Origin of the sequence: Kribbella aluminosa, from assembly GCF_017876295.1 — a bacterium.
Lineage (GTDB): Bacteria > Actinomycetota > Actinomycetes > Propionibacteriales > Kribbellaceae > Kribbella > Kribbella aluminosa.
On sequence record NZ_JAGINT010000001.1, the window covers coordinates 3530882 to 3587143 of the forward strand.

Consider the following 56262-nt stretch of genomic DNA (forward strand, 5'->3'; position numbering starts at 1 on the left):
CGTCGCCAGCGCCGCGGCGGCCCTCCGGCCCGGGTGGGTACGGCGCCACTTGCGGAGCAGCGTGATGAGCGCCATCACGCCGCCCTCGCCGTCGTTGTCCGCGCGCATCAGCAGCAGGATGTACGTCACGGTGACGATGATCATCACCGACCAGAAGATCAGCGACACCACGCCGTACACATTGTGGTCACTGAGCGGCACCGGGTGCGGGTCCCCGGGGTTGAACACCGTCTGCAGGGTGTAGATGGGGCTGGTGCCGATGTCGCCGAACACGACGCCGAGAGCGCCGACGATCACGGCAAGCTTCACCGTGTCGTGTGCTGCGCTGTGCCCAGGTACAGCCTCAGGGCTTTCGCCGGTGCTGGGCGTTTGCTGATCCGTCACGGCACCGGACGATACCCGCCCCGGGAGCTATCGGAGTGCATGTCGAGCCGACGGCTGCGGCTCCGACGTACCGGACATGACAGCCGAGCGGGTACTGCGGACCTACCTGACGCTGGTCGCGGTGTCGACCGGGGCGTCGTCGATGATCTGGGGCATCAACACGCTGTTCCTGCTGGACGCCGGCCTGAACGTCGCGCAGGCGTTCGCCGCGAACGCGTTCTTCACCGTGGGAATGGTGCTGTTCGAGGTCCCGACCGGGGTCGTCGCGGACACGATCGGACGGCGGGCGTCGTACCTGCTGGGGACGGCGACGCTGATCGGTACGACGCTGTTGTATCTGTGGCTGTGGCGGGTGCACGCCGGGTTCGGGTGGTGGGCGGTGGTGTCGGGGCTGCTCGGGCTCGGGTTCACGTTCTTCAGCGGTGCGACGGAGGCGTGGCTGGTCGACGGGCTGCACGCGACGGGGTACGAAGGGTCGCTGGACGCGGCGTTTGCGAAGGGGCAGGTGGCGAACGGGGTCGCGATGATGGCCGGGTCGATCGGCGGCGGCGTACTCGCGCAGGTGACGAACCTCGGGATGCCGTACGTCGCGCGGGCAGTGTTGCTCGTGGCCACGTTCGCGGTCGCGTGGCGGTCGATGCGCGACATCGGCTTCACTCCGAAGCCGCGGGCGTCCGTGCGCGGCGAAATGACCGGCATCGTCCGCTCCTCCCTCCGCCACGGCCTCCTGAACCCCCGGGTCCGCTGGGTGATCCTCGCCGGCCCGTTCACCGCCGGAGTAAATGCCTACGGCTTCTACGCCGCCCAGCCCTACCTCCTGCACCTCTACGGCCACACCACCTCCTACGCCGTCGCGGGCCTATCAGCCGGCGTAGTAGCCGCCGCCCAAATAGCCGGCGGCCTCTCAGCCCCCCACCTCTCCCGCCTCTTCACACGCACCCACCCCCACGTGGAGGGAGGACGTGCCGCCCACCCCGTCGCGGAGCGAGGACGTGCCGCCCAGCCTGTCGCGGAGGGAGGAGGCACCGCCCAACCCGTCGCGGAGCGAGGACGTGCCGCCCAGCCCGTCGCGGAGGGAGGGGGCACCGCCCAACCCGTCGTGGGGCGGGGGCTCGCTTCCCAGCCCGCCCCGGAGCGGAGCGGAGGGGTGGATCGGAGGGTTGGGGTGTTGATGGGGGCGATTGTGGTGTCGGGTGTGGTGATTGCGGGAATCGGGGTGGTGACGTCGTTCTGGGCCGCTCTGGTGTTGTTGATGGTGTGGGGGACGATGTTCGCCGCGATGGTGCCGGTGCGGCAGGCGTACCTGAACAGCTACATCCCGTCGGAGCAGCGCGCGACCGTGCTCTCGCTCGACAACCTGGTCGGGTCGGCCGGTGGGGTCGTCGTGCAGCCGGCGCTCGGGCGTGCGGCGGACGTGTGGGGCTTCGGACCGGCGTACCTGATCTGCGCCGCCGTCCAGGTGCTCGCCGTACCGGTCCTCGGGCTCGCGCGGCGTAAACCTGTCGAGCCCGTCGACGCCCAGCCTCTAGCCTGGCGGGCGTGACGGCGCGACTGATCATCATCAACGGCGGCTCCAGCTCCGGGAAGACCGGGATCGTCCGGTGCCTGCAGGCGGTACTGCCCGACCCGTGGCTCGCCCTCAGCGTTGACGACTTCGTCGACGCGCTGCCCGCGGTGATGGAGGGCGGCATCGAGCTCGGCCCGGACGGCGAGGTGTCCGTCGGCCCGGCCTTCCGCGAACTGGAAGCGGCCTGGACCGCCGGCATCGTCGCGATGTGCCGTGCCGGCGGCCGCGTGATCGTCGACGACGTGTTCCTCGGCGGCGTCTCCTCGCAGCAACGCTGGCGCGACGCTATCGGCGACCTGGAGACGGTCTTCGTCGGCGTCCACTGCGCCCCCGAGATCGCCGCCGGCCGAGAACTCGCCCGCGGCGACCGCACCCGCGGCATGGCCGAGCAACAGGCGTACGTCGTCCACGAGGGTGTCACGTACGACGTAGAAGTAGACAGCTCCCACACAGAGTCGATCGACTGCGCCCGCCAGATCGCCAACCACCTGCTCTAGCCGTGTAGTCGATCCACGGCCGCCAGCGTGCTGATGACCCGCGCGCGGTAGTCCCTGGCGACGGGCGTCTCGTCCTCCCCGTCCAGGATCCGCCGTACCGCTGCCAGATGCACGGTCCGGAACGCAGCGACGGCGACTGCTGCGGTGAGCTGCGGATCGGGTACGCCGGTCCGCTCCATCGCGGCGGCGATCGCCTCCTCGAGGTGTTGCAGGAGTTCCCGGGCGCGCGCCTGCAACGGGCGCGACTCGGCGACCACCTCCCAGAACCGCCGGAACCGCCCGCGGATCGCCGACAGCGGATGACCCTGGTCGGACAGCTCGATCAGCAGCTCCGACAGCGCCGCCACCGCCGACGTGCCGGCCGTCCGATCGTTGATCGCGCCAACGACCAGTGCCTCGGCCTCCGGGTAGCGGTCGAAGAACAGGTCCTCCTTGCGGGCGAAGTGTGCGAACACGGTCGGCCGCGCCACATCGGCCGCCTCCGCGACCTCGGACACCGACACCTCGTCGAACCCGCGCTCCAGGAACAGCCCGGTCGCGACGGCCGAGATCCGCGCCCGGACCTCGGCCTTCTTCCGCTCCCGGCGGCCCTGATGCTCCACGCACCAACCATACTGGATAAAAAGATGTACCGAGTATGGCTTCGGTTGTAGGCTGCGGAGCATGGTTTCCATCGGGGTGAACTACGACACGGGTCTCGTGTACGGCGGCCGCAACACCCGCCGGCGCTTCGACATCGATGCGGTACGCAACGACCTGAGGGTGATCGCCGACCGGCTGCACGCACCGGCGGTGCGGATCTCCGGCGGGGACCCGGATCGGCTGACGTTCGCCGCCGAGGCGGCGCTCGCCGCGGGACTCGACGTGTGGTTCTCGCCGATGCCGATGGATCTGGAGCCGGACCAGGTGATCAGCCTGCTCACCGACTGCGCCGCGCGCGCCGAGCCCCTTCGCCAGGCGGCCGAAGCGGAAGTGGTGATGGTGCTCGGCTGCGAGCTGACCTTGTTCTGCAAGGGCTTCCTGCCGGGCGAGACGGCGCAGGAGCGGATCGCACTGATGATGGATCCCGCGACCTGGACCGACCCGGCGAAGGTGGCCCAGCTGCAGGCCGGCCTCGCGCGCTGGACCGGCCTCCAGCAGGAGCTGGTCGCCGCCGCCCGCAAGGTCTTCGCCGGCCGGATCACGTACGCCGCCGGGATGTGGGAGGACGTGAACTGGGACCTGTTCGACATCGTCGCTCTCGACGCGTACCGGGACGCGAACAACGCCGCGACCTTCGCCGATGAGCTGGCGGCGCGGTCCACGTGGGGCAAACCGGTGGTGGCGACCGAGTTCGGCTGCTGCACGTACCGCGGTGCCGCCGGCCGTGGCGGGCTCGGCTGGACGGTCGTCGACGCGAAGGCCGATCCGCCCGTGCTCGACGGCGTGTACGAGCGACGGGAGGAGGAACAAGTGGAGTATCTGATGGACCTGGTCGAGGAATTCGACCGGATCAACCTCGCGGCCGCGTTCTGGTTCAGCTTCGCCGGCTTCGAGCTGCCGCACCGCCCCGGCGACCCGCAGCACGACCTGGATCTGGCGGCGTACGGTCTGGTCGCCGTCGACGACGAAGGGAACTGGAAGCCGAAGCAGGTCTTCGGCAAACTCGCCGAGCTGAACGCCGACCGCTGACGGACCAGGCTCGGCCGGCGAGGAGCTGACCAAGCGGCACCCTGGTCTTGGACTGACGGGTACATTCGAGGGGTGCTGACGGCGAAGGGCGTGGCGACGCGGGAGCGGATCGTGGCGGCGGCTGCCGCGGAGATTCGGGAGCATGGGGTCGGTGCGGTCAAGCTCGACGACGTCGGCCGGCGCAGCCGGACCGGGAAGAGCCAGCTGTTCCACTACTTCCCGGACGGGAAGGAACAGTTGCTGCTCGCGGTCGCCGAGCGCGAGGCCGAGCAGGTGCTCGACGACCAGGAGCCGCACCTCGGCCAGCTCACCAGCTGGGACGCCTGGCGCGACTGGCGTGACGGGGTCGTGGAGAAGTACCGGAGGCAGGGCGTGAACTGCCCGCTCGGCGTACTGATCACGGAGATCGGCCGCCGTACCCCGGCCGCGCAGACGGTGACCGGGCAGCTGCTCGCGCAGTGGGAGCGGCGGCGATCCAGGGCGGTGTCGCGATCCTGATGGCGTCCGGTACCCGGCCGGCTTGTCCGCGACCTTCGCGCCGGGGCTGACCATCCAGCCCTGGTACTCCGGCGTGAACATCCGGTAGACCGACGACGGCGGTACGGCGCTCGCCTCGTCGAGCCGGGTCCGCAGCTCGGCGTACCGGATCTTGCCGGCCCGGGCAAGGTCGTCGAGGGTCCGCAGTACCTCGTCGACGGGGGTGATGCGGTCCCACGTGTGCAGCGGGAACAGGTCGACGTAGTCGGTGCCGAGCCGGCGCAGCGAGTCGTCGAGGGCGCGGATCAGGTGCTTGCGGCTGTTGCCGCCCGCGTTCGGGTCGCCGGTGTCGACGCTGTTGGTCGCCTTGGTGGTGAGCACCATCCGCTCCTGGACGCCGGCCTCGGCGATCAGCCGGCCGACGATCCGTTCGCTCTCGCCCGCGGTGTAGAAGTCGGCGGTGTCGATGAAGTTGCCGCCGGCATCGACAGCAGGTAGTAGTCGTCAAGTGCCATGGCCACAGAATTGCTCGCCGAAAATGGGACCGGCAAGTACAAAGATCAGCCTGCGCCGAACGATGGTGCGTGAAAGGATTTCGGCGTGCACCTGACTGAACAGCAGCGGAGTGAGCTCGAGCGGTTGGCGGAGTCGGTGGTGCCGGGGGAGGGGTGGCGCCGGCGGGTGGTGGGGTTTGTCGAGCGGGTGCTGACCGAGGATCGGCCGGACTGGAGTGATCGGGTCGAGCAGGCGTTGGCCGGGGTCGATCGCGACTGGCTGGTGCGGCTGGTCGCGCAGGGGTACTACGCGGAGCCGGCGGCGTGGGACAGCGTTGGGTGGCGGACGGGGGAGTTCGCCGCGGTGCGCACGGAGCTGAAGGTGACGCCGCGGGACGCGATCGCCGAGCGGTACGACTGTGTGGTGATCGGGTCGGGCGCCGGTGGTGGCGCGGCGGCTCAGGTGCTGGCGGAGTCGGGGCGTTCGGTGCTGGTCGTCGAGCTGGGCAGTTACCCGTCGACGGAGTCGCTCGCGCACGATCATCTGCGGAACCCCCGGTCGTCGCTCGGGCTGCCCGCGCCGACCGATCCGGATCCGGCCGGGCGGCCACGGGTCGCGGTCGTGGACGGCGTACGGCAGCAGGTGTTGCCGTCCGACGGCGCCTGGGGGAACAACGCGTTCACGGTCGGCGGCGGGACCCGGGTGTACGGCGCGCAGGCCTGGCGGTTCGTGCCGCGGGACTTCCGGATGGCCACGACGTACGGCGTACCGGACGGCAGTTCGCTCGCGGACTGGCCGATCTCGTACGACGACCTGGAGCCGTACTACTCGCTGGCGGAGCAGCGGTTCGGGGTCAGCGGCGGCGGAACGGACCCGTGGCACGAGCCGCGGTCGATCCCGCTGCCGATGCCGCCGATGCCGCGCACCGTGGCGGCCGACCTGCTGGCCGGAGCGGCCGGGCGGCTGGGCTGGGGCACGCTCGACGTACCGCTGCTGATCAACTCGGTCGACTACCAAGGACGCTCCGGCTGTGTGCGGTGCGGGCAGTGCGTCGGGTTCGCCTGCCCGGTCGAGGCGAAGGGCGGAACGCACAACACCGCGCTGCCCGCCGCGCTCGCGACCGGGAACTGCACGCTCGTCACCGAGACCACCGCCGAGCGACTCGTCACGGACACGACCGGCCGCGTCGTCGGGGTCGCGCTGGTGAGCGCCGACGGTCGGCGGACGGTGTCATGCGACGAAGTGGTCATCGCTGCCGGCGCCTCCGAGACGCCGCGGCTGTTGCTGAACAGCGCGCACGACGGCGAGCCGAACGGGATCGGCAACAACCAGGACCAGGTCGGCCGGCACCTGCAGGCACATGTGTACGCCGGCGCGGTCGGGCTGTTCGACGACGAGGTGGCGGACCTCGTCGGGCCCGGTGTGTCGATCGCGACCTGCGACTTCCGGCACGGCAACGACGGGATCGTCGGCGGCGGGATGCTCGCCAACGAGTTCGTGCCGACGCCCGCGGCGACGTACGACTATCTGACCTCGGCCGGGCTGATCCCCGCGGCCGGTGCGGAGAGCCTGCACGCGATGCGGCACGCGGTACGCCGGATGCTCCGGGTCGTCGGGCCGATCCAGGAGGTGACGTCCGCGGAGTCCCGGGTGCGCGTCGATCCGTCGGTCGTCGACCGGTACGGGAACCCGGTCCTGGTGACGAGCGGGTCGATCCACCCCGAGGACGCCCGTGCGCACGGCTTCATGAGCGCCAAGGCCAGGGTCTGGCTGGAGGAGGCCGGCGCGGCCCGCACGTCCGTCGGTGAACTGGGGAGTCTGGCTCACCCGAGTACCGGGCAGCACCAGGCCGGGACATGCCGGATGGGCGACGACCCGGCCCGCTCCGTCACCGATCCACACGGCCGGCTCTGGGGCCACGGCAACGTGTGGATCGCCGACGCCTCGGTGCACGTCACCAACGGCGGCGTGAACCCGGTCCTCACCGTCCTGGCCACCGCACTGCGCACGGCCGAGGGGATCGTCGGCACTCTCAAAAGGACGTAGTCGTATACGTACATCCGATCGCCCGCCTGAGCGCGCCGCGAAGGTGCCCGGTTCGCGGGACACCTCCTGTCGTCAGTGCACCCGCGAGATCCCGACGCCGCTGCGGGCCTCCCGGCCGTACTTGGCCAGCTCCGCGGGGAGGTCCAGCCGGGCGACGCCGGTCTTGGTGCGGTCGTCGTCGGTGAGCAGGTCGGCCGGGATGATCCAGACCACCTCGAACTCGAGCCCGTCCGGGTCCTTGCCGTACAGGGACTTGGTCGTGCCGTGGTCGGACGCACCGACGAGCGCACCGGCCGCGCTCAGGGCCCCGGCCAGGGACTCGAGGTCGCCGAGGGTGTCGACCTCCCAGGCCAGGTGGTAGAGCCCGACGGTGGTCCGCCCGGCGCCCGACGGGCCTGCCTGGGAGCCGATCTGGAACAGGCCGAGGTCGTGGTCGTTGGTCGACCCGGGCGCGCGCAGGAAGGCCGCACCGGGGATCGCGTCGCCGGTCTCGGTGTACCCGAAACCGAGCACGTCTCGGTAGAACGCGACGCTCGCCTCGACGTCACGTACGTACAACACCGCGTGGTTCAACCGGAAGATCGCCATGTCAACCATGATAGTTGAAGGCTAAACCTTTTTCTAGCGGCGGCGCCGAGGTTTCTTCTGTGGTGTCTTCTGCGTTGTCTTCTGCACTGTCTTCCGGGCCGGCTTCTGGGCGGCTCGTTTCGGCACGGCGGGTCCGCGGGTGCTGTTCACCGTGCGGCCGCGGACGATCCCGATCAGGTGCTCGACGAGTTCGCCGGTCGCGCCCTCGGGCCAGCTGAGTGCGACCTGCGACTCCGGTACGCCGGTCAGCGGCCGGTAGGTGAGATCCTTCCGATGGTGCAGCCGGGCCAGCGACTGCGGGACCACCAGCAGGCCGGTGCCCATGGCAACCAGCTCGATCGCGTCCGCGGTCCGCGCCGGGCGGTCCTCGATCAGCCGGCCGGGTGGCCGCGCCCAGTCGAGGACGTCGTCCTGCGAGTGCAGCATCAGTTCGTCGGCGAGGTCGTCGGTGGTGATCTCGTCGGCGGCCGTGATCAGGTGGTCCTTCGGTACCACGACGACCGTCTGCTCGACGTACAGCGGGATCGCGTGCAGGCCGGTGCGGTCGATCGGGAGCCGGAGGAGTACGGCGTCGAGCTCGGCGCGCCGGACCAGGTCCGGGGCTTCGGCGGCGGCGACCTGGACCAGCTCCAGCGGAATCCGGGGGAGTCGCTCCGCCCAGAGCCGGGACCATTTGGCGGGCGTCACGCCGGGGACGTAGCCCAGCCGGAATCCGGTCACGGATCCGAGGTTACCGGGCGTTACGCTGCTGCCATGACGGCGCGTAAGTCTCAGACGATGAAACCGGCCACGGCGGCGAAGAAGCTGGACGTGTACCTGCCGGCCACTCCGGCCGAATTCCAGGAGGGCGTCGTCTCCCGGGACGAGCTGAACGCCCTGCAGGCCGACCCGCCCGAGTGGCTCCGCGAACTGCGGAAGAACGGGCCGCACCCGCGCCCGGTGGTTGCCGCCCGGCTCGGCGTCTCGATCAGCGGCCTGGCCCGGGCCGGGGTCACCGAGGCGCTGACCACCGAGGAGATCGACGCGATCCGCGACGAGGACCCGGACTGGCTGGAGCGCGAGCGCGCCACCCAGGCGGAGGTCCGCCGCCAGGAAGCCGACCAGAAGCGGCCCTAGCTGATCCGCACCCGGAGGCCAGGTCGAAGTCCATCCGCGCCGGGTCGCCCTCGTGCGGGACGAGGTGCAGGTCGTCGCCCTTGACCGTCCCGACGATCCGGGTCCGTACGCCGCCCCACAGCAGCACACCCCGGTCCGGCGCTGCCCGCAACGCCCAGCTAGAACGCGGAAAGTTCGAGCCGATGGGTGTGCCCGGACTGCTCGCTCATGACTCCACCAATACCTTGAAGGCGTCGAGGGCGCGGCGGAGGTTGTCGATCGAGTTCGCGTACGAGAACCGCAGGTGGCCCTCGCCGTACGCGCCGAACGACGTGCCGGGCAGGCAGGCGACGCCGGCCTCGTCCAGGAGGCGGTCGGACAGGGTGGCCGCGGGTACGCCGAGCTCGGTGATGTTCGGGAACGCGTAGAAGGCGCCGCCGGGCTCGACACAGGACACACCCGGTACGGCGTTCAGCCCGGAGACGATCACCTCGCGCCGTTCGCGGAACGCCTCGCGCATCCGGTCGACCTCGTCCCACGGGCCCTCGAGGGCGGCGATCGCGGCGTGCTGGCTGAACGCCGACGTACACGACACCGAGTTGATCATCAGTCGCGTCACCGGCTCCACGAGCGGCTCCGGGAACACGCCGTACCCCAGTCGCCAGCCGGTCATCGCGAACGTCTTCGACCAGCCGTCGAGCAGCACGGTCCGCTCCGCCATGCCGTCGAGGTCGAGCACGCTGTGGTGGGCGCCGTCGTACCGCAAGGCCCAGTAGACCTCGTCGCTCAGGACGACCAGGTCGTGCTCGATCGCGATCTCGGCGATCGCCTGGAGCTGCTCGGGTGTCGACGCGCTGCCGCACGGGTTGTGCGGCGAGTTGAGGATCAGCAGTTTGGTCCGATCGGTGACCAGCGAGCGCAGTTCGTCCGGGTCGATGACGAACCCGTTCTCCTCGCGCAGCGGCACCGGGACCGGTTTCGCGCCGGCGAAGGACGCGATCGACGCGTACATCGGGAACCCCGGGTCCGGATACAGGACCTCGTCGCCTTCCTCGCAGAGCGCCAGGATCGTGAAGAACATGATCGGCTTCGCACCCGGCGTGATCAGCACCCGGTCGGGTGCCGTCCGCAGCCGGCCGGTGCGTTCCAGGAAGTCCGCGACCGCGACCCGGAGCTCGGGGATACCAGGGGCTGGGACGTAGTGCGTGAAGCCTTTGTCCAGCGCTAGCTGGGCCGCGGCGATCACGTGCGCCGGGGTGTCGAAGTCCGGCTCACCGATCTCGAGATGCACGATCTCGCGTCCGGTCGCCTCCAGTGCCTTGGCCTTGGCCAGCACCTCGAACGCCGACTCGGTCCCCAACCGGTCCATCCGACCAGCAAGTTTCACGATGTGTCCTTCCACGGTGGCATTTCAGAGCTTAGTGCGATGATCACGGGGTGAGTGAACAGAGGCGGGTTGCGGTCACCGGGAGCAGTGGGAAGCTCGGCCGGGCCGTCGTCGATCATCTGGTGGCGAACGGGTGGGACGTGGTCGCCCTGGACCAGGCTCCACCGGCGCGGGCGGACGTGACGTCGACCCGGCTGGATCTGACCGATTTCGGCCAGACCTTCGAGGCGATCGCGGGCATCGACGACCGGCACGACGGTGTCGACGCGGTCGTGCACCTGGCCGCGATCCCGGCGCCGGGTCTCCGGCCGAACGCCGCGACGTTCCAGAACAACATGACGGCCACCTACAACGTGTTCTCGGCCGCGCTGAGGGCCGGTGTCCGGAACATCGTGTGGGCGTCGAGCGAGACCGTGCTGGGCCTGCCGTTCGACGAGTTCCCGCCGTACGTGCCGGTGGACGAGGACTACCCGCCGCGGCCGAACAGCACCTACTCCCTGGTCAAGACGCTCGAGGAGGAGCTGGCCCGGCAGCTGTGCCGGTGGCATCCGGACCTGAAGCTGATCGGACTGCGGTTCTCGAACGTGATGTATCCCGAGGACTACGCTCGCTTCCCGTCGTTCGACGCCGACGCTCAGGCCCGCAAGTGGAACCTGTGGGGCTACATCGACGCCCGCGACGGCGCACAAGCCGTCCGCAAGGCCCTCGAGTACGACGTGACCGGGACGGACGTGTTCATCGTCGCCAATGCCGACACGGTGATGTCCCGGCCCAACGAGGAACTGCTCGCCGAGGTGTTCCCGGGCGTTGCGGTGAAGCGGCAGGTCGGCCCGAACGAGACGCTGCTCTCGATCGAGAAGGCCCGCCGCCTGCTCGGTTACGAACCTGAGTACTCCTGGCGGGGCCCGAACGGGAACAGCGTGTCCGGGTCGTAGACCGACCGCACGCCGGCCAGTCGCGCGAACGTGTCCGCCGGCCAGGACGCCGCGTACGACCCCGGCAGTGCGAACCCGCCGGCGAAGTTGACCGTGGTCTCCGCGCACACCCACGGCCCCAGCTTGTCCAGGACCCCGTCGACCGTTGCCGGAAGCACCTTTTCGAACAGGTTCGGATCCGGTACGCCGATCAGCGTCAGCGTGCACGCACCACTGCGCCCGCCGACCGCGCTGCCCTCGGGTACGTCGCGCTCGGTCGCGCCGCCGAGGTGCCGGACCTCGACCGCGATCAACGGCAGCTCCTGCTCCGGGCCCTGCCACGTCCAGGAACGCCGCGACGAAGTCGGCGTCCAGTTCGTCGAGCAGCAGCCCGCGGTCCCACGACGGCGTCGGGTCCTTCGGGTCGTTGTGGATCAGCGCGATGTCGGCGGCGGCCATCTCGCCGACCGCGTCGATCAGCGTCGTACCGGCGTCCCGGATCGGCTGGAACAGCCGGTTGCCGTCGGTGGCGTCCCCGACGTACGCGAACCGGACGCTCAGCACGGTCTTGCCGCGCAGCGGTGCCGGGATGAACTCGAGCGGCGGCAGCCGGAGCACGACGACCGACGAGTTCGCCTCCTCGGGAAGGGACTTGGTCCACTCGGACCAGGTGCTGAACACCGGCGCGATGTGCTCGGCGTCGAAGAACACCGAGCCGCCGTAGAGCCTGCCGAGCTCGACCAGTGCGAAGTCCATCGCGGTGACGATGCCGAACCCGCCCTTGCCGCCGCGCAACGCCCAGAACAGGTCCGCGTTCTCGTCGACGTTCGCGGTGAGCAATTCTCCGGCGGCCGTGACCACCCGGAAGCTGCGCACCCAGTCGGACGAGAAGCCGTACGTACGGGCCAGCGGACCGAGGCCGCCGCCGAGGGTGTAGCCGATGCAGCCGACCGCGTCGGACGCGCCGGTGATCGCCGCGAGCCCGTGCGGCGCCGCGGCTGCGACCACCTCGGCCCAGCGGCTGCCCGCGTTGATGTGCGCCGTCTGCGTCTCGGCGTCGACGGTCACGCCGGTCATCCGGGTCGTGGTCACGACGATCCCGCCCTGCATCGGGTTCGGGATGCCGTGGCCGGTGGCCAGGACGCGGATCTGCGTACCGGTCCCGGCCGCGGCCCGGACTACCGCGACGGCGTCGTCCTCGGACGTCAGACCGACGACCACGTCCGGAGTGTGCGTCACCGCCAGGTTGAAGCCGGACAGCTCCTCGGCGTACCCCTCGTCAGCGGGTGTCAGCACCGGTCCGGCGACTTCGCTGCGTAGCCGGGTGATCAACTCTTCAGTCATGTGGTTTCCCCTCCTGCGCGGCAGTGTTCCGCACACTCGGGTCACGTTCTAGCAGAGCTGAAAACACGCCTGAGAAGGGGGCCGACTCGACGGTAACGGCCACAGCCTGAAAGCCTGTGCCAGCGACGGCCAAGTTTGCGATCCAAAACGGCCCGTTGGCGGACGCAGGGTGAGACACGGAGGCGGTCTATGTTCAAGCGTATCGCAATAGTGAACCGGGGAGAAGCCGCGATGCGGCTGATCAACGCGGTCCGGGAAGTCAACGCCGAAGGCGGTGACCCGATCGAGACCGTGGCCTTGTTCACCGACGGCGAGCGCACCGCCACGTTCGTGCGGTCCGCGGACATCGCGTACCCGCTCGGCCCGGCGGCGGACCGGCCGTACCTGGACCTGGCGGTGCTGGAGCGCGCGCTCCGGGAGACCGGGGCGGACGCCGCCTGGGTCGGCTGGGGGTTCGTCGCCGAGGACCCGGCGTTCGCGGAGCTGTGCGACCGGATCGGCGTCACGTTCATCGGCCCGTCGGCCGAGGCGATGCGCAAGCTCGGCGACAAGATCGGCTCGAAGCTGATCGCCGAGGAGGTCGGCGTACCGGTGGCGCCGTGGAGCCGCGGCGCGGTCGAGTCGCTGGCCGCCGCGCTCGAGGCGGCCGACCGGATCGGCTACCCGTTGATGCTCAAGGCAACGGCCGGCGGCGGTGGCCGCGGCATCCGGGTGGTCCGGTCCGCCGACGAGCTCTCCGACGCGTACGCGCGGACCAGCGAGGAGGCGGCCCGCGCCTTCGGCAGCGGCATCGTGTTCCTGGAGCGCCTGGTCACCGGCGCCCGGCACGTCGAGGTCCAGGTGATCGCGGACGGCGAGGGTACGGCGTGGGCGCTCGGCGTCCGGGACTGCTCGGTGCAGCGCCGCAACCAGAAGGTGATCGAGGAGTCCGCGTCGCCGTTGCTGTCCGCGTCCCAGGTCGACGACCTGAAGGCGTCGGCCGAGCGGCTCGCGATCGCGGTCGGGTACCGCGGCGCGGCGACGGTCGAGTTCCTGTACCACCCGGGCGAGAAGTCGTTCGCGTTCCTCGAGGTGAACACCCGGCTGCAGGTCGAGCACCCGATCACCGAGCTGACCACCGGGTTCGACCTGGTGAAGGCCCAGCTGCACGTCGCGTCCGGCGGCCGCCTGGAGGGCCCGAAGCCGGTGGAGAGCGGGCATGCCGTCGAGGCCCGGCTGAACGCCGAGGACCCGGACCGCGACTTCGCGCCGTCGCCCGGCCGGATCGTCGTCCTCGATCTGCCGTCCGGTCCGGGGATCCGGGTCGACACCGGGGTGAGCGCCGGCGACAGCATCCCGGCCGACTTCGACTCGATGATCGCGAAGATCATCGGGTACGGGCGGACCCGCGAGGAGGCGCTGGCCCGGCTGCGGCGCGCGATGCGGGCGACGACCGTACTGATCGAGGGCGGCGCGACCAACAAGAGCTTCATCCTCGAGCTGCTCGACCAGCCCGAGGTGATCGACGGCAGCGCCGACACCGGCTGGATCGACCGGGTCCGCGGTGAGGGCCGGCTGGTGTCGCACCGGCACTCCGGCGTCGCGCTGGTCGCGGCCGCGATCGAGGGGTACGAGGACGCCGAGCAGGTCGAGCGCACCCGGTTGTACGAGACCGCGCACGGCGGCCGCCCGCAGGTGCAGCACGAAGTCGGCCGCGCGATCGACCTGAAGCTGCGCGGCGCGAGCTATCAGGTGACCGTGGCGCGGATCGGCCCCGAGCGGTTCCGGGTCGGTGTCGGCAACGGGCAGCTGAAGATCGTGGACGCCGAGCTCGAGCGGCTGGACGAGTACACGAGCCGCCTGGTCGTCGGCGGGCAGCGCTTCCGGCTGGTGACCGCGACGCACGGCCCGGTCCATCTGGTCGAGGTCGACGGCGTCACCCACCGGGTGAGTCGCGACGAGGGCGGCGTACTGCGTTCGCCCGCGCCGGCGCTGGTCGTGGCGACACCGGTGCCGGCGGGTTCCGAGGTCGAGGCCGGTGCGCCGGTGCTGGTGCTCGAGTCGATGAAGATGGAGACGGTGCTGTACGCGCCGTTCAAGGCCACCGTGAAGGAGCTGCAGGTCTCGACCGGTAGCCAGGTGGAGACCGGTGCGCCGCTGCTCCGGCTGGAGCCGGTGGCGGACGAGTCCGCTGTGGAAGAAGCTGCGCCGGTGCACAACGGCGTACAGCTGGATCTGCCGAACGGGACCGGGGAGAAGTCCGCGGCCGAGCGGGCGGAGCGCGGGCTGGACGACCTGCGGAGCATGCTGCTCGGGTTCGACATCGACCCGCAGGACGAAGGCGGCATGCTGGCCGGCTACCTCGCCGCGCGAGCCGAGCTGACGGCGCAGTCCGCAGGGCCTCCGGTGGCGGGGGAGATCGATCTGCTGGCGGTGTTCGCGGACTTCGCCGAGCTGAGCCGGAACCGGCCGGCCGGCGCCGACACCACGATCGAGAACCGCGTGCACAGCCCGCGGGAGTACTTCCACACGTACCTGCAGAGCCTCGACCCGGACCGCGGCGGGCTGCCGGCCGAGTTCCAGGCGCGGTTGAGCCGGGTGCTCAGCCACTACGGCGTGACTGGGCTGGAGCGCAGCCCCGAGCTCGAGGAAGCCGTCTTCCGGATCTTCCTGGCGCAGCTGCGGTCGAATCCCGACGTACTGCTGGTGACGTCCGTGCTGCAGCGGTGGATCGCCGAGCCGCTGCCGGAGGCGCCGCTGGACGAGTGCGTGCACGACCTGCTGGACCGGCTGGTGCTGGCCACGCAGCTGCGGTTCCCGGTGGTCGGCGACCTGGCCCGGAGTGTGCGGTTCCGGTGGTTCGACCAGCCGCAGGTGGACGCCGAGCGGGCGTCGATCATCGCGGGCGTCAGCGACGAGGTCGCCGACCTGGCCGCGCACCCGGACGCGCCGGACCGGCAGCAGCGGATCGACGCGCTGGCCGCGATCCCGGAGCCGATCGTCCGGTTCCTGGCGCAGCGGCTGGAGCACGGCTGGGGTGAGCAGGAGCCGATGCTCGAGGTCCTGATCCGCCGGCACTACCGCGAGTACGAGCTGCACGACCTGCGGGCGTTCGCGGTCGACGGGCGGCCGTTCGCGACCGCCGACTACACGATCGACGACAAGCCGAGCCACCTGGTCACGACGGTCGGCACGGTCGCCGAGCTGGCCGACCCGGGTAGCGCGCTGTCGCGGGCGCTGACCGACCGGATCGACGCCCGGACCGCGGGCCACGAGGCCGTCGTCGAGCTGTACCTGTACGGCCCGGACCTGCCGGAGTCGCAGCAGGACGCCGCGGACCTGTACCGCCGGATGGTCGCCGACCTGCCGATCGCCCAGCGGGTACGCCGCATCTCGGTCGCGGTCGCCCCTGGGCAGGGCCGGCCGGTCTCGTACTTCACGTACCGCCCGGCCGGCGGATCGATGACCGAGGACGACAACGTCCGCGGCGTCCACCCGATGGTCGGCCGGCGGCTGAACCTGTGGCGGCTGCGCGACTTCCGCATCACCCGCCTGGAGGCGCCGGAGGACGTACTGCTGTACTACTGCGTCGCACGCGAGAACGAGGCCGACCGGCGGCTGGTCGCGCTGGCCCAGGTCCGTCAGTTCGCGGTCGCCCGCGACGAGGACGGCCAGGTCACCTCGCTGCCGCACGCCGAGCGCGCGATCGCGAACTGCCTGGAGGCGATCCGCCAGGCCCGGACCGCGCGCGGCGCGGCGGGCGCGAAGCTCGACATGAACCACGTCTGGGTGCAGATCTGGCCGGTGGTCGACGTCCAGGTCGACGAGGTGACCGCGCTGCAGCGCAACATCGCCCCGATGACCGCGGGCGCCGGGATCGAGGAGGTCCTGGTGCAGGGCGACGTCGCGGCACCGGACGGCTCGATCAACCCGGTCGCGGCCCGGTTCTACTACCAGCACGGGGCCGGCGTCGTGACGTCGATCGAGCAGCCGCCGACCGGTCGCCTGCTGCCGCTCGACGACTACGCGCAGAAGGTGCAGCGGTCCCGGCGGCGGAACACGATCTACCCGTACGAGGTCAGCGGCATGGTCGCGGGCCACGGGGGTACGTTCGTCGAGCACGACCTGGACGCCGCCGGCAACCTGGTCCCGGTGGAGCGGGCGAAGGGCCTGAACAAGGCGGGCATCATCGTCGGTATCGTCACCACGCCGACCGAGCGGTACCCCGAGGGCGTCACCCGGGTCGCGATGAGCGGCGACCCGACCAAGGCGCTCGGCGCGGTCGCCGAGGCCGAGTGCTCGCGGATCATCGCCGCCCTGGACCTGGCCGAGCGGCTGCGGATCCCGGTCGAGTGGTACTCGCTGTCGGCCGGTGCCCGGATCTCGATGGACTCCGGTACCGAGAACATGGACTGGGTCGCGAAGGCGCTGAAGCGGATCGTCGAGTTCACCCAGGCCGGCGGCGAGATCAACGTCGTGGTCGCGGGCATCAACGTCGGCGCGCAGCCGTACTGGAACGCCGAGGCGACGATGCTGATGCACACCAAGGGCATCCTGGTGATGACGCCGGACAGCGCGATGGTGCTGACCGGCAAGCAGACGCTGGACTTCTCCGGCAGCGTGTCGGCCGAGGACAACTTCGGCATCGGCGGGTACGACCGGGTGATGGGCCCGAACGGCCAGGCGCAGTACTGGGCGCCGGACCTGAAGGCTGCCCGGGACGTGCTGATGACGTACTACGACCACACGTACGTCGTCCCGGGCGAACCCGGGCCGCGCCGGGCGCCGACGAGCGACCCGCTGGATCGCGACGTCACGCCGTACCCGCACGAGGTCGCGGGCAGCGACTTCAAGACGGTCGGCGAGATCTTCTCCACGGCCACCAACCCGGACCGGAAGAAGGCGTTCGACATCCGCACGCTGATGCGGGCGGTCACCGACCAGGACCACCCGGTGCTGGAGCGCTGGGCCGGGATGGCCGACGCCGACACCGCGGTCGTGGTGGACGCGCGGCTCGGCGGGTTCCCGGTGTGTCTGGTCGGGATCGAGTCCCGGTCGGTGCCGCGCCGGGGCTTCCCGCCCACCGACGGCCCGGACACGTACACCGCGGGCACGCTGTTCCCGCGGTCGTCGAAGAAGGTCGCGCGGGCGATCAACTCGGCGAGCGGGAACCGGCCGCTGGTGGTGCTGGCGAACCTGTCCGGGTTCGACGGCTCGCCGGACTCGATGCGGAACCTGCAGCTCGAGTACGGCGCCGAGATCGGCCGGGCGATGGTGAACTTCCAGGGCCCGATCGTGTTCTGCGTCGTCTCCCGGTACCACGGCGGTGCGTTCGTGGTGTTCTCGAAGTCGCTGAACCCGTCGATGACCGTGCTCGCGGTGGAGGGATCGTTCGCCTCGGTGCTCGGCGGCGCGCCGGCCGCCGCGGTGGTTTTCGCCGGCGAGGTGGACGCGCGGACCGCCGCGGACCCACGGGTGGCGGCGCTGGCCGAGCGGGTCGGGGAGGCGTCCGGCGCAGAGCGGGCTGCCCTCGCGACGGAGCTCGCCGACGTACGAACCGTCGTACGGGCAGAGAAACTGGGGGAGGTGGCAACCGAGTTCGACCGGGTGCACAGCATCGAACGAGCTCGTGAGGTCGGGTCGGTCGACGAGGTCATCAAGGCGAGTGAACTGCGGCCGAAGTTGATCGAGGCAATCAATTCCGGGGTACCCGGAGTGTGATCGGTGCATTAGCCTGGAGTAATGCGTGCCGAGAGGGGCGGTCGCAACTGGGCTCGGTCGGTGATCATGTTCATCGGCGTGAGCGCGCTGTCGGGTGCGCTCGCGGCCGGCCTGGCGATCCCGTTCGCGGGCTTCGCCGGGCAGGGGTCGGCCCAGGTCGCGTCCACGGTCCAGAGCCTGCCCAGAGAGTTCCAGAGTGACGTGCCCGCCGTCCGCAGCCGGATCCTGGCCGCGGACGGCACGCTGGTCGCCACGCTCTACGAGCAGAACCGGGTACCGGTCCGGCTGAGCGCGGTCGCGCCGATCATGCGCAAGGCGCTCGTCGCGATCGAGGACTCCCGGTTCTACGAGCACGGCGCGCTCGACCTGAAGGGCACGCTGCGGGCGATGATCCGCAACCAGACCGGCGGCGAGGTGCAGCAGGGCGGGTCCAGCATCACCCAGCAGTACGTGAAGATGAGCCTGGTCGAGAAGGCGCGGACCGCGGCCGAGCAGGCGAAGGCGACCGAGGTCTCGTACGAGCGGAAGATCACCGAGCTGCGGTACGCGATCGCGGTCGAGAGCGAGTACTCCAAGGACGAGATCCTCGAGAGGTACCTGAACCTGGCGAACTTCGGCGCCGGCACGTACGGCGTCCAGACCGCCGCGCAGCACTACTTCCGGACCACGGCCGACAAACTCACGCTGCCGCAGGCGGCGCTGCTGGCCGGCATCGTGAAGAACCCGAGCGGCTACAACCCGACCAACCACCCGGTGCGCGCCCGGGCCCGTCGGGACGTGGTGATCAAACGGATGCTCCAGCTCGGCGTGATCACCGTGCACCAGGCCAACGAGGCGCTGCGTACGCCGGTCATCGACGAGTCGCAGGTCGAGCCGGTGCCGAACGGCTGCGCGAACTCGCGGTACCCGTTCTACTGCGACTACGTGGTCTCGAAGCTGCTCGCGAACCCGGCGCTCGGTGCGACTGTGAAGGACCGCGACCGCTACCTGAAGACGGGCGGGCTGCTGATCCGGACCTCGATCGACCCGAGGATCCAGGCCGCCGCGCAGGCGTCGATCGACCGGCACAGCAAGGCCACCGACACCGCGATCGCGGCGGTCACGGTGGTCGAGCCGGGCACCGGGCTGGTGAAGGCGATGGTGCAGAGCCGCCCGTACGGCAACGGGCGGCACCAGACGAACTACAACTACAACGTCGAGAAGTCGTACGACGGCGGGTACGGCGGGTTCCAGAACGGCTCGACGATGAAGGCGTTCACGATCGCGGCCGCACTGGCCAAGGGCATCCCGATGGACTACCGGATCAACTCGCCGGCCCAGATCGACCTCAGCAACACCAGGTTCCGGACCTGCTCCGGGTGGACGCGCGATCCGACGTACAAGCCGAAGAACTCCACCAAGAGCGGCGACCTCACGATGGTCGAGGCGGCGCGGTACTCGACCAACACGTACTTCCTGCAGCTGTCCGGGCGGACCGGGCTGTGCCCGATCGCGAATATCGCGGCCAAGCTCGGGATGCACAACGCCCAGACCGGCGAGCCGCTCGACCAGGTGATGTCGATGACGCTCGGCGTCGGGTACGTGACGCCGCTGATGCTGTCGAACGCGTACGCGACGTTCGCGGCGCGCGGCACGTACTGCAAGCCGCTGGTCGTCACGTCAGTGCGGGACAAGGCCGGCCGGCCGGTGCCGGGGCCCGGGTTCGACTGCAAGCAGGTGCTTCCGCGGCAGGTCGCGGACGGCGTGAACCGGGTGCTCAGCGAGGTGATGATGCCGGGCGGGACAGGTGGCCACCTGCGGTTCGGGACCCGGGACATGGGCGGCAAGACCGGCACCATCAACCAGAACCTGGCCGTCTGGTTCGCCGGCTATACCCCGAACCTGGCCGCGGCCGCGGTGGTCGCGGACGCAACCCCGCCGTACACGAACCTGATGTACGGCCATACGCTGAACGGCCAGGACATCTCCGACCCGACCGGCTCCGGCACCGCCGGCCCGCTCTGGGAGACCGCTATGCAGGGCGCCCTGCGCGACCTCCCGGTCGAACGCTTCGTCGCCCCGCCGAAGAAGATGATCGGCGACCCGAACCCGAAGCCGCCGCCACCGGACAAGAAGAACCCCAAACCGAAGCCGCACGCTTAGAGCGGGCGGAGGTCTCCGCCGGGAACCCAGGAGAGTTCGCCGTTCTTGTCCCGGAACTTGCCGAGCCATTGGCCGTTGTGCCGGATCCAGCCCTCCAGCTCGCCGGTGGACCAGGTGGCCCGCTCCACCGGCTGGCTGGGATCGATCCGTCGTACGGCGTCCGCGGCCCGGGGGCCGTGTGCGTCGTACTGCACATCGAGATCGAAGGCGAGCTCGCGCGCCTGCGCCTCGCCCTCGATACCTGTTGCACGCCACCCGTTGACCGCACCGTCCCAGACGCCGAACCTGTTGGATCCGTCGTCGGACGGCCGAACCGTGAACCGACCAAGCATGTTTTCAGATTAGCGCCTGATCGAACACATGTTCTAGTCTTGATCGGGACGGGAGGTGTGTGTGATGGGTGACAGTGTTTCAGTTCCGGTAGCGGAAGACGATCCGGCCCCGGTCGAGGTCGTAGGGGCTGAGTTCCACCAGGACGCGGTCCTCGAGGACGATCTTGATGTAGTTCTTCCGGATCTTGCCGCTGATGTGCGCGAGCACCTTGTGGCCGTTACTGAGCTCGACCCGGAAGGTGGCGTTCCGGAGGCACTCGACGACGGTGCCCTCGACTTCGATGCCGCCTGCTGCTCTGGACATGGTCAGGCCTTCCCGCTGATCAGCTCGAGACTGCCGCCGGTGCGCCGGCCGATCCCTTCGAACAGCGCCATCGCGGCCGTGTTGGTCTCGTCGACCTCCGCGGTGGCCTCGGTGTTGTGGAGGGCGTGGCTCAGGAGGGCTCGGGCGATGCCGCGCCGGCGCTCGGCGGCCAGCACCGCGACCAGCCCGATCCGCGGGCGCCTTGTCCGCGTCGCCACCCGGAGCAGTCCGACGTACCGGCCGTCGCGGACGGCGACCGTGTACTTCGCCGGGTCGAGCGGCCGCGTCCCGCCCTGCCAGGGCAGCACTTCCGCGGGCATGGTGTGCCAGCCGGGGCCGGCCCCGACCTCGGCGCGGATCGCCTGGTCCAGCTCACGCAACGGCGCCTCGTCGGCGGTGGTGATGGTCACCCCGGCGGGCACTGCCGCCGGGATGGGTCCGCTGGGTACGGCGAACTCGGACTCGCGCCGCGCGACCACGAAGCCGGCCCGTTCCCAGTCGGCCGTGAGTTCACGGTCGGTCTCGTCGACCACGGTGTACCGCGGCGCCGGCTGATCGGCCAGCATCGCTACGGCGAGCCGGTCGAAGATGGCGTCCTGCCAAGTGTCGATGCTGAGAAAGGTCCGCCCGTCGAGCCGCCGCGACGCGTACCCGCGTCCGACGGTCAGGTCGTCCTGCACTGCATGCCACTGGTTCTCGGCGACGCGCGAGATCGTCACCGGCCGGGCACCGAGGCCCGGCCTGAAAGGCAAAGAGTTCATAGGTGTTCCCTTCGGGAGCTTCTCGAGGCGCTCCCGACGACACCTACGTCAATCGCCCGCCCGTGACCACGCGGGAGGGAGCACCCACTGCGCTACAGCGTTCATCGGGGCATCACCTCCAGGCGTGATCGTCACGGACGACGAAAAGGTAGCAGCCCGGCCGCCGCGCCGGTCAACCGATTTTCGCGCGACCAGTTCTCGAGTTCGTCCGCGGTGAGTACGTCGTATGCGGGCGCCGCCAGTTCGTCGGTGAGTGCCTCGACCCGCTCTGCTCCGATTGCGGAGATGACCTGCATGGTTGCGTCGTGGACAGTGTTCTCGGCGGGAGACGGCAGATGGCGCTCGGCATCACCGCGCGAGCGTCTGGCCCGGTCCCGAGGTCGACGCAGTGCCGACAGGTGGGGGCGGTAGGGCCTGCGAGCTTGGCGCGGCTGGCACTGGGATCGTGTGGCGGCGTTAGATCGGGCTGGTTGGGGTGAAGTAGTCGGCACTCCAGGGCACGAGGTCGAATGTGCTGGCCTCGAGCTGCAGGGGACCGCGGGATATAGAGGTGGCGGATATCTTGAGGATTGCCCCGGACTCGTCATCTTCGGTGATGGAGACTGGTGTGAAGCGCGAGTCCTGCAGGTCGTGGGCGTCGTATCGATGGACGGCGCGACCGAGGAATTGGTCAGTGGTGCTGGTCCGGGTTACCGCTGATGGGTGTAGGCCGAGCCAGGCGCAGAGTGATGACAGGTCGCGTAGTGCGGGAGCTTCGGGTGCCTTGGGGGACACCCATGCGACCTCTTCGTCGGGGTTGCTCGTGGGCGCCGTGGTGTCCTCGACCCAGATGAGTTCCCCGGTGCTGGATCGCACGGCGATCTGATCGCGTGCGATCCAGCAGCGGAGTGTGCGTGGAGCGAAACGAATCGCTCCGGTTGAGCGAACTGTCATCACTGCGATGTCGGGCAGCTTGAACTGGCCGGCCGGTGGCCGAGACGGAAAGCTCATCGACCAGCTGTTCGTGTCACTGCCCATGTCGCGGTCCTCCTAGACCTCCAGCACAGTGTGGCTGCGCCCGAGTACGAGTCACCCGCGTGCAAGACACCGTCGGGCCGAGCGTAGCCGCGCCCGTGCGTTCGGAACGTCCCGTGGCCCTCGGCAGCAACGCAAGTTGCGGATTGGCCCCAGTACTGGATCGGGGCGACCGTCTCTCCATTCGAGCCCAGGCGGGTAGGACAGCGAGGTGGGTTTGTTCGAGTACCCATGGCAGCTTCCGATGAGCACCGTGTCTGTCTTCGAGCCTCCGGATCCGATGGTCCACGACGGACTAGGGCCGGGACTAGTGTGGGCCAGTGTGATGTCTCAGGACATGGGTGACAGTTCTGTATCAGGACATCGGTGACACTGGATGTGTCAGGACATCGGTGACGGTTCGGGGTCTTGGGGTGGGCCGCGGGGGCGCCCGTTGCCGACGTAGGTCACTCCGGGCGTGGGCCTGGTGTGTTCGATGAGGATCTCGCCTTCCAGGTCGGTGACGGTGATCTTGTCGCCGGGTTTGTCGCCTTCGGTGATGACGAGGACCTGCTGGAAGCCTCGTCGCCCGTCGACCATGTATTGGACCTTGTCCAGGTAGAAGGCGCCGTTGGGGGTCAGTGTCTTGATGACGGTGTCGGCGGGCAGGTCTGTGGGTGCCGGTGTGGGGACGGGGCGGGGCCGGCTTGGGGGACGGCGGATCAGGTCGCGGGTGGGGCGGGGCGCCTCGGCCTTCGCGGTGACTTCCCAGGCGGTCTGGGGTGTGATGCGGCCGGGCAGTGCTTGGTGGGGGCGCTGGGTGTTGTAGATGTGGTCGAAGGCGTCGACCTGGGCCTGCAGTTCGTCGAGCGTCTCGGCGAGTGGCTGTTTGTCGAGGTAGCGGAACAGGGTTCGGTGGAAGCGTTCGTTCTTGCCCTGGGTGGTCGGCTTGTAGGGTTTGCCGGTGATCGGCTCGACGCCTAGTGCCATCACGTGGACGACGAGTTGGCCCAGGAGTCCGCGGCGTGACGGGTTGAGCGCGATCCCGTTGTCGGACAGCAGCCGTTGCGGCACGCCGTGGGCGGTCACGGCCTTGTCGAACACGACGATCGCGGCCTCGGTGGTCTCGCCCCACGCGACGTGGGAGGCGAGTGCGTAGCGGGAGTGGTCGTCGATGAGCTGGAAGATCACGCATTTGCGCCCGCGGGTGAGCACGTACTCGGTGGCGTCGAGCTGCCAGCAGGCGTTCGGGGCCGGATACACGAACCGGCGCCACGCCGCCCTCGGCTTCTTGCGCGGTTCCAGCCGCGCCACGCCGGCCCGCCGGAAGATCCGGGCCAGTGACGCGACCGACGGCACCAGCTCCAGGCCCATTGCGTGCATCTTGTCGTGCACGCTGATCGGGCCGCAGTCCAGCCCCGACTGCTCGAGTGCAGCCCGGACCCCGATCGCCTGCCGCTCGACCTCGTCGGCCAGCTTCGACGGGCTCGACTTCGGTCGCCGCGACCTCGGCTCCAACGCTGCCGCAGGCCCGTCAGCCAGGGCGCGCCGCCGGATCTCGTAGAACGTCTTGCGCGAGATGCCGTGCTCGGCGCAGAACGTCGAGACCGCCCCGCGAGGCGCATCAGACGGCCACTGCGTGATCGCGAGACGGACACGAGGATCGATGGGTTCATTGGCAGCCACCGCCCGAGCCTCGGCGCGGAAGTGTCACCACCAAGAATCCTTGCAGTGTCACCGATGTCCTGATGCAGAACCGTCACCGAAGTCCTGAGACATAACAACTAGTGGGGGCCAGCCAATTTCCGTTCTTCGAACAGGTGTTCTATTCTTCTGGTGGGAGGTGCATTCGATGGGATATAACAATCCACCGATAAAGTGGTCGGAGCTGGAGCGGAAGCTGTCGGATCGCTCCCGGCCGGGGAGCCATGGTGGGCGGCCGGTGACGGCCGACGGTGGGGACAGTCCGGCGTGGTCGCAGCACCGGGGGCCGTATGTGCCGGAGCCGGTTCGGCGGCCGGAGCATGCGGTGCCGTATGCGGAGCTGCACGTGCATTCGAATTTCTCCTTCCTGGACGGGGCCTCGCAGCCGGAGGACCTGGTCGAGGCCGCCGTTCGGCAGGGGTTGCATGCGCTGGCGTTGACCGATCACGACGGGTTCTACGGCGCGGCGCGGTTCGCCGAGGCCGCCGCGGCGTACTCGTTGCCGACGGTGTTCGGGGCGGAGCTCTCACTCGGGCTGACCGGCCCGCAGAACGGGGTGGCCGACCCGGAGGGCAGTCACCTGCTGGTGCTGGCCGAGGGACAGGAGGGGTACCACAAACTCGCCGGTGAGATCACCGAGGCGCAGTTGAAAGGCGGGGAGAAGGGGAAGCCGGTCTACTCACTGGAGCGGTTGGCCGCCGAGGGGCGTGACCAGTGGGTGATCCTGACCGGCTGCCGCAAGGGGCTGGTCCGGCAGGCGCTCGAGCTCGGCGGGCGGGCCGACGGCCCGGCCGCGGCCGGGCGTGAGCTGGACCGGCTGACCGCGTTGTTCGGCAAGGACCGGGTGGTCGTCGAGCTGATCGACCACCACCTGCCCGCCGACACCACGCGGAACCGGATCCTGGCCGCGCTGGCCGCCGACCGCGGCCTCCCGGTAGTTGCCACGAACAACGTTCACTACGCGACCCCGGCGCAGTACCGGCTGGCGTCCGCGCTGGCCGCCGTCCGGGCCCGGCGGGACCTGGACGCGATGGACGGCTGGCTGCCGTCGAGCGGGATGGCGTTCGTGCGTTCCGGCGCGGAGCTGACCGCGCGGTTCCGGCGGTACGACGGGGCGGTGGCGCGGTCGGTGACGCTCGCGGACCAGCTCGCGTTCGACCTGGCGCGGGCGAAGCCGAAGCTGCCGCTGCGCGACGTACCGGAGGGAGAGACGCCGATGTCGTGGCTGCGGGTGCTGACGTTCGAGGGCGCGGCCCGGCGGTACGGGACACGCGAGCAGCGGCCGGATGCCTATCAGCGGCTGGAGCGGGAGCTGGCCGTGATCGAGGAGAAGGAGTTCCCGGGGTACTTCCTGATCGTGGAGGACATCGTCCGGTTCGCCCACGACCACGGGATCCTCTGCCAGGGCAGGGGGTCGGCGGCGAACTCCGCGGTCTGCTACGCGCTCGGGATCACCGCGGTGGACAGCATCCTCTACGACCTGCCGTTCGAGCGGTTCCTCGCGACGACGCGCGCCGAGGAGCCGGACATCGACGTCGACTTCGACTCCGGGCGCCGCGAGGAGGTGATCCAGCACGTCTACCAGAAGTACGGCCGGCGCAACGCGGCCCAGGTGGCGAACGTGATCTCCTACCGCCCGAAGTCCGCCGTCCGCGACATGGCGAAGGCCCTCGGGTACTCCGTCGGTCAGCAGGACGCGTGGTCGAAACAGGTGGACGGCTGGAGCCCAGAGATCACGTCGACCCAGCACGACATCCCGCCGCAGGTGGTGGCGATGGCGAGCGAGCTGCTGAAGTTCCCGCGGCACCTGGGGATCCACTCCGGCGGGATGGTGCTGACCGAGCGGCCGGTCGGTGAGGTGGTGCCGATCGAGCACGCCCGGATGGAGAACCGCACGGTCCTGCAGTGGGACAAGGACGACTGCGCGTGGATGGGGCTGGTGAAGTTCGACCTGCTCGGGCTCGGCATGCTGGCCGCGCTGCAGTACTGCCTGGACATGGTCCGGGAGCAGATCGGCGAGTCCTGGGAGCTGCACACGATCCCGCGCGAGGAGGCCGGGGTCTACGACCAGCTCTGCCGGGCGGACTCGGTGGGCGTGTTCCAGGTCGAGTCCCGGGCACAGATGGCGACGCTGCCGCGGCTGAAACCACGACGGTTCTACGACCTGGTCACCGAGATCGCGCTGATCCGGCCGGGCCCGATCCAAGGCGGCGCCGTGCACCCGTACATCCGCCGCCGGACCGGGGAGGAGCCGATCACCTACCTGCATCCGAAGCTGGAGCCGGTGCTGCAGCGGACCATGGGCGTGCCGCTGTTCCAGGAGCAGCTGATGCAGATGGCGATGGCGGTCGGCGAGATCGACGGCGACGAGGCCGACCTGCTGCGCCGCGCGATGGGGTCGAAACGCGGCATCGAGCGGATCTCCTCACTGAAGGAGAAGCTGTACGCCGGGATGGCCGGCAACGGGATCACCGGCGACCTGGCCGACGACATCTACGCCAAGATCGAGGCGTTCGCGAACTTCGGGTTCGCCGAGTCGCACTCGATCAGCTTCGCGCTGCTCGTCTACTCCAGCACCTGGCTGCGGCTGCACTACCCGGCGGCGTTCCTGGCCTCGCTGCTCCGGGCGCAACCGATGGGGTTCTACTCGCCGCAGTCCCTGGTCGCGGACGCCCGCCGGCACGGTGTCGAAGTACGGCGTCCGCAGCTGCAGCTGTCCGGTGTCGACGCCGGGCTCGAGCTGCTCGTCGACGGACAGCAGCTCACCGGGCCGACCGGGTCGCCGGCCTGTCTGGACGATCCGCAGCCACCGGTCGGGCCGTTCGACCCGAAGGCGCCGTCCGACACCACGGCGCACCGCCGGGACGGGGCGTTCGCGGTCCGGCTCGGGCTCGCCGAGGTGCGCACGGTGGGGGAGAAGGGCGCGAAGCTGATCGTCGAGGAGCGGGACCGCGGCGGGCCGTTCACCGAGATGGCCGACCTGGTCCGGCGGACCGGGATCACCGCGGCGCAGGTCGAGGCGCTGGCGACCGCCGGGGCGTTCGACTGCTTCGGCCTGGACCGGCGGCAGGCGCTCTGGGAGGCGGGCCGCGCGGCCGAGGAACGCCCGGGCCGGCTGGCCGGGATCAGCGCGGCCGGTCCGCCGCCGACACTGCCCGGGATGAGCGACGTCGAGGCCGACATGGCCGACCTGTGGTCGACCGCGATCACCACCACCAGCCACCCGATGGAACGCGTCCGCGAACAGCTCCGCGCCGAAGGCATCCTGTCCGCCGCCCAGCTCCGCGAGGCCCCGAACGGCGCCCGCGTCCGGGTCGCCGGTGTCGTCACCCACCGCCAGCGGCCGGCCACCGCCTCCGGCGTCACGTTCATGAACCTCGAGGACGAGACCGGCATGGCGAACATCGTCATCACCGTCGGCTGCTGGCACCACCACGCCGCCGTAGCCCGCAACGCCGCCGCCCTCATCATCCGCGGCCGCGTCGAGCGCGCCGGCGAAGTAACCAACCTCTCCGCCGAACACCTCCAACGCCTCCCCCTGGCCGCCCGCACCAAATCCCGCGACTTCAGATAACCGGCGGCCGCGGCGGTACCTTCAGAGCGAGGAGGAGCCATGACAGTCGACGTACTGACCGAGATCGTGATCGAGCGTCCGGTGGCGGTGGTGGCGGAGTACGCCGGGGATCCGTCCAACGCCCCGCGGTGGTACGCGAACATCGAGTCCGTGAACTGGCGGACCGAGCCGCCCGTGGGCGTCGGATCGCAGCTGGACTTCGTCGCGCACTTCCTGGGGCGGCGGCTGGCCTACACCTATGACGTGGTCGAGCTGGTCCCTGGCCGGCGGCTGGTGATGCGGACGGCGCAGGGGCCGTTCCCGATGGAAACGAGCTACGAGTGGGTGCCGGCGGGTACGGGTTCGACCCGCATGACGTTGCGGAACCGTGGTGAGCCGACAGGGTTCGCCGGGGTCGCGGCGCCGCTGATGACTGCCGCGATGCGGCGAGCGAACAACAAAGACCTCACCCGGTTGAAGGAGCTTCTCGAAGCGCAGTGAGACGGCAGGTCGCCGGATGAACGTCTCAGCCGGTCGGTGGTTTGAGGGTGGCGAGGATGGTGGCTGCGAGGGTGGCGCGGCTGGTGTCGCCCTCCCACTTGCTGCGGACCTCGTCGGACTCCAGGGCCTGCCGTAGTCGAGACTTGTCGTCCTGGGCGAGTGCTGCGGACATGAGGCTCGCGACCGTCAGCGCGTGGTACTGCTCGAAGGCTGACCGCGAGTTCTGGATCGCGTCCAGGACCGACGGGAAGTCGGCCAGGGAAGGGTCGGCTTCCATCATGGCGAGGGCCACGATCCGGCTGCCCCGGGTGCCTTCGTTGAACAGCTGGGTGACGTCGAGTGGAGTGTAGGGCCGGGTGGCCAGGAGGCGCTGGGCCTGGCGGACGACCTCGGACATTTGAGTGGTACGGCGTGCACTCGGCGGCGTGTCGCGAAGCCGGTTGTACTGGATAATCAGGTCTGTCGTTCCGGCCGGGGTCGTGGGCGAAGCGTCGGTGGCCAGGGAGAGTTGGCTGTTGGCGCGTTCGCGTGCGGTCTGCGCGGTCTCGGTGTCGCCCGCACGGTCCGCGCGGCGGGCCAGTTCGAGCAGGGCGTCGGTGTTGCTCATCAGCAGGCCGAGACGCAGCCGTGCGTACAGCCAGCCGGTGAGGAATCCGACGACGAAGAAGTAGATCACCACGCTGCCGGCGAACGACGCCCGCCCGTTGCCGTTGCCCAGCGCGGGGGCGAGCGAGTGAAAGAGTTGCGCGGCCTCACGCTTGATCGCTGCGAACTGGGTGAGGCCGACGCCGACGAGGATCTTGGTGAGCCAGTCCGAGATCTGTTCAAGGTTCGTGTTCGCACCGACGGCGCTCAACGCACCGACAGCAGCGGTGGCGGGTACGGCGGCATCTCCGCCGGCCGGCCGGTCGTTGCCCGCGGTGGTCCGTGGTACGCCGAAGAGAATGCCGACCAGGACACCGCTGCCCAGTGCGGCGACCGCGATCATCAGCGCTGCGGACACGACGGACAGGCTCGCGTTCGACCCGGCCGCGGCGTACGCGATCGTCGCGAGCAGACCGCCCACGATCGCCGTGGCCTCCACGGCGTACACGTTCGAGACCTTCGAACCCGGCGACGTGCTGCCGCCTGTTGCCGAACGGCCCTGCCAGACGCGCCACCAAGGCCGCTGGTTCACCTGCTGTTCTTGCTCCACGGTCACAAGTCCACCCCCTGCACCGCAACCCCCGCCCCTGAGACCGAGAATGGCTGGCCGGACACGTTCTGTAAATACCTCGGGTACCGTCGGGGGACGGCGACGGCGGAGGTGGTGGGTTCGTGTACGCGTGTGTGGTGCATGCTGCGGGGAATCTGCGGGTCGAGGAACAGGACGCGGTCGAGCCGGGGGCCGGGCAGGTCGCGGTGCGGATCGCGTACGGCGGGATCTGTGGGACGGATCTGCACTACTACCGCGACGGCGGCGTCGGGAACTTCCGGGTGCAGGAGCCGTTGGTGCTCGGGCACGAGGTGGTCGGGTGGGTGAGTGCGGGGGATCTTCCCGTCGGTACGCCGGTGGGGATCCATCCGGCGACGCCGTGCGGCGAGTGCCCGGAGTGCGTGCAGGACCGGCGGAACATCTGTGCCTTCAGCAACTATCTCGGCAGTGCCGCGCGGATGCCGCACATCCAGGGCGGGTTCGTCCGGGAGCTGATCCTGCCGGCCGGCCAGGTGCGGGTGCTGCCGGACGGGCTGGAGTTGCGGCGGGCCGTGCTGGCGGAGCCGTTGTCGGTGGCGATCCACGCCGTACGGCGGGCCGGTGAAGGAGCGGTGGACGGGAAGCGGGTGCTCGTCACCGGTGCGGGGCCGATCGGTCTGCTGGTGGTGGCCGCGTTGCGGAAGGCGGGGGCGCGGGAGATCATCGCGACCGATCTGCACGAGACCCCGCTGGCGCTGGCGGCCGAGGTCGGTGCGACCGCGACCGTCCGCGCGGACGCGACCGACTGGCCGGACGAGATCGACACCGCGATCGAGTGGCTGGCCGGCGGGCTGTACGTCGACCCGATCGTCACGCACACGTTCCCGCTCGCGGAGGCGGTGGCCGCGTTCGAGCTGGCAAGCGACCGGACGGTCGCGTCGAAGGTCCTGCTGGAGGTCAGCGTCGGTACACCGCGCTGAGGTCGCCGTCCGGGTCGACCGCGTCGAGGATCGCGCCGGCGATCTCGGCGAGCTGGGTGACCTGCTTCGGCGTGAGCGCGTCGATGACGTGCTGCCGGACCGTCGCGACATGACCGGGGGCGGTGGCCCTGATCTTCTGCCAGCCGGCCGCGGTGAGCCGGGCGTTGGTGGCGCGGGCGTCGGCCGGGCACGGGAACCGCTCGATCAGCCCGCGGTCCTCGAGCCGCTTCACGACATGTGACAGCCGGGGGAGCGTGGCGTTCGTCCGTTGCGCGAGCGCGGTCATCCGCAGCGTCCGCTTCGGCGCCTCGGACAGCATCGCGAGTACGTAGTACTCGTAGTGCGTGAGCTCGGCGTCCCGGCGCAACTGCGAGTCGAGGATGCCGGGGAGGAGCTCGACCACGCTGACCAGCCGCAGCCAGGCGGTCATCTCCGCGTCGTCCAGCCACTGTGTGCTCATGGGAACATTCTGCCAGCAAAAGGTTGTAGCTACAACAAAGTAGGGCTATCGTCATGGTTGAAGCTACAACCAAAGAGGAGCGAGAGCATGACGCACGTCAGCATCATCGGTAGCGGCAACATGGGGCAGGCGATCTCCGCGGTGGTCGCCAAGGGCGGCAACACCGTCGAGCTGTTCAACTCCACCGACAAGGACCGGGCGGTCACCGGCGAGGTCGTGATCCTCGCGACTCCGTACCCGGCGTACCAGCAGGTGCTCGCCGAGCGCGCCGACCAGTTGGCCGGCAAGGTCGTGGTGGACATCAGCAACCCGCTGAACTTCGAGACCTTCGACTCGCTGACCGTTCCCGCGGACAGTTCCGCGGCGGCGGAGCTGGCCGGCAAGCTCCCGGACTCCAAGGTGCTGAAGGCGTTCAACACGAACTTCGCGGCGACGGTCGCGACCGGCAAGGCCGGCGACGTCCCGACCGCGGTCCTGATCGCCGGCGACGACGCGGACGCCAAGGCGCTGCTGGCCGGGATCGTCTCGGCCGGCGGCCTGCGCGCCGTCGACGTCGGCTCCCTGAAGCGCGCCCGCGAGCTCGAGGCGGTCGGCTTCCTGCAGCTCACCCTCGCGGTCGCCGAGAAGACCCCCTGGACGGGTGGCTTCGCGCTGGCCTGACCAGATACGGCCCGCGCGACGAGCTCAGGTGACGATCGCGTAGTCGCGGATCTTCCGGTAGATCGTCGCGCGGGACATCCCGAGTGCCAGCGCAGCGGCCGCCTTGTCGCCGTGGTGGGCGGCCAGCGCGTCGACGATCGCGTCGCGCTCGAGCGCCTCCAACCGGGTCAGGTGCCGGCGCGTCGTCGCCCGGCACTCGGCGGGCAGACCGTCGAGCTCGACGACTCCGGACCGACGCCGCCGCGCGACCTCGCCGAGGACCGTCCGCAGATGCGTCACGTTGCCCGGCCACGGCAGCCGCATCAGCTGATTGAGCGCGGCCTGGGAGAGTGTCACGCCGGCGACACCGGTGCGCGCGAGCAGGTGCGGTACGAGCGCCTGTACGTCGTCCAGGTGGTGCCGCAAGGGTGGTACGGCGACTGTGCGCGGGAAGAACCGCAGCAGCTGGGTGTCGAGCTCGTCCTGCGCACCGGACTGCCCGGTGACGACGGTCAACGCGATCCACGGCTCGTCGGACAGGCTGTCGCGGACGGTCTGCAGAACGTCCACGAGTGCGTGGATGTCCTCGGTGGAGAGCAGGTGCGCGTGCCGCAGTACGAGGTCCGAACCTTCCTCGAGCTCGGTGGCCGCGACGTTGACGAGCTCGGGATCGTCGGCGTCGAGGATCACCAACCGGGCGCCCGGCCGCGAGTAGTTGTGCACAGCCCGGAGCAGGGTCAGCTTGCCGGTGCCCGGCTCACCCTCGGCGACGATCCACTCCGCCCGGCCGGCCGAGTCGAGGACCTCCTGCACGGTGTGCCGCCACAGCGCGCTGGCGCCGATGACGCCGGGCAGTGTCGGCACCCGGGTCGTGCTCCCGGCGCTCCGCAGCCCGGAGCGGTGCTCCCGCACCTGGACGATGCCGCCGGCCAGGCGGTGGCCGAGGTACGTCGGCTGGTACGCGAGCCGCGCGGTGAACCCGCTCGGCAGGTCGGCGATGAACGTGCACGGCCGGGTGCCGCCGCGGGCGTCCCGGGTCCGGTCGATCAGCGCGGCCTGGTCGACCGAATCGAAGTGCGCCTGGGCGTGCGCGTTGATCATGAACACCTCCTCGCCGAGCGCGATCACCGAGCCGCCGGTGTGCCGGCAGGCCGCGTAGTAGTCGCTGAGCAGCGCCTGGTCGAGCGCGTTGGCCTCCTCGACGATCCGTTCCTGGATCCGCCGGGCCGCGAGTTTCGCGAACGACAGCAGGACCGCGTTCGAGTTCTGCGCCTGCGTGGTGATGTCGAGGACACCCAGCTGCCCGCCCGTGACCGGGTGCGTGATCGGTGCGCCGGCGCACGCGAACCGGCGTAGTACACCGCTGTAGTGCTCAGGTCCGAGCACCAGGATCGGGCCGCCGACCTCGAGCGCCGTACCGATCCCGTTGGTGCCGACCTCGGACTCGGCGTACCTGAAACCGGGGGACAGGTCGACCGCGTCCAGCCGGCGGATCAGCGCCGGATCGCCGCCGCGGCGGTCCAGGACGACGCCCTTGGCGTCGGTCAGGATGATGCAGACCGGCTCGTTGGTGAGCTCCGAGGCCAGCGCGTCGATGACCGGCCGGGCCGCCCGGGTGAGCGTGGTGTCGACGTTCCCCGGGATGTACGCCGGCGACGGCTGGTCGACGTTCACCAGCGACGCCTCCGAGCGCTGCCACGACTGCAGGATCGACTCGCGCAGCGTCATCGTGCACCTCCTCGATCGACGGATCACCCCAGCGAACACTCACCAAGGTAGTTCGGCAACGGTGTGACCGGTATCTCACATTGAGACAGCAGCGCCTGCCCTGGACGGCTTTCATCTCTGCAATCAGCCCTACCCCTGGAGGCAGGCACATGAGCAGGCAGAGTCTCACCAAGGCACACGCGAAGATCACCGAACTCTCGTGGGAGCCGACGTTCGCGACCCCGGCGACCCGATTCGGAACGGACTACACGTTCGAGAAGGCACCGAAGAAGGACCCGCTGAAGCAGATCATGCGGTCGTACTTCCCGATGGAGGAGGAGAAGGACAACCGCGTGTACGGCGCCATGGACGGCGCGATCCGAGGCAACATGTTCCGCCAGGTCCAGCAGCGCTGGCTGGAGTGGCAGAAGCTCTTCCTGAGCATCATCCCGTTCCCGGAGATCTCCGCGGCCCGGGCGATGCCGATGGCGATCGACGCGGTCCCGAACCCGGAGATCCACAACGGGCTCGCGGTGCAGATGATCGACGAGGTCCGGCACTCGACGATCCAGATGAACCTCAAGAAGCTGTACATGAACAACTACATCGACCCGGCCGGGTTCGACATGACCGAGAAGGCGTTCGCGAACAACTACGCGGGCACCATCGGCCGGCAGTTCGGCGAGGGGTTCATCACCGGTGACGCGATCACCGCCGCGAACATCTACCTCACGGTGGTCGCGGAGACCGCGTTCACCAACACGCTGTTCGTCGCGATGCCGGACGAGGCGGCCGCGAACGGCGACTACCTGCTGCCGACGGTGTTCCACTCGGTGCAGTCCGACGAGTCGCGGCACATCAGCAACGGGTACTCGATCCTGCTGATGGCGCTCGCCGACGAGCGCAACCGGCCGCTGCTCGAGCGCGACCTGCGCTATGCGTGGTGGAACAACCACTGTGTCGTGGACGCGGCGATCGGCACGTTCATCGAGTACGGCACGAAGGACCGCCGGAAGGATCGTGAGAGCTATGCGGAGATGTGGCGGCGGTGGATCTACGACGACTACTACCGCAGCTACCTGCTGCCGCTGGAGAAGTACGGGCTCACGATTCCGCACGACCTGGTCGAGGAGGCGTGGAACCGGATCACGAACAAGGGCTACGTGCACGAGGTGGCGCGGTTCTTCGCCACCGGGTGGCCGGTGAACTACTGGCGGATCGACGCGATGACCGACAAGGACTTCGAGTGGTTCGAGGACAAGTACCCGGGCTGGTACTCGAAGTACGGCAAGTGGTGGGAGAACTACAACCGGCTCGCGTACCCGGGCCGGAACAAGCCGATCGCGTTCGAGGACGTCGGCTACCAGTACCCGCACCGCTGCTGGACCTGCATGGTGCCGGCGCTGATCCACGAGGACATCGTGGTCGAGAAGGTCGACGACCAGTGGCGGACGTACTGCTCGGAGACCTGCTACTGGACCGACGCGGTCGCGTTCCGGAGCGAGTACGACGGGCGTCCGACGCCGAACATGGGCCGGCTGACCGGCTTCCGCGAGTGGGAGACCCTGCACCACGGCAAGGACCTGGCCGACATCGTCTCCGACCTCGGGTACGTCCGCGACGACGGCAAGACGCTGATCGGGCAGCCGCACCTCGACCTGGACCCGAAGAAGATGTGGACCCTGGACGACGTCCGCGGCAACACCTTCAACAGCCCGAACGTGCTGCTGAACGAGATGACCGACGCGGAGCGCCAGGCGCACATCGCCGAGTACCGCGCCAACGGCACTGTCGCTGATTCTTCGGTTGCCTGAGGACTCACCATGGCCGACACCCACCGTATCCAGTTCGAGCCGGTCGGCATCGAGATGGAGGTCGACGAGGACGACAAGATCCTGGACGCGGCGTTCCGGCAGGGCATTCACCTGATGCACGGCTGCAAGGAGGGGCAGTGCTCCGCCTGCAAGTCGTACGTGCTGGAAGGTGACCTGCAGATGGAGCGCTACTCCACCTTCGCCTGCAACGACGCGGAGGTTGCCGAAGGTTATGTGTTGCTGTGCCGGGCGCACGCGTTCAGCGACTGCACGATCGAGCTGCTGAACTTCGACGAGGACGAACTGCTCGGCGGCATCCCGATCCGGACCGTGGGTACGACGGTGGCCGCGATCGAGCCGGTCACCGGGGACATCGTGTCGCTGCGGCTGCGCCCGGCCGAGGAGTTCGACTTCCGGCCGGGGCAGTACGTCGACCTGACCATCCCCGGCACGGACGAGCACCGGTCGTTCTCGATGGCGACCATACCGGCAGGGCCCGCCGGGGAGATCGAGTTCCTGATCAAGAAGTACCAGGGCGGCCGGTTCTCGGGTCTGCTCGACGACGGCCTGGCGGTCGGCGACGAGCTGTCGATGACCGGGCCGTACGGCTCGTCCACCCTGAAGGACGGGCACGTGCTGCCGGTGATCTGCGTCGCGGGTGGGGCCGGGATGGCGCCGATCCTGTCCATCCTCCGGCACCTCGTCGCGACCGGCAGCACCCGGCCGGTGCGGTTCTACTACGGCGCCCGGACGGCGGCCGACCTGTTCTACCTGGAAGCGATCCAGGAACTCGGTGCTGAGCTCACCGGCTTCGAGTTCGTCGCCTGCCTGTCCGAGTCGGCTCAGGGCGCGGACGGGCTACAGGTCGAGGAGGGCAACGTCACCGACGTCGTGGACCGGCGGGAGGCCGAGCTGCACCGCAGCGAGGTGTACCTGTGCGGGCCGCCGCCGATGGTGGACGCCGCACTGACGTTGCTGGAGGCAAGCAACGTACCGAAGGACCAGATCTTCTACGACAAGTTCACCAGCCCAGCGACCGATGGAGCCTGAGAATGACGCACACCAAGCAACGCAGTTTCCCGAGGATCGAGTTCACCGACTCCGAGGCCGGTGCGCTGGAGTTCCCCAGCTCGACCAGCCGCAGCTACAACTACTACAAGCCGGCCAAGCTGCGCGCGACGATGTACGAGGACGTCACGGTCGACGTCCAGCCGGACCCGGACCGGCACCTGAGCCAGGGCTGGATCTACGGCTTCGGCGACGGCCCGGGCGGCTACCCGAAGGAGTGGACGGCCGCGAAGTCGTCCAACTGGCACGCCTTCCTCGACCCCAACGAGGAGTGGGACCAGACGATCTACCGGAACAACTCCGCGGTCGTCCACCAGGTCGACCTGTGCCTGCAGAACGCGAAGCGGGCCAGGGCGTACGACGGCTGGAACGCGGCCTGGCTGAAGTTCATCGAGCGCAACCTCGGCGCGTGGATGCACGCCGAGAACGGTATGGCCCTGCACGTGTTCACCAGCATCCAGCGCTCCGGGCCGACGAACATGATCAACACCGCGGTCGCGGTCAACGCCGCGCACAAGATGCGGTTCGCTCAGGACCTGGCACTCTTCAACCTGGATCTGTCGGAGGCCGGTGGGCAAGGGAAGGAAGGAACGGGCGAGGGAAGGTCGGCCGACGTACCGTTCGACGGCTCTGCGCACAAGGAGGTCTGGAAGAACGCGCCGGAGTGGCAGCCGACCCGTGAGGTGGTCGAGCGGCTGACGGCGGTCGGTGACTGGTGCGAGCTGCTGTTCGCCACCAACATCGTCTTCGAGCAGCTCGTCGGGTCGCTGTTCCGCAGTGAGCTGGTGATGCAGATCGCCGCCCGCAACGGCGACTACATCACGCCGACCATCGTCGGGACCGGCGAATACGACTACGACCGCGACCTCGGCTACACCCGCAACCTGTTTCGCCTGCTGGCCCGCGACGCGGAGCACGGCGAGACCAACAAGGTGCTGTTCGGCGAGTGGCTCGCGACCTGGGTACCGCGCTGCCTCGACGCCGCGCACGCCCTGCAGCCGATCTGGTCGCAGCCGGCCGACAAGTCCGTCACCTTCGCGGTGAGCCTGGACGCGGCCAAGCAGAAGTTCCGTTCCCTGCTCGAGGACCTCGGGCTCGACTCTCCGAAGGAGCTGGACCAGTGAGCATGCAGTTCGGATCTGACACCGAGTTCTCCAACAAGTGCGGCGTGACGCTGATGAACACGCCGATCGGCCGGGTGGTCGCCGAGGTGATGGGCGCCAAGGACGGCGTCGAGCTGACCGAGTACCCGTCGATGATCCGGGTCGACGGCGTCGGCCTGCTGAACTTCGACTACGCCGAGCTGACCGACGCGCTCGGCTCGGAGTTCGACGGGTCGGTGTTCGAGGAGATCTCCTCCACCCACTACGGCCGGATGGTGCACCTGGACGACAAGACCATCCTGTTCGCCAGCCCCGAGGACGCCGCCGAGTACATCGGCTTCGACCTCACCGCGCATTAGGAGCCGGAGATGTACGAGAAGGACGGCGAGAAGTACTACATCGTCGACGCGCACATCGCGCTCTGGGACGCGCGCGCCGAGAACCAGAAGAACATCCACGGCAAGCAGTTCATCGACTGCTTCTACGACTACCACAAGAACCTCAGTCCCGAAGAGGTCGTCTGGGACTACGACACCTACACGTACTACGGCGAGCAGCGCCTGCTGAAGGACCTGTTCGAGGACGGGTACGTCGACCACGCGATCTTCCAGCCGGCCATCCTGAGCGACTTCTACAGGCGGGGTTTCGGCCAGACAGAGGACGCCCTCGCGCTGACCCGGGCGAACCCCGGAAAGCTCACGTACAACCACGCGTGGGACCCCCGGCACGAAGAGGCCGGCCTGGAGCAGCTCCGCAAGGACGCGGACCGGATGGGCCTGAAGGGCGTGAAGCTCTACACCGCCGAGTGGAACGGCGACTCCCGCGGGTACAAGCTCGACAGCCCGTGGTCGCGCCGGTACCTCGAGGAGTGCCTGAAGCTCGGGATCAAGAACATCCACGTGCACAAGGGCCCCACCATCCGGCCGCTGGACCGGGACGCGTTCGACGTCGCCGACATCGACCAGGTGGCGACGGACTACACCGAGCTGAACTTCATCGTCGAGCACGTCGGGCTGCCGCGGCTGGAGGACTTCTGCTGGATCGCCACCCAGGAGCCCAACGTGTACGGCGGACTCGCGGTGGCGATGCCGTTCATCCACAGCCGGCCGAAGTACTTCGCACAGATCCTCGGGGAGTTGCTGTACTGGATCGGCGAGGACCGGATCCTGTTCTCCAGCGACTACGCGATCTGGACGCCGAAGTGGCTGATCGAGAAGTTCGTCGACTTCCAGATCCCACCCGAGCTGACGGAGTACGCGCCGATCACGACGGCGCAGAAGAAGAAGATCCTCGGCCTGAACGCGGCGGCCTTGTACGACCTCGACGTACCGCAGGAGCTGCGGTTGCCGACCGAGGCCGGCAACGCCTCCGCGGAGGTCGCGGCGGGCGCACGCTCATGATCGCCGTGGCACCGTCCCTCAGTGACAGGGTCCTGGCGGCCCTGGCGACGGTGGCGGATCCCGAGCTGGACGAGCCGATCACCGAGCTCGGTTTCGTCCGCTCGGTCCGGATCGAGGACGCGAAGGTGACCGTGCACCTGCGGTTGCCGACGTCGTTCTGCTCGCCGAACTTCGCCTACCTGATGGCGTCCGACGCGGTGGACGCACTGCGCCGGGTGGACGGTCTTCGCGGAGTCGTGGTGCAGCTGGACGACCACCACGACTCGGACAAGATCAACGCGGGCCTGGCGGCGGACGCGGGGTACGTCGGCACGTTCGGCGTCGAGGCGGAAGAGAGCCTGGACGACCTCCGGCGGATCTTCCGGGAGAAGGCGCACACGGCGGCGATGGAACGGTGCGCCGAGCAACTGCTCAGGACCACCGACGTGACCGTGGACGATCTCCACCTCGTCACGCTCGGAGATGTTCCAGAGGGTTCGCACAAGGAGGCGCTGGTACGGCGCCGGGCCGGGATCGGGCTCGGCGCCGCCCCCGCCGATCCGCTGGTGGTGGACGAGGCTGGTGCGGCACTCGTGGCCGCGGAGGTCCCGCTCAGGCTGCGGTTCGCCAAGTCGGTGCGGATCTCGATGGAAGGTAACGCGCACTTCTGTCGTGGACTGCTGGCTACAAGGTATGGGAGCACGGCATGAGGGCGATCCAAGTCGTCGGATATCACACCGACCTGAAACTGAACGACATACCGGAGCCGAAGGTCGAGGGTCCACTCGACGTGATCGTGAGGATCGGTGGCGCCGGGGTGTGCCGGACCGACCTGCACATCCTCGAGGGGCAGTGGGCGGAGAAGTCCGGCGTCGCGCTGCCGTACACGATCGGGCACGAGAACGCCGGCTGGGTGGAGGCGACCGGCGACGCGGTGACGAACGTGAAGCCCGGCGACAAGGTGATCCTGCACCCGTTGATCACCTGCGGGCTGTGCCGCGCGTGCCGGTTCGGCGAGGACGTGCACTGCGAGAACAGCCAGTTCCCCGGGATCGACACCGACGGCGGGTACGCCGAGTACCTGCGGACGACGGCCCGTAGCGTCGTGCGGATCGACGACAGCCTCGAGCCGGCCGACGTGGCGGCGCTCGCGGACGCGGGACTGACGGCGTACCACGCGGTCCGGAAGGCGGCGGCCGCGCTGCGGCCCGGGGACGTCTGCGTGATGATCGGGGCCGGCGGCCTCGGCCACATCGGCATCCAGGTGCTGAAGGCGATCTCGGCCGCGACGCTGGTCGTGGTCGACCGGAACCCGGCCGCCGTCGAACTCGCGGTCGCGATCGGCGCCGACCACGGAATCGTTGCCGACGGCACCCAGATCGCCCAGGTGCTGGAGCTCACCGGGGGCCGCGGCGCCGAGGCGGTGGTGGACTTCGTCGGCGAGGGAGGAGCCACCGCGGAGGGCGTGGCCATGCTGCGCCGGGCCGGCAACTACTACGTGGTCGGGTACGGCGAGAACCTCGACGTGCCGACGATCGACATCATCTCGACCGAGATCAACTTCGTCGGGAACCTGGTCGGCTCCCACACCGACCTGCAGGAGCTGATGGTGCTCGCCGCCCAGGGCAAGGTGACTCTGCACACCAGCAAGTACCCGCTCGCCGATTTCCAGCAGGCGATCGACGATCTCGGCCGCGGGCTGGTCCGCGGCCGGGCGATCCTCATCCCGTGACCCGAGAGGCGGTCTGATCATGGCCAAGGAACTACGGTTCAACGAAGATGCACGGCGGCTGCTCGAGTCCGGGGTGAACGCCCTGGCCGACGCCGTCAAGGTGACGCTGGGTCCGAAGGGCCGCAACGCAGTCCTGGAGAAACTGACCGGACCGCCGACGATCACGAACGACGGCGTGACGATCGCCCGGGAGATCCAGTTGCGCGAGCCGTTCGCGAACATGGGCGCCCAGCTGGTCAAGGAAGTCGCGATGAAGACCAACGGGGTGGTCGGCGACGGTACGACGACCGCGACCGTACTCGCCCAGGCGATGGTCCGCGAGGGCCTGCGAGCGGTCGACGAGGGCGCCAACCCGATGCGGGTACGGCGCGGTATCGAGCAGACCGTGCCGGTGGTGGTGGCGACGCTGCGCTCGTGGGCGGCGGACGTGGGCGGCGGGCAGGACCTGCGGAACATCGCGACGATGGCGGCCGGTGACGACGAGTCGATCGGCGAGGTGATCGCCGAGGCGGTCGAGCGGGTCGGGCGGAACGGAATCGTCAGCACGGAGGAGTCCGACGGGGTCGGGCTCTCGGTCGAGGTGGTCGACGGGATCGAGTTCGACCACGGGTACACGTCGGCGTACATGGTCACCGACAAGGAGCGGATGGAGGCGGTCCACGAGCGCCCGGTGATCCTGCTCACCAACCGGAAGATCAACCAGGTGCAGGACATCATGCCGGCCGTCGAGGTGGCCAAGCGCGCGGACCGGCCGCTGGTGGTGCTGGCCGAGGACGTCACCGGGCCGGCGCTGCAGTTCCTGGTCGGCGGCAACATGCACGGCACGATGCAGTCGGTCGTCGTCCGGGCGCCTGGCTTCGGGCACCGGCGGATCGCGGAGCTCGAAGATCTCGCGGTGGCGCTCGGCGGGAACGTGATCGCGCAGGACACCGGGCTCGAGCTGGCGGAGGTCTCGCTGGAGCACCTCGGTACATGTGACCGGATCACGATCAGCGAGAACGGTACGACGATCGTCGGCGGGCACGGCGATCCGCGGTTGGTCGAGGCGCGGCTGGCGCAGCTGGAGACGCAGTTCGACCGGGCCCCGGATCGACGCGGACCGGGACAGCCTGCAGCTCCGGATGGCGCGGCTGTCCGGGCGGGTCGCGGTGATCCGGGTCGGCGGGGCGACGAGTGTCGAGCTGAAGGAGCGGATGCTGCGGGTCGAGGACTCGCTGGCCGCCACCCGCGCCGCGGTCGAGGAGGGCGTGGTGGCCGGCGGTGGTACGGCGCTGGTCCAGGCGCAGGACGCCGTGTCTCGCGTCGAGCTGACCGGTGACGACGCGATCGGCCGCGAGGTCGTCCGGCGGGCGCTGCCCGAGCCGCTGCGGTGGATCGCGATCAACGCCGGGTACGACGGCGACGACGTCGTGAAGAAGGTGTCCGATCTGCCGTTGGGACACGGGTTCAACGCGCTCACCGGGCAGTACGACGACATGTTCGACCAGGGCGTGCTGGATCCGCTGAAGGTGACGCGGGCGGCGCTGGAGAGCGCGGCCTCGATCGCGGCGCTGCTGATCACCACGGAGACCGCGGTGGTCGAGGAGGTCCTCGGGAACCCGGGCGCGATCATGGCACCCGGCTTCGGCGACCTGGCGGAGGGCATGGTCCGGCCCTCCAACATCTACTGAGATGACGACCGAGCCTGCGGTGGACGCGGGGCCGACCGAGCCCGAGCTCGCCACCGCAGGCCAGCACCTCGCGGCGAGTAGATGGTAATGGGCGGTACTATCTCTGCATGACGGTTCCGGTGCGGCGATTGTGGGTGGCGGTGCTGTGTGGGTACCTGGCGTTCGGGGCGGCGTTGCAGGTGCTGCCGTCGTACGTGCCGGAGAAGTTCGGAGGTGGGGCGCTGGCGAGTGGGTCCGCGGTGGGGATCGCGTTCCTGGCGACGGCGTGCGGGCGGCCGTTCGCGGGATGGTTGGCGGATGCGGGGTGGTCGCGGCCGGTGGTGATCGCCGGGGGAGTGCTGGCGGCGATCGGGGGCCTGGGGCAACTGCTGGCGCCGGATCTCGGGTTGTTGCTGGTCGCGCGGTTGGTGATGGGTGCGGGCGAGGCCGCGTTGTTCTCGGCGGCGCTGCCGTGGGTGCTGGCCGGTACGCGGATGGCGCAGCGCGGGCGGTTGGCCGGCTGGTTCGGCTTGTCGATGTGGGGCGGCTTGGCGGGTGGTCCGGTGATCGCGGCCGCGCTGACGGCCGCCGCAGGTGGGGGTGTGCGGCTGGTTTGGTGGGTGGTCGTTGGTTTGTGCTTGGTGTCTGTCGGGCTGGTGCTGACGACTCGGCGGGATGCGCAGCGGGTCGAGCCGTTGGTGCGGATCGGAGGTGTTCGTGATCTGGTGCCGCCGGGGGTTCCGTTGCCGGGGGCAATTATTGGGCTGGCCGCCTACTGTTACGGGACGGTTGCCGCGCTGCTGGTGCTGCGGCTTCGGGCCGGGCACCTCGGCGTCGACAACTTCGCGCTGAGTGTGTTCGCGGCTGCCTTCCTGGTCCTGCGGTTCGCGGGGAGCCCTTTGGTGGATCGGTACGGCGGGCGGGTGGTGGCGGTCGCGACCGTGAGCGTGGAGATCGGCGCGCTGGTAGTCATCGCGCTCGCGGGTGGGCCGGTGGTGGCGATCGTCGGTACGGCGTTCGCCGGGTTCGGGATGGCGCTGATCTATCCGGCGTGTGTCTCGATGACGCTCGATCGGGTGCGGGGGCTGCGGCCGGGCGTGTCGATGGGGGTGATGACCTCGTTCTGGGACCTCGGCGTGATGCTGGCGGGACCCCTCGGCGGGCTGATCGCGGAGCGGGCCGGGTTCCAGGCGGCGTTTCTGGTCGCGGCCGGCGCCGGGCTCGCGTGCGTCGTCGTACTGCTCAGAATGCCGCGTCGAGCAGTGTCTCCACGATGACCCGCGCCTCCGCGCCCAGCCCGGGATCCTGGTCGATCGCGCTGATCAGAGTCGCACCTTCCAGTACGACGACCAGCTGCCGCGCGGTCACCCCGGGGTCGCGCGCGCCCGCCAGCAGGCGCTCGAAGAGCTCCCGGTAGAACCGGAGATGGTCCTGCGCGAGGCGCCGCGGAGCGCCGTCCTGGCCGCGGTCCTCGGTGGCCGCGTTCATCATCGCGCAGCCGCGGAACCCGGCTTCGGCGTACCAGGTCGCGACCAGGTCGAAGACCGCGAGAACCTGTGCGCGGCCGGGCGGTGCGGCGTCGACGGCCTCGTGGTGCCAGGCGCGGACCCGCTGCGTACGGTCGGTCAGCACCGCCTCGACCAGGCCTTCCTTCGAGCCGAAGTTCTTGTAGATGGTCAGCTTGGACGCGCCGGCCGCCTCGACGATCTCGTTGATCCCGGCCGCGTGGATCCCGCGCCGGCCGAACACCTCCGCCGCCGCCTTCAGGATCCGGGCCCGGGTCGCCTCGGGGTCCAGCCGTTCCCCCGCCTTCACCGGCATCGTGCGATCACCTCCACGGGTCCACCCTACCGAGCTGGACCAAGATAAGAACGATCAGTACTATCATATCCATGTGGGAACAAGTGGCTGCGGCGTTCGAGCGGAACTTCACCGAGCGGGGCGAGCCGGGCGCGGCGTTCGCGGCGTATCACAAAGGCGAGCTGGTGGTCGACCTGTGGGGAGGTACGGCGGACCGCGACACGATCCACCTGATGTTCTCCGGCACGAAGGGCCTGACCACCGCGTGCATCCTCCTGCTCGTGCAGCGCAGGCAGCTCACCCGATCACCTGGGGCTGGTTGCTGGACGAGCTGATGCGGCGGGTGGACGGGCGCACCGTAGGCCAGTTCTTCGCGGAGGAATTCGCCGGGCCGCTCGGGCTCGAGGTGTGGATCGGGTTGCCCGCGGAACTGCGCTGGCGGGTGGCGACGATGGTGGCGCCGGACGGTGTCCTCGTCGAGGGGCCGAATCCGCTGTGGGTGCCGGTCGCGGAGAAGATCTGGAACAGCACCGAGTACCGGAGCGCCGGGCTGGCGGCTGCTGGTGGTGGCTCGCGGCACGGCGCGTTGCCGAGCCGCGAGTCTGCACACAGACAGGTGAGTCTGCTGCGGGCCCTCAGCCGAGGTAGTCGCGCCACGGGCCGGTGATCGCCAGCGTGATGCCCGGCGACTGGATGTTGACGAACAGCACCTTGCCGTCGGCGGAGAACGACGGGCCGGTGAACTCGGAGTCGTTCAGCTGGTTCCGGGCGATGGCGTACGTCGGGCCGCCCGGGGTCGCGCTCAGCACGTGGCTGCTGGCCTGGCCGTCCTCGGCGAGGATCAGCGAACCCCACGGCGTCACGGTGACGTTGTCCGGGCCGTCGAAGTTGTAGTCGTCGTACTTCGCCTCGGCGCCCTTGTTCGCGGCGGCGTTCTCCGGGAAGTACGTGACCAGCTGGATCGTCCCGGCGTCGTAGTTGTAGAACCAGACCATGCCGTCGTGCGGGACCGCGTCGGCGGGCAGGTCCGACGTACCGGACTCGGCGTACGAGTTCACGACGTACACGCCGTCCTTGGTGCCGAAGACGCCCTCGAACTTCTTGCCGCGGGTGATCTGGCCGTCGGTGAACTGCTTGCGGACCGACGTGGTCACGCCGTCGCGGTCCGGCACCGGCACCCACTTCACCCGGAACGGCCGCAGCAACTGCGCCGAGGTCAGGTACGCGACGTCCGGGATCGGCTTGCCGTCGTCACCCAGGATGGCGAGCGCTTCGAGGGTGCCGAAGTCCTTGTTCTGCAGGTCCTGCCAGCTACGCGGGCCGAGCTTGTAGCCGCGCGGCGCCGACCAGCGGTAGAAGGTCCCGTTCGGGCCGGAGGCGTCCTCGGACAGGTAGACGTGGGTCCGGTTCTCGCCGATCGCGAGCGCCTCGTGGGCGTACCGGCCGAGCGCCTTCAGCGGGACCGGGTGCGCGGTCCTGCCGTCGCCCCAGACCTCGAACACGTAGCCGTGATCCTTCAGCCGGGTGGTGCCGTTGGCCTTGTTCTCGGTCTCCTCGCAGGTCATCCAGGTGCCCCACGGGGTCGGGCCGCCGGCGCAGTTCGTCAGCGTGCCGGAGATGCCGACCCACTCGCCGAGGTTCTTGCCGTCCTTGTCGACGTCGATGACCGTGCAGCCGCCGGCCGCGCCGACGCCGCTGTCGTAGACAGTGCCCTCGATCTGCGGTACGCCGAGCTCGTTGGCGCCGCCGATCTCGTGGTTCTGGATCAGCTGGTAACGGCCGTGGCCCGTGGAGAACACCGCCGTACCGTCGTGCAGGGTCGGCGTCGGGTGACCGGTCTTCAGCTTGGTCTCGCCGGCCTGGGTGACGATCCTGTACTTGAACCCGGCCGGCAGCGCGAGGACGCCCTTGGGGTCGTCGAGCAGCGGCGGGAACGGCCGGTGCTGCGGGAACGGCGTGCGGCCGGGGTGCGACGCGGGCGTGGCCTCGGCCAGCGTCGGCACGGCACCGACGGTGGTGAACCCGACGCCCGCGGCGCCGGCAGCGGCGCCGCGGAGGACGGAACGGCGGTCGACAGACATGATGTGACTCCTTGGAAATGACGGTTCCCGAGGTTTGGATCTTTCAGGTCCTGGGCTGACAGGCGGGAAACACCAGGTGAACTGCTCTCAGCCAACTCTCAGTTGGGCCACCGCAACGAACGGTCACCGGCCGGCGTCTACTGTGAGAGGTGATCGTGATGCGGAAGGTGCTGACCGTGGTAGCGGTGGCCGCGCTGCTGGTTGCGTGCGGCAACGAATCGACGACCGGAGGACAACCGTCCATGACGCCGAGCACGAGTAGCAGTTCCGGACCGGCGAGCCCCGGCGGCGGTCCGGCCGAGCTGGCCAAGGCCGACCTGGTGAAGCGCCTGGGCGTGGACGCCGCCGTCGTGAAGGTGGTCAGCTCCGACGAGGTGACTTGGCCGGACGGGAGCCTGGGCTGCCCGGAGCCGGGCATGCGATACACCCAGATGCTGGTGCAGGGAAACCGGACGATCCTCGAGGTCGACGGGAAGCAGTACGCGTACCACTCCAGCGCCTACCGGGCGCCGTTCCTTTGTGAGCATCCGACACCGACCGCACGGTGAAAACTTTCTGCACCATCGGGTGTATCAATTCGCGCCGAGGGCGACTCCGCAGCAATGGGGGGACGCCCTCGGGCCGTTGCAGGGGGGAGAGCGGCGCGGGGCTGCGTAGAGGGGGGAGCTGACGCGGTGCGGAGGGTCCGGGAGGTCAGGCCGGAGGTCCGCACCGCGTCAGCGCGCCCGCTCAGAGCGAGGCGAGTGCGTCCCCCGCCCGGAGCACCGGGCCGGCGCCCGGCGCCGGCTGGGTCCGGGCGAACGCGAGCAGCGCGTCGGCCGCTTGCTGGGCGTTCTCGCCGGTGACCGACATCCGCCCGGCGATCAGCCCGGCGACGAGTGGCGTCGCGAACGACGTACCGCTCCAGCTGGCCATGCCTTCGAACGTGCGGAGTTCACCGGCGTGCGGCGGCTCGGTGCACTGGTACTCGCCGGTGAGGAACGCGTTCACCAGGTCCTCGCCGGGCGCGTACACGTCGACCCAGCCGCCGAAGTTGCTGAACGACGCGCGGTCGCGCCCGTTGTCCGCGAGTGCGCCGACGCCGACCGCCTCCGGGAACGCGGCCGGCCAGAAGTAGTCCCGGGTCGCCTCGTTGCCCGCGGCCGCGACCAGTGCCAGGCCGTTGATCCGGTTCAGCCGGGTGTCGACGAACACGTCCAGCCCGAGCGGCGGCAGGTTGAAGCGGGTCCGGGTGCCCGCCGACAGGCTGATGATGTCCGGCGCCAGGTCGAGTACCTCGTCCAGCGCCTGCGCGAGGTCGAACTCCCAGATCGCGCCGGCCGTGGTGAAGTAGCTCTTCACGACGATTTCCACGTTGCGCGCGATCGCCCGCATCACACCGGCGATGAACGTGCCGTGCCCGGCGTACGGCCGGATCCGCCCGGAGCCGTCGAACGCGTTCTCCGGGTCGCCGGTCACCCCGCCCAGCCAGTACGCCGCCGGGGCGTCGGACCAGCCGACGTCGAGTACGACGACCTTCACGCCGCGCCCGTCGGCGGCACCCGCGGGCAGGAACGGCGTCGGCAGTACCGGGTCCGGCGGGCTGCCGGGCGGTACCTCCGCGGGCTCGGTGGCCGGGCACGGGCTGACGCTCGGGCACACGTAGAACAGGTGTTCCGGTGTCACCACGCCACGGCCGAGCCGCAGGTCGGCGTACCGCAGGAATCGTTGGGTGTACGAACGATCTTCCGGTGCGTCCTGCGGGACGCGCTCCGGGAGCAGCAGCCGGGTGACTCCGCCGATCCCGCCCTCGTCCGGGCGACCGCCCTCGAAGAGTTCGATGACCCGCGTGAGGTCCTCGTCGCGGACCAGCACCACCCCGGTGCGGTAGAGGTAGTCCGCCCCCTGCGGCCTTTTCTCCCAGTCCTCCGGGTAGATTTCGACCGCTTTTCCGTACGCCTCCAGAATCAGTTCGAGTTGGGCGACGTACTTTCGCTCATTCGTTTGATCTTGCACAGTTCTCGTTCCCCCCTTGATCAATGAAATGGCGCTTATCATTTCAGAGTGCCGGTGGCAGGGGGGAGTGCCGCGGCGGCAGAATATCTGCTGCCGCTCGCGTTGTCGCGTCCGCACGACGCGATCGCTTCGGCGCGCACGCTGCTGGCCGCGGATCCGGCCACGGCCGCCGCGTCGATCGCGCATCAGGCGTGGGGGATCGGGCTGCGGCAGCTCGGCGACGTACCGACGGCGGTCCGGCAGTTGCGGACCGCGCTGCGGCTGGCGGAGCGGTCCGGTCGGTCGGAGCGGGAGGCGGATGTCCTTGCCACGTTGGGCGCGACGCTCGGTCGGGCGGGGCGCGGCCGTGAAGGGCTGGCGCGGCTGGACCGGGCGGTGGACCTCAGCCGGGGCGCGTTGACGGGGCGGGTGCTGCTGCGGCGGGCCGACGTACTGCTGGTGCTCGGCCGGCACCGGGAGGCGCTCGACGATCTGCGGTCGGCGATCGCGCGGTTGCGGCGGTCCGGCGATCAGGTCTGGGAGGCGCGGTCGCGGAACTATCGCGGATTCATCCAGCTGGCGTTGGGCGCGACGGTGCGGGCAGACGCGGATTTCGCGGTCGCGGAGAAGTTGTACGCCGCGACCGGCCAGGAGTTCGAGTACGCCGAGGCGCGCCAGAACCGCGGACTGGCCGCGTACGCGCGCGGGGATCTGCCGGCCGCGCTGCGGTACCTGGACGAGGCAGGCCGGCGGTTCGCGGCGGTCGGTGTCAGCTGGCCGGATCTCGCGATCGACCGGTGCGGCGTACTGCTGGCGGCCGGGTTGAGCGCGGAGGCGCTGGCCGAGCTGGATCAGGCGATCGGCGCCGAGGGCGGTCCGGCGACGAAGCGGGGGGAGCTGTTGTTCGCGGCGGCGACGGCCGCGCTGGCGGCGGGGGATCCGGCCGGGGCGCAGGAACGGGCGGAGCGGGCGCGGCGGTTGTTCTCCGCGCAGCGGCGCGAGTGGTGGTCGGTACGGTCGTCGATGGTCGTGCTGGAGGCGCGGTACCAGGCTGGTGAACGCGGGGAGCCGTTGCTGCGGCGGGTGACCGCGGTGGCGCGGCGGCTCGATGCCGTGGGGGCGTCGGAGGCGACGGCCGCGCATCTGCTGGCCGGACGGCTGGCGCTGGCGGCCGGGCGGACGTCGGCTGCGGATCGGCAACTGGAGCTGGCGGGGCGGCAAAGCAAGGACGCGCCGCCGATCGCGCGGAGTGCGGCCTGGCTGGGGAAGGCGCTGCGGGCCGAGGCGCGGGGCGACGTACGGTCGATGTTGTCGGCGTGCGGCCGTGGGCTGGACGCGTTGGACGAGCACCGCCTGACGATGGGCGCGACCGAGCTACGGGCGCTGGCGACCGGGCAAGGTGCCGAGCTGGCCGAGCTGGCGTTGCGGGACGCGTTGCGGCGCGACGATCCACGGCGACTGCTGGTGTGGGCCGAGCGCTGGCGGGCGACCGCGCTGGGCGTTCCGCCGGTACGTCCGCCGGACGACGAGCAACTGGCCGGAGAGCTGGCGGCGTTGCGGGACGTCGTACGGCGGTTGGACGCGGCACCGGATCCTTCGCTGGAGAAGGAACGCCGGCGGCTGGAGAAGGCTGTCCGCGATCGCTCTCTTCGGGCTCAGGGTGTCTCGCCGGCTGGGGCGCGCGGACGCTCACTCGATGTCGACGAGCTGATCGAGGCGCTTGGCGAGACCGTGCTGGTCGAGTTGGTCGAGGTCGGCGGCGTGCTGCACGCGGTGGTGGTGCGCGACGGTCGGCTCGGGCGGCACGAAGTGGGTCCACTCGCAGCAGCTGCGCTGGAGGTGGAGCGCTCCCGCTTCCACCTCCGTCGCCTCGCACACGCCCGCCCGGACAACGGCCCGGGGCGGGGATATCGCGGGCCGACGTTCGACGTGCTGGGGGCGCGGTTGCGGGAGGCGATCCTGGGGGCTGCGCAGGAGTTGCTGGGGGATCGGCCCGTGGTGGTGGTTCCGCCGGGGCGATTGCAGGCGTTGCCATGGGGGCTGGTGCTGGGGGAGCGGGCGGTGAACGTGGTGCCTTCAGCGGCGGTGTGGTTGCGGGCGCGGGAGGTGCGCGCGCCCGCGGACCGGCGAGTGGTGCTGGTGCTCGGGCCGGGGTTGCCGGCGGCGCGCGGTGAGGTGATGCGGCTGGCGGCGGCGTACCCGGACGCGACCGTACTCGCGGACGGCGACGCGACGGCGGACAACGTACTGCGGGCCCTGGACGGCGCGTGGATCGCGCATATCGCTGCCCACGGTACGTTTCGGGCGGACAGCCCGCTGTTCTCGTCGCTGCGGCTCGACGACGGGCCATTGACCGTGTACGACTTCGAGCGGCTGCGCAGGGCGCCGTACCGGATGATCTTGTCCAGTTGCGATTCCGGGCTGGCGAAGCCGGTCGGCGCGGACGAGCTGCTCGGGTTGAGCAGCAGCCTGATCCCGCTCGGTGCGGCGGGCATCCTCGCGAGCGTCGTACCGGTGAACGATCCGGCGACGGCGCCGCTGATGCTCGCGGTGCACGCGAACCTGCGGGCCGGGCAGTCGCTCGCGGAGGCGTTCGCGGCGGCCCGGCAGGCGGTCGTCGGCGATCCGGTCGCGGAGGCGGCCGGCCGATCGTTCGTCGCACTCGGGGCCGATGTATCAGCAGTCGGCCGGAGCGCTCTGTACCAGTAAGAACCAGTAAGCGGTCCGGCGGAGAGGGGACGGCATGCGGAACGATCCGACGGTCGTCGACCTGGTCGCCAGGGCCAGGGACGGCGAGAAGAACGCCTGGGACGAGCTGGTCCAGCGGTACGCGCCGCTGGTCTTCTCGATCTGCCGGAGGTACCGGTTGGCGCAGTCCGACATCGACGACGTCGGGCAGAGCGTGTGGCTGCGGCTGGTCGAGCACCTGCCCGGTCTGCGGGAGCCGGCCGCGTTGCCGGGCTGGATCGCGACCACGACCCAGCGCGAGTGCTTCCGGCTGATCCGCGCCACCAGTCGCGTCGAGCCGGTCGACCTCGCGGAGTCCGCCGACGTACCGGAGCAGGCGATCGCGGAGGAGGAGGTACTGCGGCACGAGCGCGGCGCGATCCTGCGGACGGCGTTCGGTGAGCTGTCCCGCCGGTGCCAGCTGCTCCTGTCGTTGCTCATGCAGGACCCACCGGCGCCGTACGACGAGATCAGCCGGCGACTGGAACTACCGATTGGCAGCATCGGGCCGAACCGGGCCCGCTGCCTGACCAGGCTCCGGCAGACACCTGCGCTGGCGCGGCTGGCCGCCGATGGACCCGACGACGGAACGAGGGGGTGAGATCGTGATCGACCCGGACTGGAACGACGACGAGAAACTGATCGAGGCGTTGCGGGCGGCCTTCGCCGCGGCGGACGACGTACCGGCGGCGTTCGTCGACGCCGGCAAGGCTGCGTTCGCGTGGCGGACCATCGACGCCGAGCTGGCGGCACTCACCTACGACTCGGCGCAGCAACCGCCGGCCGCGTTCGCGGTCCGCTCCGAGAGCGCGATGCTGCGATCGCTGACGTTCGCCTCGGACGGCTGGACGGTCGAGCTGGAACTCACCCCGGACGCCGTCCTCGGGCAACTCGACCCGCCCGAGGACGGCTCGGTGACGGCCCGCGGCGACGGTGGCACCCTGGTCAGCGCGGACATCGACGAGCTCGGCTTCTTCGTGCTCGGCCCGCCGCCCACCGTTCCGTACCGTTTGGTATGCACGCTGCGATCCGGTACGACGATCCTCACCGGCTGGATCACGCCGTAGGGGTCCGGATCAGGCGGCGAACACCTGCGAGTCGTCCGCGAACGCCTTGAACTCCAGGGCGTTCCCGGCCGGGTCGAGGAAGAACATCGTCCACTGCTCGCCGGTCTGCCCCTGGAACCGGACGTACGGCTCGATGACGAACTCGGTGCCGGCCGCTCGCAACCGCTCGGCGAACGCCTGGAACTCGTCGACGGCCAGGATCAGCCCGAAGTGCGGCACCGGTACGTCGTGCCCGTCGACCGGGTTGTGGATCCGCTGCGCGCGCTCGGGGGCGAGGTGGGTGACGAACTGGTGGCCGCGCAGGTTCCAGTCGATCCAGGTCTCGGAGCTGCGGCCCTGCTCGAGACCGAGGACCGCACCGTAGAAGTGCCGGGCCGCGTCCAGATCGTCGACCGGCATCGCGAGATGGAACCTGGGGACAGGGGAGTCGAGAACCGTCATACCCTCATTCAAGCAGTCGTTTCGTCCCGCTGCTCGATCTCGACGTGCGGGCGGGACTGCCAGAGCGCCCACTCGGCGCTGACATCTCCGGCCGTGCGCAGCAGCAGCGGGAGATGGTCCTGCAGCAGCGTGTCCACCGACGTCTCCGCGGCGTGCACCGTCACGTTCATCGCGGCCCGGACCGTGCCGGTGCCGTCGCGGACCGGCGCGGCGACCGAACGGACACCCGGCGCGAGCTCCTCGTCGGCCAGCGCCCATCCGCGCGCGCGGATCTCGGTGAGCTCGTCGCGCAGCTGCTCCGCGGTCCGGCCGATGTACGGCGGGAGCCCCGCGCGGCTCGGTTGTGCGAGTACGTCGGCCAGCGCGGCGGGGGAGAGCGCCGAGAGCAGGACCTTGCCCTGGGACGTCTGCGTCGCCGGGAATCGCGTGCCGATGTCGACGCGCAGCGCGATCAGCTTCGGCACCGACACGCGGGCGACGTACACGATGTCGGAGCCGTCGAGCTGCGCCATCGACGACGACTCACCGGTGCGCGCGACGAGCGCCTCCAGGTGCGGTCGCGCGATGTCCCAGAGGCCGAGCGAACCGACGTACGCCATCCCGAGCGTCAGCACCTTGGGCGTGAGCTGGAACGCTCCGCCGGCGGTCCGGACGAAGCCGAGCTCCGCCAGCGTGAGCAGCAGCCGGCGCGCGGTCGGCCGGGCGAGGCCGGCCGCGGTCGCGACCTCGGACAGCGACATCGTGCGGTGGCCGGGGTCGAAGGAGGCGAGCACGTCCAGCCCGCGCGCGAGCGCCTCGACGAAGTCCGGACCCGCGCCACGGCCTGCCATGTGTCCTCCTACCGATCACTCGTCACCGAAGATGGTGCCACGTGCCTCGCGGGTGGAGCCGGACTTGTAGGTCGTGTACTGGTACGGGTTGTCCAGCACCTCGCCCTCCGGCAGCTCCGGATTCATCCCGCTCTTCCACGCCTCCTCGCCGAGTGTCGACCGCAGGTGCTCCACGGTCGCCTCGACTTCCCGTCGTACGGCGGGCAGGTCGCAACCGACGAGCTTGTGGTCCTGCTTCACCACCCGACCGTCGACGACGACCGTGTGCACGTCGCCGCGCTGTGCCTGGAACGCGACGTGGCCGTACGGGTTGATCAGCGGGAACGAGACCGGTGAGGCGTCGTTCTTGATCAGGATCACGTCGGCCTTCTTGCCCGGTTCGAGGCTGCCGAGGTCATCGCGGCCGAGGGCCTTCGCGCCGCCTCGGGTCGCCCAGTCGACGACGTGCTCGGCGCGCAGGTGGCTGTGCGTCACGGTGGCGCCCTTCAGATGCGCTTCCAGGTGCTCGCGGGCGCGATCGGCGCCGAGCGTACTGCGCATCGCGCTGAACAGGTCGCCGCTCCACCACACGCTGGTGTCCATCGAGAGCGACACCGGGATGTTGTGCCGGCGGACCTGCCACGTGGGCGGGTAGCCCTGGCCGGCGCTCTGCTCGGACTCGGTGGAGACCGAGATCGAGCCGCCGGTCGCGGCGATCCGCTGGTACGAGTCGGTGGTCAGGGTGGCGGAGTGCACGTAGATGTTCTGCGGCGTCATGAAGCCGTTCTCGTGCATGAGCTTGATGCCGTTGTCGTTGGTCGCACCCCAGACGCCGGCGTGCGTGGTGACCGGCAGGCCGAGCTCGCGTGCGACCTCGAACGCGGCGCGCTCCGGGAACTCCGGATCGCCGGTGACGTCGAACGCCAGCTGCAGACCGAGCTGCCCGTCGTCGCGCAGCCCTTCGAGGAACGCCCGTACGGCCGGGTCCGCGGTCCACTCCCACGGGCCTGCCTGGATGTTGCCGTAGGCAAGGACGAAGCGCCCGGGTACGGCGCGCAGCGCGTCCACGGCGGCCTCGGCGTGCTCGACGCTCTGCAGGCCGTGCGACCAGTCGACCGTGGTGGTCACGCCGGCTTCGAGGGACTCCCAGGCGGACGTCAGGTTGCCGGCATGGATGTCCTCGGGGCGGAAGGTCTTGCCGTGCTCGAGGTAGTACCAGACGAAGTACTGCGTGAGCGTCCAGTCGGCGCCGTACGCGCGCATCGCGGTCTGCCACATGTGCCGGTGGGTGTCGATCATCCCGGGCATCACGATGCCGCCGGTCGCGTCGACGACCTGGGTGCCGTCGGGGACGTCGAGGTTCGGGCCGACGGCTGCGAGCTGATTGTCGACAATCAGAACGTCGGCATTCTGCAGGACGGTGTGCTGATCGTCCATCGTCAGAACGGTGCCGCCCCGCAAGACGATCGGAGCTGTGCTCATGAGTCCCCTCCAGAGATGGCCGGACATGCGTCCGTATGACGGTCATTGGGGCGATGAGACTCACTCTCTGGCGACGGTCGTGCGGTGTCAAGAGGTCTTGACAGCCGGCTTTCGCGGTGTCGAGACTGATGGCGGACAGATGTCCGTGAATCCGGGAGGTTGTGTGAAGGGACCGTTGTCCGGGCTGCTGGTGGCCGACTTCTCGCGGATCCTCGCCGGTCCGTACGCGACCATGCTGCTCGCCGATCTCGGCGCCGACGTGATCAAGGTCGAGGCGCCCGGCGGTGACGACACCCGGTCCTGGCAGCCGCCGGTCCGGGACGGCATCTCGACGTACTACCTCGCGGTGAACCGGAACAAGCGGTCGATCGCGCTGGACCTGAAGGACCCCACGGACCTGGCGGCGGCCCGGGAGCTGGCGCGCCGGGCCGACGTGCTGGTGGAGAACTTCAAGCCGGGCGGGCTGGCCCGGTTCGGGCTCGACTACGAGACCGTTGCCGAGGGCAACCCGCGGTTGGTCTACGCGTCGATCAGCGGGTTCGGGTCCGGGCCGCGGGGCGCGGAGCTGCCGGGGTACGACCTGATCGTGCAGGCGATCTCCGGGCTGATGAGCCTGACCGGCGATCCGGGCGGGGAGCCGTTCCGGGCCGGGATCTCGGTGTTCGACGTGATGGCCGGGCTGCACGCGACGATCGGCGTACTGTCCGCGCTGCACCTGCGGTCGGAGAGCGGGCGCGGCCAGCATGTCGAGGTGAACCTGCTGTCGTCGGCGCTGTCCGGCCTGGTGAACCAGTCGAGCGCGTACGTCGCGGGCGGCGTGGTGCCGGAGCGGATGGGGAACAGCCACCCGAGCCTGTTCCCGTACGAGACGCTGCCGTGCGCGGACGGGGACCTGATCATCACCGCCGGGAACAACGGGCAGTTCCGCAAGCTGGTCGAGGTGCTCGGCGTACCGGAGCTGGCCGACGACCCGCGCTTCGACCGGAACGAGCAGCGAACGGCGAACCGCGAGGAGCTGCGGCCGCTGCTGGTGGAACGGCTGCGGACCCGGACCCGGACCGAGTGGTTCCGGGACATCATCGCCGCCGGCGTCCCGTGCGGCCCGATCAACACCGTGGCCGGCGGGATCGCGTTCGCGGAGGACATCGGCCTGGACCCGGTGGTGACGGCCGGCGGGATTCCCGGCGTACGCAACCCGATCACGTTCTCGGACAGCGCGGCGTCGTACCGTCTGCCGCCACCGTCGCTCGACGAACACGGAGGTGAGCTACGCAAATGGCTGATGGAATGAGGTTTCCTACGTCGTTGGGTACGTCCACTGCGGATGAGATCCGGCTGCTCGGGCAGGACCTCACGGCCGACCTGATGGGCAAGGTCGGATTCGGCGAACTCGCCTTCTGGCTGGTCGCCATGCGCCGCCCGACCCCGTCCGAAACCAGAGTCTTCGAAGCAGTCCTGGTAGCCCTCGCCGACCACGGCTTCACCCCGACCGCCATAGCCGCCCGCCTCACCTACCTCTCGGCCCCCGACTCCCTCCAGGGAGCCCTGGCCGCCGGCCTCCTAGGCGGCGGCAGCCGCTTCCTGGGCGTCACCGAAGACTGCGGTCAGTTCTTGCATGCTGCTCTGGACGGTCGAGCCGAGGCCGACTGGGACGCGCTCGCACTGGAGGTCGTCCGGAATGCCAAGGCGGACGGGAAGTATGTCCCAGGGCTGGGGCATCC

Annotated in this window: 51 protein-coding genes and 4 pseudogenes (2 of these 55 only partly in view); 32 read left to right on the forward strand and 23 right to left on the reverse strand. The window is 69.8% G+C overall.

What is annotated here, in order from left to right:
* Positions 1-384, reverse strand: the 5' portion of a protein-coding gene (locus JOF29_RS16870; RefSeq protein WP_307863406.1) for a potassium transporter Kup. 1578 nt of this gene lie to the left of the window's left edge; 384 of the gene's 1962 nt are visible here — the first part of the coding sequence; the start codon lies at positions 382-384; its stop codon lies beyond the left edge, outside the window.
* Positions 385-460: 76 nt separating this feature from the next.
* Here JOF29_RS16870 and JOF29_RS16875 point away from each other — a divergent pair, with 76 nt between their 5' ends.
* The gene (locus JOF29_RS16875; protein ID WP_209695131.1) at positions 461-1927 is read left to right on the forward strand and encodes an MFS transporter; all 1467 of its coding nucleotides are present in this window, start codon (positions 461-463) and stop codon (positions 1925-1927) included.
* Complete coding sequence (cpt, locus tag JOF29_RS16880) at positions 1924-2448, forward strand: chloramphenicol phosphotransferase CPT (RefSeq protein ID WP_209695132.1); 525 nt, start codon at positions 1924-1926, stop codon at positions 2446-2448. Before JOF29_RS16875 ends, cpt begins: the two co-directional genes overlap by 4 nt.
* Here the strand turns inward: cpt and JOF29_RS16885 are convergent.
* Positions 2445-3050: a TetR/AcrR family transcriptional regulator gene (locus tag JOF29_RS16885; RefSeq protein WP_307863407.1), complete on the reverse strand. Its 606-nt coding sequence runs from the start codon at positions 3048-3050 to the stop codon at positions 2445-2447. The genes cpt and JOF29_RS16885 overlap by 4 nt on opposite strands.
* A 61-nt stretch (positions 3051-3111) precedes the next feature.
* On the opposite strand from JOF29_RS16885, the gene JOF29_RS16890 reads away from it, so the two are divergent.
* Complete coding sequence (locus JOF29_RS16890; protein ID WP_209695133.1) at positions 3112-4119, forward strand: glycoside hydrolase family 113 protein; 1008 nt, start codon at positions 3112-3114, stop codon at positions 4117-4119.
* 72 nt (positions 4120-4191) lie between these two features.
* Positions 4192-4617, forward strand: a complete 426-nt coding sequence (locus tag JOF29_RS16895) for a TetR/AcrR family transcriptional regulator (protein WP_209695134.1) — start codon at positions 4192-4194, stop codon at positions 4615-4617.
* A 198-nt stretch (positions 4618-4815) separates the two neighbouring features.
* Here the strand turns inward: JOF29_RS16895 and JOF29_RS45965 are convergent.
* A pseudogene (locus JOF29_RS45965) lies at positions 4816-5064 on the reverse strand (aldo/keto reductase); the annotation flags it as partial.
* 132 nt (positions 5065-5196) lie between these two features.
* Between JOF29_RS45965 and JOF29_RS16905 the strand changes: the two are divergent.
* Positions 5197-7137 (forward strand): GMC family oxidoreductase, encoded by a 1941-nt coding sequence (locus tag JOF29_RS16905; RefSeq protein ID WP_209695135.1) that lies wholly within the window; start codon positions 5197-5199, stop codon positions 7135-7137.
* 72 nt (positions 7138-7209) lie between these two features.
* Here the strand turns inward: JOF29_RS16905 and JOF29_RS16910 are convergent, their stop codons facing one another.
* On the reverse strand, positions 7210-7725 hold the full coding sequence (locus JOF29_RS16910; protein WP_209695136.1) for a VOC family protein: 516 nt from the start codon (positions 7723-7725) through the stop codon (positions 7210-7212).
* A 33-nt stretch (positions 7726-7758) separates the two neighbouring features.
* Positions 7759-8445: a LysR substrate-binding domain-containing protein gene (locus JOF29_RS16915; RefSeq protein ID WP_209695137.1), complete on the reverse strand. Its 687-nt coding sequence runs from the start codon at positions 8443-8445 to the stop codon at positions 7759-7761.
* Between the two features lie 33 nt (positions 8446-8478).
* Between JOF29_RS16915 and JOF29_RS16920 the strand changes: the two genes are divergently transcribed.
* On the forward strand, positions 8479-8841 hold the full coding sequence (locus tag JOF29_RS16920; RefSeq protein WP_209695138.1) for a DUF5997 family protein: 363 nt from the start codon (positions 8479-8481) through the stop codon (positions 8839-8841).
* A 205-nt stretch (positions 8842-9046) separates the two neighbouring features.
* Here the strand turns inward: JOF29_RS16920 and JOF29_RS16925 are convergent, their stop codons facing one another.
* Positions 9047-10207: a pyridoxal phosphate-dependent aminotransferase gene (locus JOF29_RS16925; protein ID WP_209695139.1), complete on the reverse strand. Its 1161-nt coding sequence runs from the start codon at positions 10205-10207 to the stop codon at positions 9047-9049.
* 50 nt (positions 10208-10257) lie between these two features.
* On the opposite strand from JOF29_RS16925, the gene JOF29_RS16930 reads away from it, so the two are divergent.
* Entirely contained in the window at positions 10258-11142 is an 885-nt protein-coding gene (locus JOF29_RS16930) for an NAD-dependent epimerase/dehydratase family protein (protein WP_209695140.1), read from the forward strand.
* On the opposite strand, the gene JOF29_RS16935 is transcribed toward JOF29_RS16930, so the two are convergent.
* Positions 11085-11435 carry a hypothetical protein gene (locus JOF29_RS16935; RefSeq protein WP_209695141.1) on the reverse strand — a complete coding sequence of 117 codons (351 nt, stop codon included), beginning with the start codon at positions 11433-11435 and terminating at the stop codon, positions 11085-11087. The genes JOF29_RS16930 and JOF29_RS16935 overlap by 58 nt on opposite strands.
* Positions 11436-11563: 128 nt before the next feature.
* Between JOF29_RS16935 and JOF29_RS16940 the strand changes: the two genes are divergently transcribed.
* Positions 11564-11845, forward strand: a complete 282-nt coding sequence (locus JOF29_RS16940; RefSeq protein WP_209695142.1) for a hypothetical protein — start codon at positions 11564-11566, stop codon at positions 11843-11845.
* Positions 11846-11887: 42 nt separating this feature from the next.
* Positions 11888-12058: a hypothetical protein gene (locus tag JOF29_RS43180; protein WP_245357634.1), complete on the forward strand. Its 171-nt coding sequence runs from the start codon at positions 11888-11890 to the stop codon at positions 12056-12058.
* Here JOF29_RS43180 and JOF29_RS45970 read toward each other — a convergent pair.
* Positions 12010-12465, reverse strand: a pseudogene (locus tag JOF29_RS45970) (FAD-binding protein); the annotation flags it as partial. The gene JOF29_RS43180 and the pseudogene JOF29_RS45970 overlap by 49 nt on opposite strands.
* 189 nt (positions 12466-12654) lie before the next feature.
* Here JOF29_RS45970 and JOF29_RS16950 point away from each other — a divergent pair.
* The gene (locus tag JOF29_RS16950; RefSeq protein WP_209695143.1) at positions 12655-18165 is read left to right on the forward strand and encodes an ATP-binding protein; all 5511 of its coding nucleotides are present in this window, start codon (positions 12655-12657) and stop codon (positions 18163-18165) included.
* 21 nt (positions 18166-18186) lie between these two features.
* Positions 18187-20307, forward strand: coding sequence for a transglycosylase domain-containing protein (locus JOF29_RS16955; protein WP_209695144.1), 2121 nt, complete (start codon positions 18187-18189; stop codon positions 20305-20307).
* Here JOF29_RS16955 and JOF29_RS16960 read toward each other — a convergent pair.
* The 6 genes and pseudogenes from JOF29_RS16960 to JOF29_RS16985 form a co-directional block, all read right to left on the reverse strand.
* The gene (locus tag JOF29_RS16960; RefSeq protein WP_209695145.1) at positions 20304-20639 is read right to left on the reverse strand and encodes a hypothetical protein; all 336 of its coding nucleotides are present in this window, start codon (positions 20637-20639) and stop codon (positions 20304-20306) included. The genes JOF29_RS16955 and JOF29_RS16960 overlap by 4 nt on opposite strands.
* 79 nt (positions 20640-20718) lie before the next feature.
* Positions 20719-20943 carry a translation initiation factor IF-1 gene (infA, locus tag JOF29_RS16965; protein ID WP_209695146.1) on the reverse strand — a complete coding sequence of 75 codons (225 nt, stop codon included), beginning with the start codon at positions 20941-20943 and terminating at the stop codon, positions 20719-20721.
* A 2-nt stretch (positions 20944-20945) separates the two neighbouring features.
* The gene (locus tag JOF29_RS16970) at positions 20946-21704 is read right to left on the reverse strand and encodes a GNAT family N-acetyltransferase (RefSeq protein WP_209695147.1); all 759 of its coding nucleotides are present in this window, start codon (positions 21702-21704) and stop codon (positions 20946-20948) included.
* A gap of 131 nt (positions 21705-21835) precedes the next feature.
* On the reverse strand, positions 21836-22000 hold the full coding sequence (locus JOF29_RS16975; RefSeq protein WP_209695148.1) for a hypothetical protein: 165 nt from the start codon (positions 21998-22000) through the stop codon (positions 21836-21838).
* A 160-nt stretch (positions 22001-22160) separates the two neighbouring features.
* Complete coding sequence (locus JOF29_RS16980) at positions 22161-22721, reverse strand: hypothetical protein (protein ID WP_209695149.1); 561 nt, start codon at positions 22719-22721, stop codon at positions 22161-22163.
* A gap of 723 nt (positions 22722-23444) precedes the next feature.
* A pseudogene (locus JOF29_RS16985) lies at positions 23445-24383 on the reverse strand (integrase core domain-containing protein); the annotation flags it as partial.
* Between the two features lie 166 nt (positions 24384-24549).
* Between JOF29_RS16985 and JOF29_RS16990 the strand changes: the two are divergent.
* Both JOF29_RS16990 and JOF29_RS16995 read left to right on the forward strand, forming a co-directional pair.
* Complete coding sequence (locus JOF29_RS16990; RefSeq protein ID WP_209695150.1) at positions 24550-27975, forward strand: error-prone DNA polymerase; 3426 nt, start codon at positions 24550-24552, stop codon at positions 27973-27975.
* A 39-nt stretch (positions 27976-28014) separates the two neighbouring features.
* Positions 28015-28455, forward strand: a complete 441-nt coding sequence (locus JOF29_RS16995) for an SRPBCC family protein (protein WP_209695151.1) — start codon at positions 28015-28017, stop codon at positions 28453-28455.
* A 25-nt stretch (positions 28456-28480) separates the two neighbouring features.
* Here the strand turns inward: JOF29_RS16995 and JOF29_RS17000 are convergent, their stop codons facing one another.
* Positions 28481-29656, reverse strand: coding sequence for a hypothetical protein (locus JOF29_RS17000; protein WP_209695152.1), 1176 nt, complete (start codon positions 29654-29656; stop codon positions 28481-28483).
* A 116-nt stretch (positions 29657-29772) separates the two neighbouring features.
* Here JOF29_RS17000 and JOF29_RS17005 point away from each other — a divergent pair, with 116 nt between their 5' ends.
* Positions 29773-30609, forward strand: coding sequence for an alcohol dehydrogenase catalytic domain-containing protein (locus JOF29_RS17005; protein WP_307863411.1), 837 nt, complete (start codon positions 29773-29775; stop codon positions 30607-30609).
* Here the strand turns inward: JOF29_RS17005 and JOF29_RS17010 are convergent.
* Positions 30587-31069, reverse strand: coding sequence for a MarR family winged helix-turn-helix transcriptional regulator (locus JOF29_RS17010; RefSeq protein ID WP_209695153.1), 483 nt, complete (start codon positions 31067-31069; stop codon positions 30587-30589). The two genes, JOF29_RS17005 and JOF29_RS17010, sit on opposite strands and share 23 nt — an antisense overlap.
* Positions 31070-31156: 87 nt before the next feature.
* Between JOF29_RS17010 and JOF29_RS17015 the strand changes: the two genes are divergently transcribed.
* Positions 31157-31729, forward strand: a complete 573-nt coding sequence (locus JOF29_RS17015; protein WP_209695154.1) for an NADPH-dependent F420 reductase — start codon at positions 31157-31159, stop codon at positions 31727-31729.
* 24 nt (positions 31730-31753) lie between these two features.
* On the opposite strand, the gene JOF29_RS17020 is transcribed toward JOF29_RS17015, so the two are convergent.
* Entirely contained in the window at positions 31754-33436 is a 1683-nt protein-coding gene (locus JOF29_RS17020; RefSeq protein ID WP_209695155.1) for a sigma-54-dependent Fis family transcriptional regulator, read from the reverse strand.
* 149 nt (positions 33437-33585) lie between these two features.
* Between JOF29_RS17020 and JOF29_RS17025 the strand changes: the two genes are divergently transcribed.
* From JOF29_RS17025 to JOF29_RS17065, 9 genes and pseudogenes are all read left to right on the forward strand, one after another.
* Positions 33586-35229, forward strand: a complete 1644-nt coding sequence (locus JOF29_RS17025; RefSeq protein WP_209695156.1) for a ferritin family protein — start codon at positions 33586-33588, stop codon at positions 35227-35229.
* A 9-nt stretch (positions 35230-35238) separates the two neighbouring features.
* Positions 35239-36279 carry a 2Fe-2S iron-sulfur cluster-binding protein gene (locus JOF29_RS17030; protein WP_209695157.1) on the forward strand — a complete coding sequence of 347 codons (1041 nt, stop codon included), beginning with the start codon at positions 35239-35241 and terminating at the stop codon, positions 36277-36279.
* Between the two features lie 2 nt (positions 36280-36281).
* The gene (locus tag JOF29_RS17035; protein WP_209695158.1) at positions 36282-37421 is read left to right on the forward strand and encodes an aromatic/alkene monooxygenase hydroxylase subunit beta; all 1140 of its coding nucleotides are present in this window, start codon (positions 36282-36284) and stop codon (positions 37419-37421) included.
* Positions 37422-37423: 2 nt separating this feature from the next.
* Entirely contained in the window at positions 37424-37759 is a 336-nt protein-coding gene (mimD, locus tag JOF29_RS17040; protein WP_209695159.1) for a propane 2-monooxygenase effector subunit MimD, read from the forward strand.
* A 9-nt stretch (positions 37760-37768) separates the two neighbouring features.
* Positions 37769-38800, forward strand: coding sequence for an amidohydrolase family protein (locus JOF29_RS17045; RefSeq protein WP_209695160.1), 1032 nt, complete (start codon positions 37769-37771; stop codon positions 38798-38800).
* Positions 38797-39489, forward strand: coding sequence for an iron-sulfur cluster assembly protein (locus tag JOF29_RS17050; RefSeq protein ID WP_209695161.1), 693 nt, complete (start codon positions 38797-38799; stop codon positions 39487-39489). The genes JOF29_RS17045 and JOF29_RS17050 overlap by 4 nt, the downstream gene beginning before the upstream one ends.
* Entirely contained in the window at positions 39486-40511 is a 1026-nt protein-coding gene (locus JOF29_RS17055) for an NAD(P)-dependent alcohol dehydrogenase (protein ID WP_209695162.1), read from the forward strand. Before JOF29_RS17050 ends, JOF29_RS17055 begins: the two co-directional genes overlap by 4 nt.
* Positions 40512-40530: 19 nt before the next feature.
* Positions 40531-42181: pseudogene (groL, locus tag JOF29_RS17060) on the forward strand (chaperonin GroEL).
* A gap of 107 nt (positions 42182-42288) precedes the next feature.
* Positions 42289-43437 carry an MFS transporter gene (locus JOF29_RS17065; RefSeq protein ID WP_209695163.1) on the forward strand — a complete coding sequence of 383 codons (1149 nt, stop codon included), beginning with the start codon at positions 42289-42291 and terminating at the stop codon, positions 43435-43437.
* On the opposite strand, the gene JOF29_RS17070 is transcribed toward JOF29_RS17065, so the two are convergent.
* A complete protein-coding gene (locus JOF29_RS17070) occupies positions 43403-43981 on the reverse strand; it encodes a TetR/AcrR family transcriptional regulator (RefSeq protein WP_209695164.1) in 579 nt (192 codons plus the stop codon). The genes JOF29_RS17065 and JOF29_RS17070 overlap by 35 nt on opposite strands.
* 71 nt (positions 43982-44052) lie before the next feature.
* Between JOF29_RS17070 and JOF29_RS17075 the strand changes: the two genes are divergently transcribed.
* Both JOF29_RS17075 and JOF29_RS17080 read left to right on the forward strand, forming a co-directional pair.
* Positions 44053-44295, forward strand: a complete 243-nt coding sequence (locus JOF29_RS17075; protein ID WP_209695165.1) for a serine hydrolase — start codon at positions 44053-44055, stop codon at positions 44293-44295.
* A complete protein-coding gene (locus JOF29_RS17080) occupies positions 44280-44627 on the forward strand; it encodes a serine hydrolase family protein (RefSeq protein ID WP_209695166.1) in 348 nt (115 codons plus the stop codon). Before JOF29_RS17075 ends, JOF29_RS17080 begins: the two co-directional genes overlap by 16 nt.
* Here JOF29_RS17080 and JOF29_RS17085 read toward each other — a convergent pair.
* Complete coding sequence (locus JOF29_RS17085) at positions 44596-46041, reverse strand: alkaline phosphatase PhoX (protein WP_209695167.1); 1446 nt, start codon at positions 46039-46041, stop codon at positions 44596-44598. The two genes, JOF29_RS17080 and JOF29_RS17085, sit on opposite strands and share 32 nt — an antisense overlap.
* A 158-nt stretch (positions 46042-46199) precedes the next feature.
* Here JOF29_RS17085 and JOF29_RS17090 point away from each other — a divergent pair, with 158 nt between their 5' ends.
* Positions 46200-46589: a DUF8738 domain-containing protein gene (locus JOF29_RS17090; protein ID WP_344746774.1), complete on the forward strand. Its 390-nt coding sequence runs from the start codon at positions 46200-46202 to the stop codon at positions 46587-46589.
* 181 nt (positions 46590-46770) lie between these two features.
* Here the strand turns inward: JOF29_RS17090 and JOF29_RS44535 are convergent, their stop codons facing one another.
* The gene (locus JOF29_RS44535; RefSeq protein WP_209695169.1) at positions 46771-48036 is read right to left on the reverse strand and encodes a S8 family peptidase; all 1266 of its coding nucleotides are present in this window, start codon (positions 48034-48036) and stop codon (positions 46771-46773) included.
* Positions 48037-48084: 48 nt separating this feature from the next.
* Here JOF29_RS44535 and JOF29_RS45345 point away from each other — a divergent pair, with 48 nt between their 5' ends.
* From JOF29_RS45345 to JOF29_RS17110, 3 genes are read left to right on the forward strand one after another with little or no spacing between them, the layout of a single operon-like run.
* Positions 48085-50724, forward strand: a complete 2640-nt coding sequence (locus JOF29_RS45345) for a CHAT domain-containing protein (RefSeq protein WP_209695170.1) — start codon at positions 48085-48087, stop codon at positions 50722-50724.
* 34 nt (positions 50725-50758) lie between these two features.
* The gene (locus JOF29_RS17105; protein ID WP_209695171.1) at positions 50759-51343 is read left to right on the forward strand and encodes an RNA polymerase sigma factor; all 585 of its coding nucleotides are present in this window, start codon (positions 50759-50761) and stop codon (positions 51341-51343) included.
* Positions 51344-51347: 4 nt separating this feature from the next.
* On the forward strand, positions 51348-51809 hold the full coding sequence (locus JOF29_RS17110) for a hypothetical protein (protein ID WP_209695172.1): 462 nt from the start codon (positions 51348-51350) through the stop codon (positions 51807-51809).
* Positions 51810-51818: 9 nt separating this feature from the next.
* Here JOF29_RS17110 and JOF29_RS17115 read toward each other — a convergent pair whose 3' ends face one another.
* Genes JOF29_RS17115 through JOF29_RS17125 form a run of 3 tightly spaced genes read right to left on the reverse strand, consistent with a single transcriptional unit; the run spans position 51819 to position 54541 of the window.
* Positions 51819-52250 carry a VOC family protein gene (locus JOF29_RS17115; protein ID WP_372446297.1) on the reverse strand — a complete coding sequence of 144 codons (432 nt, stop codon included), beginning with the start codon at positions 52248-52250 and terminating at the stop codon, positions 51819-51821.
* An 8-nt stretch (positions 52251-52258) separates the two neighbouring features.
* Positions 52259-53080, reverse strand: a complete 822-nt coding sequence (locus JOF29_RS17120; RefSeq protein WP_209695174.1) for an IclR family transcriptional regulator domain-containing protein — start codon at positions 53078-53080, stop codon at positions 52259-52261.
* Positions 53081-53095: 15 nt separating this feature from the next.
* The gene (locus JOF29_RS17125) at positions 53096-54541 is read right to left on the reverse strand and encodes an amidohydrolase family protein (RefSeq protein ID WP_209695175.1); all 1446 of its coding nucleotides are present in this window, start codon (positions 54539-54541) and stop codon (positions 53096-53098) included.
* 163 nt (positions 54542-54704) lie between these two features.
* Here JOF29_RS17125 and JOF29_RS17130 point away from each other — a divergent pair, with 163 nt between their 5' ends.
* Together JOF29_RS17130 and JOF29_RS17135 are read left to right on the forward strand one after the other, a co-directional pair.
* Positions 54705-55832: a CaiB/BaiF CoA transferase family protein gene (locus JOF29_RS17130; protein ID WP_307863413.1), complete on the forward strand. Its 1128-nt coding sequence runs from the start codon at positions 54705-54707 to the stop codon at positions 55830-55832.
* Positions 55817-56262, forward strand: the 5' portion of a protein-coding gene (locus tag JOF29_RS17135) for a citryl-CoA lyase (protein WP_209695177.1). It continues 325 nt past the right edge of the window; only the first 446 of its 771 coding nucleotides appear in the window; the start codon lies at positions 55817-55819; its stop codon lies beyond the right edge, outside the window. Before JOF29_RS17130 ends, JOF29_RS17135 begins: the two co-directional genes overlap by 16 nt.

Excerpts from the sequence above, each read along its gene's own strand:
- JOF29_RS16875 (WP_209695131.1), top strand. The coding sequence starts at position 461 with ATGACAGCCGAGCGGGTACTGCGGACCTACCTGACGCTGGTCGCGGTG.
- JOF29_RS16890 (WP_209695133.1), top strand. The coding sequence starts at position 3,112 with ATGGTTTCCATCGGGGTGAACTACGACACGGGTCTCGTGTACGGCGGC.
- JOF29_RS16910 (WP_209695136.1), bottom strand. The coding sequence starts at position 7,725 with ATGGCGATCTTCCGGTTGAACCACGCGGTGTTGTACGTACGTGACGTC.
- JOF29_RS16920 (WP_209695138.1), top strand. The coding sequence starts at position 8,479 with ATGACGGCGCGTAAGTCTCAGACGATGAAACCGGCCACGGCGGCGAAG.
- JOF29_RS16940 (WP_209695142.1), top strand. The coding sequence starts at position 11,564 with ATGTCGGCGGCGGCCATCTCGCCGACCGCGTCGATCAGCGTCGTACCG.
- JOF29_RS43180 (WP_245357634.1), top strand. The coding sequence starts at position 11,888 with ATGCCGAACCCGCCCTTGCCGCCGCGCAACGCCCAGAACAGGTCCGCG.
- JOF29_RS16950 (WP_209695143.1), top strand. The coding sequence starts at position 12,655 with ATGTTCAAGCGTATCGCAATAGTGAACCGGGGAGAAGCCGCGATGCGG.
- JOF29_RS16955 (WP_209695144.1), top strand. The coding sequence starts at position 18,187 with ATGCGTGCCGAGAGGGGCGGTCGCAACTGGGCTCGGTCGGTGATCATG.
- JOF29_RS16960 (WP_209695145.1), bottom strand. The coding sequence starts at position 20,639 with ATGCTTGGTCGGTTCACGGTTCGGCCGTCCGACGACGGATCCAACAGG.
- infA (WP_209695146.1), bottom strand. The coding sequence starts at position 20,943 with ATGTCCAGAGCAGCAGGCGGCATCGAAGTCGAGGGCACCGTCGTCGAG.
- JOF29_RS16970 (WP_209695147.1), bottom strand. The coding sequence starts at position 21,704 with ATGAACTCTTTGCCTTTCAGGCCGGGCCTCGGTGCCCGGCCGGTGACG.
- JOF29_RS16975 (WP_209695148.1), bottom strand. The coding sequence starts at position 22,000 with ATGCAGGTCATCTCCGCAATCGGAGCAGAGCGGGTCGAGGCACTCACC.
- JOF29_RS16980 (WP_209695149.1), bottom strand. The coding sequence starts at position 22,721 with ATGGGCAGTGACACGAACAGCTGGTCGATGAGCTTTCCGTCTCGGCCA.
- JOF29_RS16990 (WP_209695150.1), top strand. The coding sequence starts at position 24,550 with ATGGGATATAACAATCCACCGATAAAGTGGTCGGAGCTGGAGCGGAAG.
- JOF29_RS16995 (WP_209695151.1), top strand. The coding sequence starts at position 28,015 with ATGACAGTCGACGTACTGACCGAGATCGTGATCGAGCGTCCGGTGGCG.
- JOF29_RS17010 (WP_209695153.1), bottom strand. The coding sequence starts at position 31,069 with ATGAGCACACAGTGGCTGGACGACGCGGAGATGACCGCCTGGCTGCGG.
- JOF29_RS17015 (WP_209695154.1), top strand. The coding sequence starts at position 31,157 with ATGACGCACGTCAGCATCATCGGTAGCGGCAACATGGGGCAGGCGATC.
- JOF29_RS17020 (WP_209695155.1), bottom strand. The coding sequence starts at position 33,436 with ATGACGCTGCGCGAGTCGATCCTGCAGTCGTGGCAGCGCTCGGAGGCG.
- JOF29_RS17025 (WP_209695156.1), top strand. The coding sequence starts at position 33,586 with ATGAGCAGGCAGAGTCTCACCAAGGCACACGCGAAGATCACCGAACTC.
- JOF29_RS17030 (WP_209695157.1), top strand. The coding sequence starts at position 35,239 with ATGGCCGACACCCACCGTATCCAGTTCGAGCCGGTCGGCATCGAGATG.
- JOF29_RS17035 (WP_209695158.1), top strand. The coding sequence starts at position 36,282 with ATGACGCACACCAAGCAACGCAGTTTCCCGAGGATCGAGTTCACCGAC.
- mimD (WP_209695159.1), top strand. The coding sequence starts at position 37,424 with ATGCAGTTCGGATCTGACACCGAGTTCTCCAACAAGTGCGGCGTGACG.
- JOF29_RS17045 (WP_209695160.1), top strand. The coding sequence starts at position 37,769 with ATGTACGAGAAGGACGGCGAGAAGTACTACATCGTCGACGCGCACATC.
- JOF29_RS17050 (WP_209695161.1), top strand. The coding sequence starts at position 38,797 with ATGATCGCCGTGGCACCGTCCCTCAGTGACAGGGTCCTGGCGGCCCTG.
- JOF29_RS17055 (WP_209695162.1), top strand. The coding sequence starts at position 39,486 with ATGAGGGCGATCCAAGTCGTCGGATATCACACCGACCTGAAACTGAAC.
- JOF29_RS17065 (WP_209695163.1), top strand. The coding sequence starts at position 42,289 with ATGACGGTTCCGGTGCGGCGATTGTGGGTGGCGGTGCTGTGTGGGTAC.
- JOF29_RS17070 (WP_209695164.1), bottom strand. The coding sequence starts at position 43,981 with ATGCCGGTGAAGGCGGGGGAACGGCTGGACCCCGAGGCGACCCGGGCC.
- JOF29_RS17075 (WP_209695165.1), top strand. The coding sequence starts at position 44,053 with ATGTGGGAACAAGTGGCTGCGGCGTTCGAGCGGAACTTCACCGAGCGG.
- JOF29_RS17085 (WP_209695167.1), bottom strand. The coding sequence starts at position 46,041 with ATGTCTGTCGACCGCCGTTCCGTCCTCCGCGGCGCCGCTGCCGGCGCC.
- JOF29_RS17090 (WP_344746774.1), top strand. The coding sequence starts at position 46,200 with ATGCGGAAGGTGCTGACCGTGGTAGCGGTGGCCGCGCTGCTGGTTGCG.
- JOF29_RS17105 (WP_209695171.1), top strand. The coding sequence starts at position 50,759 with ATGCGGAACGATCCGACGGTCGTCGACCTGGTCGCCAGGGCCAGGGAC.
- JOF29_RS17115 (WP_372446297.1), bottom strand. The coding sequence starts at position 52,250 with ATGACGGTTCTCGACTCCCCTGTCCCCAGGTTCCATCTCGCGATGCCG.
- JOF29_RS17120 (WP_209695174.1), bottom strand. The coding sequence starts at position 53,080 with ATGGCAGGCCGTGGCGCGGGTCCGGACTTCGTCGAGGCGCTCGCGCGC.
- JOF29_RS17125 (WP_209695175.1), bottom strand. The coding sequence starts at position 54,541 with ATGAGCACAGCTCCGATCGTCTTGCGGGGCGGCACCGTTCTGACGATG.